Origin of the sequence: Simplicispira psychrophila DSM 11588, from assembly GCF_000688255.1 — a bacterium.
Classification (GTDB): Bacteria; Pseudomonadota; Gammaproteobacteria; order Burkholderiales; family Burkholderiaceae_C; genus Simplicispira; species Simplicispira psychrophila.
The window spans coordinates 1-56,388 of the sequence record NZ_JHYS01000018.1; the positions used below are offsets into that span (position 1 = coordinate 1).

The window sequence follows — 56,388 nt, forward strand, 5'->3', positions numbered from 1 at the left end:
TATAACTTTGATAGCCTTTGCTTAAAGAAATTTAAGTGATCTTCAAAGATTGTTATGCCAAAGCTGACGCAGTCAAAATACAAATTCGAAAAAAACTGATTCCAGACTCTATGAATTGGCTGTGCTGATCAATGATCAGCGCGGCAACCCTTTATGCCTGATGACCATAGCAAGTTGGCCCCACTCCTTCCCATCTCGAACAGGACAGTGAAACGACTTCGCGCCGATGATAGTGCGGGTTCCCGTGTGAAAGTAGGTCATCGTCAGGCTCTTACAGCCAGCAAATACCCCCCGCTCAGCAATGTGCGGGGGGTTTTGTCTTTCTGGCAGCTGTTTGAGTATTTGATGAATTGGCTGCATTGCGCCAATTATCGAAAATGCTTGTCGCTGCTCAGCCGACCGAGTGCGCTTTATGCATCTCCTGCGTACACCGCACCATCGACAAACACCTTCAATTCCCGATGCCCCAATGCCGTCCAGGTCTCATTGCGGGTGAGCGGTGCGGTGACGATGATCGCTACTTTGTCGTTTGGCGAGGTCTGGGTTGAAAAATCGACATGCAGATCTTCATCAGCTAACTGCGCTGCCGCAAAAGGATGGCATCGTTCCAGGTAAAACAAGTGGGTCGAGGCATGGGCCCACAGCGCTTGGCCGTTGGACAGCAAAAAATTGAAGGTGCCGTGCGGCGCAATCTGCGCAGCCAGCTCGCGCAGCGTCAGCGTCAATTCGCCAATGCTGGGCACCTGGGCGTGTGATTTGGCTAACTCTTGCATGATCCAGCAGAACGCGTGTTCGCTGTCGGTCGCGCCCACTGGACGAAAACAGCCGTGCAGGCGTGGCCGAAATTCTTTCAGGTCGCCGTTGTGCGCAAATACCCAATAACGGCCCCACAACTCGCGCACAAAAGGGTGGCAGTTTTGCAAGGCGATGGCGCCCTGGGTGGCTTTACGGATGTGGGAGATGACGTTGCAGCTCTGGATGGGGTAGCGGCGAATCAGATCCGCTACCGGGGAATCAAGGGCGCGCTGGTGATCGACAAAATGGCGCACGCCTTTGTCTTCAAAAAAAGCAATGCCCCAACCATCGCTGTGGTCGCCGGTGTGACCAGCGCGCTGGGCAAAGCCGGTGAAGCTGAAGGTCACGTCGGTGGGCGTATTGCAATTCATCCCCAAAAGTTGGCACATGGCAGATCCGTTGGACGGTTTTTCTAGAAAAAATCGATCATAAAACGTGCTGCCTGGCCGCACACGCTAGGCAGATGCAGCGTTGACCGCGCTCGACCTCGGGAATGCCTGCCAAAGCGTCGGTGGCGATGGTGCTTCCCATGCACCAACACTGCGTCGGCGATAACTGTTGTGCCATCGCGCACTGGTTGGCCTGACCGCACAGGGGGCAGTGCGCGGTGTCGATCGGTGATGTAGACAGGGGTTGCATGGTGTGCAGTGTAGGCGGCTGGACGGCGGGCACACAAAAACGGCACCTGAAGGTGCCGTGGCTGTCATGGAGCGCAGACAGTAAGAGTCAAAACACCTTTAAGCCCAATAGATACATGCGCATTGTGCTATTGAATAAATAGTACATCCAGCTTGTTTCAAGCCTTTAAGCGTGTGCGCCTGCCTTGACTTTCAGACGCCAGGCGTGCAGCAGCGGCTCAGTGTAGCCACTGGGTTGCACCAAGCCCTTGAACACCAGTTCGCACGCCGCTTTGTAAGCAGACGACGTCTCAAAATTACCGGCCATCGGCTGGTACAGTGGGTCCCCGGCGTTTTGGCCATCGACCACGCTGGCCATGCGCTCGAAGGTTTCCTTGACTTGCGCTTCGGTGACGACGCCGTGCAGCAGCCAGTTGGCCATGTGCTGGCTGGAGATGCGCAGCGTGGCGCGGTCTTCCATCAGGCCGACATTGTGGATGTCAGGCACTTTGGAGCAGCCCACGCCTTGATCGACCCAGCGCACCACATAGCCCAAGATGCCTTGGGCGTTGTTGTCCAGCTCTTGCTGCTTTTCAGCGTCCGACCAGTTGGGCGCGGCGGCCACAGGGATGGTCAACAGGCCCGTCAGCAGATCGTCACGCACGGCATTGAAGTCGGTTTTTTCCAGCGCGATTTGGATGTCGCTGACCAAAACCTGGTGGTAGTGCAGCGCGTGCAGCGTGGCGCCGGTCGGGCTGGGCACCCAGGCGGTGTTGGCACCGGCTTTGGGATGGGCAATTTTTTGCTCCAACATCGCCGCCATCAGGTCGGGCATGGCCCACATGCCTTTGCCGATTTGCGCCTTGCCGCGCAGGCCGCATTCCAAGCCGACCAGCACGTTGTTGCGCTCGTACGACTGGATCCAGGCGCTGGTTTTCATGTCGCCCTTGCGGATCATCGGGCCGGCTTGCATGGCGCTGTGCATTTCGTCGCCGGTGCGGTCGAGAAAGCCGGTGTTGATGAATGCCACGCGGCTGGCGGCGGCGCCAATGCAGGCTTTCAGGTTGACCGAGGTGCGGCGCTCTTCGTCCATGATGCCCAGCTTGACGGTGCTGTCGGGCAGGCCCAGCAGTTGCTCAACGCGGCCAAACAGCTCGCTGGCAAAGGCCACTTCGGCGGGACCGTGCATCTTTGGCTTGACGATGTAGACCGAGCCTTTGCGCGAGTTGCGCAGGCCCACGGCGCCCGCGCCGTTTTCTGCATTCGTGCCGTGGCCTTTTTGCAGGTCGTGCAGTGCAATGGTGGTGGTGACGACCGCGTCCAGAATGCCTTCAGGGATTTCGCGCTGTGCGCCTTGGGCGTCGGTGTAGAGGATGGCCGGATTGGTCATCAGGTGGCCGACGTTGCGCAGGAACATCAGCGAGCGGCCATGCAAACGCACTTCAGCGCCACCGTTGGCGGCGGTGTAAATGCGGTCGGCGTTGAGGCCACGTGTCAGGGTTTTGCCGCCTTTGTCGAAGGATTCGGTCAGTGTGCCCTTCAGGATGCCGAGCCAGTTGCTGTAGCCCAGCACTTTGTCGTCCGCGTCCACGGCGGCGACTGAGTCTTCCAAATCGAGGATGGTGGACAGTGCCGATTCGATCACCATGTCCGACACGCCGGCCGCATCGCTGGCGCCAATCGTCGTGGTGCGGTTGATGAGGATATCGATGTGCAAACCATTGTGCACCAGCAGCACCGAGGTCGGCGCCGCCGCTTCGCCTTGGTAGCCGACCAGTTGGGCGTTGTCTTTCAGGCCCGTTTTTGCGCCGCCTTGGAGCGTGACCACCAGTTGGCCGCCGCCCTCGATGGCGTAGCCGGTCGAGTCTTGGTGCGAGCCGTTGGCCAGTGGGGCGGCTTGGTCCAGCAAATTGCGCGCAAAGGCGATGACTTTGGCGCCGCGCTTGTCGTTGTAGCCGGGGCCTTTGGCGCAGCCGTCTGCCTCCGAGATGGCATCGGTGCCATACAGCGCATCGTACAAGCTGCCCCAGCGCGCGTTGGCGGCGTTCAGGGCGTAGCGGGCGTTCAGGATGGGCACCACCAGTTGCGGGCCGGCTTGCACCGCCAGTTCGTCATCGACGTTTGATGTGGTGGTTTGCACGCCTTCGGGCACCGGCACCAAGTAGCCGATGGTTTCTAAAAACTTGCGGTAAGCCGCCATGTCGGTGATCGGCCCGGGATGCGCTTGGTGCCAGGTGTCCAGCTCGGTTTGCAGGCGCTCGCGCTCGGCCAGCAGGGCGATGTTGCGCGGTGCCAGGTCTGCCACGATGGCATCAAAGCCTTGCCAAAAAGCGGCGCTGTCCACGCCGGTGCCGGGCAACACCTGCTCGTTGATGAAGCGGTGCAAGATGTTGGCCACTTGCAGGCGATGGACGGAGGTGCGTGCGGTCATGTGAAAAGTCTCAAATAAAAAATCGGTATGCACGCTTTGGTGCGGCTGGTAGCCACTGTATTCGATTTGATTGACGACATAAACAGTCTGAAAAATCATAAACCTGTGACTTTTATAAATGCAATTTGGGCTCGGCAGCGCCCGGTCAGTTGCCAGTTTGAGTTATTTTGATAGCAAATAGCGCTTGCTAATAGATGATTTGAAGTAGTTTTATCTATGAATGTCTTGTGCATAAAGCGCTTGCAGCTATCAAATTGATATTTGTTGTCGTGCTCTAGATAGCCGCTTGTGTGGCTGTATGGCCGCGATGCCGGCAGTCGCCGCGCGCTTGGCTAGACTGGCAACTTGGAAGGAATCTCACCATGCAAGTCATTGAATCGATTGCCCAGCACGCTGGCGCCATGGCCGCGTTGCGGCGCGACCTCCACGCCCACCCCGAGTTGCGTTTTGAAGAAACCCGCACCGCCGATGTGGTGGCGCAGCAACTCACCGAATGGGGCATTCCCCTCCACCGCGGGCTGGGCACCACGGGTGTGGTCGGTATTGTCCACGGCCGGGATGGTGGCGCCTGTGGCCGCGCGCTCGGGCTGCGTGCCGACATGGACGCGCTGCCGATGACCGAGAGCAACACCTTTGCCCATGCCAGCCGCCACGTCGGGAAAATGCACGCCTGCGGCCACGACGGCCATACGGCGATGTTGCTCGCGGCGGCGCAGCACCTGGCGCAGCACCGGGACTTTGACGGCACGGTGTATCTGATTTTTCAGCCGGCAGAAGAAGGCGGCGGCGGCGCGCGCGAGATGATCAAAGACGGGCTGTTCACGCTGTTTCCGATGCAGGCGGTGTTTGGCATGCACAACTGGCCGGGCATGTTGCCGGGCCAGATGGCGGTCAGCCCCGGCCCGGTGATGGCGTCGAGCAACGAATTCAAAATCACCGTCTGTGGCAAGGGTGGCCACGCCGCCATGCCGCACACCGGCATCGACCCGGTGCCGATTGCCTGCCAGATGGTGCTGGCGTTCCAGACCATCCTGACGCGCAACAAGAAGCCGGTGGATGCGGGCGTCATCTCGGTGACCATGGTCCACGCAGGCGAGGCCACCAACGTGGTGCCCAATACCTGCGAGTTGCAGGGCACGGTGCGCACGTTCAGCATCGAGGTGCTGGACTTGATTGAGCGGCGGATGCGCCAAGTGGCCGAGCATCTTTGCGCGGCGCACGAGGCGACCTGTGATTTTCAGTTTGTGCGCAACTACCCGCCGACCATCAACGCCGCGCCCGAGGCGGCGTTTGCACGCCAAGTGATGGAGAGCATCGTTGGCGCGGATAACGTCGTCGAGCAGGAGCCCACCATGGGCGCGGAAGACTTCGCCTTCATGTTGCAAGCCGTCCCCGGCGCCTACTGCTTTATTGCCAATGGCGACGGCACGCACCGCGACATCGGCCACGGCGGCGGGCCGTGCACGCTGCACAACCCGAGCTATGACTTTAACGATGCGCTGATTCCGCTGGGCGCCACCTACTGGGTGCGGCTGGCGCAGGCGTGGCTGGCACGCGCCTGAAGTGGCATTAGCCGTTTTTGGATAAAAACGGCCGCAAACCCTTGCTGTATTTGCGCCTGCCGCTATTGTTTTGATATTCAGGGGCTACGCGGTGCTTCACGGCAACATCAGTGACAGCCATAGCAGTTGCTCGAATTCAGGGATAAAGGCATCGATGATCTGCTGGGGCTCGGGGCACAGCGCGGTGTCGGCGATCAGGCCAAACTGCACGTTGCCGGCATAACTCAGGATTGACACGCCCAGGCCGACGCTGCCCGATTGCGGTACCCAGAACAGGCATTGCGCCAGACGCGCGCCGCACAGCGTGAGCGGCGCGTGCGGGCCGGGCACGTTGGTCATGACAGCGGTCGTCTTGCGGCTGAACAGGCCCAGCAGCGCGTCCTGTGCCGGCTGCACCAGCACGCCCGCCACGGCCAGTAGGGCGTAGGTCAGCAGCGGCTGCGTGCTGCCCTTGAGCGCTGCCATGCGCCGGCGCACCTCGTAGACGCGCTCAATGGGGTTGTTGATGCCGATGGGCAGTAACAGCGGTACCAGACCAAAGTGGTTGCCCAGGGTTCCGTCCTCGTCTGGTGAGCGTAGATTGACCGGCACCATGGCACGGATTTCCTGGCCTTCGGTGCGCTCGCCATGGCGGCGCAGATAACTGCCGAGGGCGCCGGCCACGCACGACAGCAGCACATCGTTGAGTGAGCAGCCCAGGGCGGCGCCCACGGCCTTGACCTCGTGCAGCGGCAGCGGCGTGCACCAAGCCACGCGCTTGGCGCCACCAGGCACGCCCTTGAGGCGCGTGGGCGAGTCGTTGGGCATCAGGGCCAGCGCCGCCATGTCGCTCAGCAGCTGCTGCCCCAGGCGCGCTGTCTCTAGGGTGGTGGCCCGAGCGTGTGCGAGGGTTTTTTGGGGTTCGTGCAGCGCCTGCAGTGCCTGTGCAGTGAAGTCGGTGAGGGGCGGGTCCTGTGCTGCGCCTGGCCCGCCCGAATGGTCCGACCGTGCCGCAGGCACCGGTGCAGGCGGTACGGTGCCGCCATCGACCAGCGACAAGATGACATGCAACAGCGCCATGCCATCGGCAATGCAATGGTGGATCCGCATGATCAGGGCGCTGCCGCTCTGGCCATCGCCATCGACAAAATTGTCGATCAGGTGAAACTGCCATAGGGGCCGCAGCGGGTCGAGTGGCTGCATCGCCAGTTCGCCGATGCGCTCTTGCAGCGCCGTTTGCTGGCTTTGGCCTTTGCCCTCGCCAGCGCGCCGGGGCAGGGTGGTGCGCACGACGTGGGCGCGGATGTCAAAGTGGGCGTCTTCCACCCAGCGGGCGCCGATGGCATCGCGCACCACGCACTGGCGAAAGCGCGGATAGGCCAGCATCCGCTCTTGCACGCGTTCGCACAGCGCTGGCCATGGGATGCCGGGGGTGAGCGTCCAGACACCGTTGATCATCATCAGATTGCTGGCGCTGTCCATGCGCAGCCAGGCGGTATCGACCTTGCCCATGCGCTCATCGGGCAGGGGAGATAAGGCGGGTGGGCGGGCGTTGCAGCGTGCAGTTGGGGGGCGGGACGGCGTGCGGGTGACCATGGGCAAGCTCCTGTGGACGGTTTTGGGGGCGGACCTCCCACGTGCGCAGGATCGAAGGCGTGCCCGAATGCTGGCCGTAAGATACAACGCAGGGGCTCGCCAGAAGCCTGTTTTTCTCATCCGTATCCAAGGAGCATTCCCCATGGCCGATTTGAACGCCAATTTTGAAGCCGCTGTCGCGCAGTCCAAAAACCTCAGCGAGCGCCCCGACAATCCGACGCTGCTGAAAATCTATGCCTTGTACAAGCAAGCCAGCGCGGGCGACAACACCGAGAAAAAACCCGGTTTTACCGATGTGGTGGCGCGGGCCAAATGGGACGCCTGGAGCAAGCTCAAGGGCACGGCTGCAGACGCCGCCCAGCAGCAGTACATCGAGCTGATCGCTGAACTCAGCTGAAGCGCGCCGGGCGCTGGCCCCCGGCAACAGCGGGTGCGCATACACAACCACAAGCAACAGTCAGCATTAGCAAGCAACAAAAAGGGCGGCCTCTGGGTCGCCCTTTTGGTGGCTGTCCTGGCTATCACAGCCCGGCTGTGTCACCGCCTGTGAGCGCGCTGTCAGGCAGATGGCGCCGCCGGTTTTTTCTTCTGCGCCGCCTTCTTTGCGGCGGGCTTCTTCGGCAACAGCAAGCTGTCGAACTGCTTATTCAGTTCGGCTTCAATGCTGTCCTTGAAAGCGCTGAGCAAAAAACCCAGTTCTGCGGCCAGCGCAAACTGGTCTGGGTGCACCTGCAGGGTGCCTGTGACGCCCAGGCGGCTGAAGTGCAGCGTGTCCTGCTCCGTACCTTCTGCGTACGTGCAATCCATGTCAAATTTTTTCTCCACCTTCTCAGCCCAGGCAAAGGCGATCTTGCGTGCGGCGGGCAGACCGAGCTGGTGCGGGCGGTGGATATGGATGTGAGGCACTGCGAGGGCTCCGTGGTGGGGTGACTGGGGTTGGGTTGCATCATAAAACCGTGGCCGCACATTCTGGCCATGGCACAGCGCCCGCTAAAGCTAGGCGGTCGCAAAAATCTGAAACATTGACGGTGTGCATGGAGTGGTGTTGCGGTGTACGGTGTAGCGCAATCCATGGATCGTGCCCATGTTTCAGGCGCATGGCGGCGCCCACCACAGGAGTTCCAGACTATGCCTCTGCCGTCTCTGCAGAAAAAAATTGTCCAGCGCATCGACCGGTTGCCGCTGTCTGTGGCGCTGCAGTTGCCCTCTGGTAAGCGTCTGGGGCCGCGCCAAGCCGCAGTGACGCTGCTTTTTCAGGATGCGGCCAGCCTCGCCGGTCTGGTGGCGGGGCGCATTGGCGCGGTCGCTGAGGCCATGGTGGAAGGTCGGGTGCGCTTTGAGGGCACTTTGCGCGATCTGATGCACGTGGCCAATGCGCTGCTGCCGGGCAATCCGACGCACAGCAACACCCGCTGGTGGACGCGCACGCTGCACCACGCCCGCTCCATGGGCGCACATACGCCCGGACGCGATGCGCAGCAGATTCAGTTTCATTACGATGTGTCAGATGATTTTTATGCGCTGTGGCTGGATCCGCGGCGCGTGTATTCGTGCGCCTATTACCGCCAGCCAAACATGTCCCTGGCGCAGGCGCAGGAAGCCAAGCTCGACCACATCTGCCGCAAGCTGCTGCTGCAACCGGGCGAGCGTTTTCTGGATATCGGTGCGGGCTGGGGCGGGCTGCTGCTGTGGGCGGCCGAGCACTACGGGGTGGATGCCACCGGCATCACACTGTCGCACCACCAGCACGCGTATGTGCAGCGCGTAATTGTCGAAAAGGGCTTGCAAGACCGGGTGCGCATGCTGCTGTGCGACTACCGCGAGTTGCAGGTGTCGCAGCCGTTTGACAAGGTCGCCTCGGTGGGCATGTTCGAGCATGTCGGGCGGGCCCACATACCGACGTACTTTGCCACCGTGCGCCGCCTGCTGCGCCCGGGCGGATGGGTCCTGAACCATGGCATCACGGCCGGTGGTACCGACAACACCGAACTGGGCGCTGGTATGGGGGCGTTCATCGAAAAATACATCTTCCCGGGTGGTGAGTTGCTGCATGTCAGTAGCGTGCTGAACGCGCTGGCTGGTGCAGGGTTGGAAATGGTCGATGCAGAAAACCTACGCCCGCACTATGCGCGCACCTTGTGGGCCTGGTCGGATGCGCTGGAGGCCCGCTTGGATGAGGCACGCCGGGTGCTTTCCGCTGACGATGGCATGGAGCAGGCGCAGCGCGTGGTGCAGGCGTACCGCTTGTATTTGGCCGGTAGCGCCATGGGTTTTGAGCGTGGCTGGATGAGTCTGTACCAGTTGCTGGCGACACGGCCGAACAACGATATTGAACGGGGTGCACTTCCTGGAGCGCAATCGGACTATCCTTTCACTCGTGATTACCTCTATTCCTCCAAGGATGTTCCATGCTCTACAAATTCAAATCCCGCTCTACCGCTGACCTGATCTTGCTGGAGCCGCATGGACGTCGGCTGCTGCAGATCATTGGCAAAGAGACCGGCCGCGCCGGTATCGTGACGGTGGCGCAAATTCCTGCCGCAGTGGCCGCGCTCGAAGCAGCCGTACTTGATGAGGAGCGGCGGGCGGCCGCTGCCCAGGCGCAAGCCAAAGAGGCGCATACCAATGCGCAGGCTGACGATGCGGCGGAGGAGGGCCCACAGGGCGACAGTGATGTCGTCAGCCTGCGCCAACGCGCTGCGCCGTTTATTGACATGCTGCGCCGCAGCGCCCAGGGCGGTGATGACGTGGTCTGGGGTACCTGAGAACCTGTAGCCTGAACATGCGTTGCGCGCTGGATGGCGCGCCATGAAAAAGCCGCCGGTCTGGTCACAGATGCGGCGGCTTTGTTGCGCTGGCCAGGGCGCAGGGGACTCAGCGGTAGCTGCGTGCGTCCTCGATCACCTTGCCGTCGTTGGGCAGGGTGCCCGGTGCGACCAGTTCGACTTCGCCGCGCAGCTTGGTGACTTCGCGGATAGCATCTTGCAGACGCTCTGCCAGGCCGGACGAGGTTTCGGTAGTTTCGACCTGCAGCACCATCTGGTCGTTGGCCATTTCGCCACTGACCACCAGCCGTGCGCGCTGTACCTGGGGAAAGCGCGCCGCAATGCTGGCCACCTGGCCAGGGTGCACAAACATGCCGCGTACCTTGGTGGTCTGGTCGGCGCGCCCCATCCAGCCCTTGATGCGGATATTGGTGCGGCCAGTCGGGCATTGTCCAGGCAGGATGGCGGACAGATCGCCGGTGCCAAAGCGGATCAGCGGGTAGTCGGGGTTGAGCGTGGTCACCACCAGTTCGCCCACTTCACCTTCGGGCACCGGGTCACCCGTGCCCGGACGCACAATTTCGACGATGACGTGCTCGTCCAGTACTAAGCCTTCGCGCGCTGCGGTCTCATAGGCGATCAGTCCCAGGTCGGCAGTGCCATAGCACTGGTAGGCGGCCACGCCGCGCTCGCTGAACCAGTCGCGCAGCGAGGGCGGTAACGCTTCGGCCGAGAGCAGGGCTTTGGTCAGGCTGGGCAGGGGCTGCTTGAGTTCTGCCGCTTTGTCCAGAATCAGCTTGAGAAAACTGGGGGTACCGATGTAGCCGGCGGGGCGCAGTTCGACCATGGCTTGTACCTGTTGCTCGGTCTGGCCGGTGCCACCGGGAAACACCGTGCAGCCCAACGCGTGGGCGCCACTTTCCATCATGGAGCCGGCCGGCACGAAATGGTAGCTGAAGCTGTTGTGCGCCAGGTCGCCCGCGCGAAAACCGGCCGCGTACAGCGCGCGTGCCATGCGCCAGTAGTCGCGGCGTGTGCCTTCGGGTTCGTAGATCGGGCCCGGGCTGCAAAAGACGCGCGGCATGGCCGCACCAAAGCCCAGGGTGGCAAAGCCGCCAAAGGCGTTGTCGGCGCGCAGTGCCTGCTGGCGTTCTTGCAGCTGGTATTTGCGTGTCACCGGCAGGCTGGCCAAGGCGGCGCGGCTGTTGATGCTGGCCGGATCGACATCGCCCAAGATCTCGGCGAAGGCGGCAGAGTTGGTGCGCGCGTTCTCGATCTGCACCGGCAGGGCTGCCATCAAGTCAGCCTCGCGCTCGGCCGGGGGACTGGTTTCCAGTGGATCGTAAAAGGGATTCATGGGGTATGGAGGGTAAGGGGGAGAAAGCTCAGGGATTCACACAGGTCCAGGTCATGCCAGCCAGCGCTTGCGCCGTTTGTAGCTCTTGACGTCCTTGAAGCTCTTGCGCTCGCCACCGCCGACACCGAGGTAGAACTCTTTCACATCCTCGTTGTTGGCCAGATCGCTGGCGACGCCGTCCATGACGACGCGGCCCGATTCCATGATGTAGCCGTAGTCGGAATATTTCAGCGCCATGTTGGTGTTCTGCTCGGCCAGCAGGAAGGTGACCTTCTCCTTGGCGTTCAGATCCTTGACGATGTTGAACACCTCTTCGACGATCTGCGGTGCCAGGCCCATGGAAGGTTCGTCCAGCAGCACCATGCTGGGGTTGGTCATGATGGCGCGGCCAATGGCGCACATCTGCTGCTCACCGCCCGAGGTGTAGGCCGCTTGCGAGGTGCGGCGTGTTTTCAGGCGTGGAAAGTAGTTGTAGACCTTCTCCAGATTGGCGGCAATTTCGCCCTTGCTCGTGCGGGTGTACGAACCGGTCATCAGGTTCTCTTCAATCGTCAGGTGGGCAAAGCAGTGGCGCCCTTCCATCACCTGCACCACGCCGCGCTTGACCAGGTCGGCCGGCGTGAGTTTTTCAATGCGTTCACCGCGCAGCTCGATCGAGCCTTTAGTGACTTCGCCGCGCTCGCCTGCCAGCAGGTTGGAGACGGCGCGCAAGGTGGTGGTCTTGCCCGCGCCGTTGCCACCCAGAATGGCGACGATACTGCCCTCGGGCACCTGCAACGAGACGCCCTTGAGCACCAAGATCACGTGGTTGTAGATGACCTCGATGCCGTTGACGTTCAGAACAATGTTTTTGGGGTCCATAGGGTTTCTCTCTGTGCCAGTTCCAACTCGAATTCCACTTCTCAATTGACAGGGCTGCACGGCAAACCTGTCAATTGGCGGCTCGGGATGAGCCGCTGCCTCCCCGCCCCTAGCGGATGAGGCAGGTGTCATTTAAGACTCGCAGTCAGATGCAGCGCGGCGCTGCAGCTTCTTGTCGGCCAGGTACTTGTCGGCACCGGCCTTGACCATGGGCTTCAAGATCTGCTCGTCCGCCTGGTACCACTCAGGGCTGATATCCCACTTCTTGCCGTCCCAGGTCTGGATACGTGCCCAGGTGGAACCCATGTGGTCAGCGCAGCTGGTCGAGAGGGGGCGCATCACGCCGTTAAAGCCCATCGCGTCCAGCTTCTTCTGGTCGAGGTGCAGGTTTTCCAGGCCCCAGCGCACTTGCTCGCCGGTCATGACCTTGCCCTTGCCAAAACGCTCTTGCGCACGGCGCACGGCTTCCACACCGAGCATCTGGATGATCACGCCACGGGTGTACAGCACCGAGCCGACTTCGTCCTTGGCGCCGGTGCCCTGGCCTTTGTCGTGCACGTTCTTCAGGATGTCTTGAATCACCTTGGGCTGTGTGCCTGAGCCGTTCAGAGCCAAAGCATGGTAGCCCTTGGCGCCGTCGCCCACGTCGCGCACGTCCGGCTCGGCACCAGCCCACCAGACGCCATACATCTTGTCGCGGGGGAAGCCAGTGGCTTGTGCCTCTTTCAGGGCGGTGGAGTTCATCACGCCCCAGCCCCACAGCATCACGTAGTCGGGGCGGCTCTGGCGCACTTGCAACCAGGTGGCTTTCTGCTCTACGCCGGGAGCCGTGACCGGCAGCAGCTGCAGCTCAAAGCCGTGCATCTTGGCGCGCTCTTGGATCACGGGGATCGGCTCTTTGCCAAACGGGCTGTCGTGGTAAACCAAGGCGATTTTCTTCCCCTTGAGCTTGTCCAGGCCGCCAGCAGTTTTGCCAATGTGCTGGATCAGGATGTCCGCACCGGTCCAGTAGCTGCCCATGAGCGGGAAGTTCCATTTGAACGCCATGCCGTCTTGCGCCACCGACAGACCATAGCCCAGGGTCATGAGTGGTATTTTGTCCACAGGGGCTTTTTCGGTCAGGGCGAAGGTGATGCCCGTGGCCTGGGGGTCAAACAGCGTCACGCCAGGATGGCCCTTGAGGCGCTCATAGCACTCGACGCCGCGGTCGGTGGCATAGCCCGTTTCGCACTCTTCGTACGTCAGCTTGACGCCGTTGATGCCACCGTCGCGGGCATTGATCATCTTCAGATAGTCCTGCTTGCCGTTGGCCCAGGGGGTGCCGTTGGGCGCATAGGGACCAGTGCGGTAGGACAGCAGGGGGAAGAACTGCTCTTTGGCCTGCGCCATGGCGCTGGTGGCCAATGACGACGCACCAGCCGCCACGACGGCGGCGGCGAGCACAAACTTGGAAAGCTTCATGGATGTCTCCTTTGGATGAATAGGTGGAAGCGCGGGAAAGAACCGGAAATATATAGAGAGGATGCACCGTGCGAACGAGGCATTACCCGCGGTGTTTGCTGATCAGTGCGGAAACGGCCAGAGACGCATTTTTTGCTTGCCGATAGACCACAGCTTGGCCAGGCCATGCGGCTCGACGATCAGGAACCAAACGATCAGGCCACCAAAAATCATCAGCTCAGCGTGCGACACCCCGGCAGTTGAAATGGTGAAGCCAAAGGTATTGGCCAGTGCGGGCAGGAAGCGGTTCAGGGCAATCGGCAGCACCACAATGAACGCGGCGCCAAAGAAGCCGCCCATGATGGAACCCAGACCGCCGATGATCACCATGAACAACAGGCGAAATGAGATCTCGACTGAGAACGCGGCCGGCTCCCAGGAGCTCAAGTGCACGAAGGCCCACAGCGCACCGGCCATGCCGATGATGAAAGAGCTGACGGCAAAGGCGCTGAGCTTGGCGTACATCGGGCGGATACCGATCACCGCAGCCGCTACGTCCATGTCGCGGATCGCCATCCACTCGCGGCCAATGGCGCCGCGCACCAGATTTTTGGCCAGCAGTGCGACCACCACCAGAATGGTCAGGCAGAACAGGTATTTGGCAGTAGCGCTTTCAATGGGCAGACCAAACACTTGCAGGTGGTTGACCGAGACCGAGCCGGAGTCGGAATTGTTCGTCAGCCAGCGGATGCGCAAGAACATCCAGTCGCTGAAGAACTGCGCCGCCAGCGTCGCCACGGCCAGATACAGACCTTTGACGCGCAGGCTGGGCAGCCCAAACAGGATGCCAAAGGCCATGGCGCACAAACCACCCAGAATCAGCGCTGGAATCAAAGGCAGACCGGGGATGCGTACAAAAAAGTTGTAGGCACCGTAAGCGCCAACGGCCATGAAGGCGCCTGAACCGAGCGAGATCTGACCGCAGTATCCGACCAGAATATTCACCCCGATGGCTGCCAGCGACATGATCACCAGCGGGATCAGGATCGAGCTGTAGAAATAATCGGTGGCCAGCATCGGCACCACGATGAAGGCAAAGGCAAGCAGCAGGCCAATGGCCACGCGGTCTTGCGTGATCGGGAAGATCTGCTGATCCGCCCGATAGGTGGTCTTGAACTGACCGTTTTCGCGGTAAAACATGAGGGACTCCTTGTTCTTCTTGCTGGGTTACACGCGGTCAATGATTTTTTCGCCGAACAGCCCTTGGGGACGGAACAACAAAAACACCAACGCCAGCACATAGGCAAACCAGATTTCAATGCCGCCGCCCACGAACGGGCCCAGATACACCTCGGAAAGTTTTTCACCTACGCCGATGATCAGGCCGCCGATGATGGCGCCGGGCACCGAAGTCAGGCCGCCCAGAATCACCACCGGCAAGGCACGCAGCGCCACGGTGGTCAGCGAGAATTGCACGCCCAGTTTCGAGCCCCAGATCATGCCGGCCACCAAGGCCACCACGCCGGCCACACACCAGACGATGACCCAGATGCGATTCAGCGGAATACCAATCGACTGAGCGGCTTGGTGGTCGTCCGCGACAGCACGCAGGGCGCGGCCGGTGGAGGTTTTCTGGAAGAAAACGCTCAAGATAATCACCAGGGCTGCGGCGATGGCTGCGGCAATCACGTCTTCTTTGTTCACCAGCACGCCGCCGGGGAAGATGGAGTCGAGCATGAAGATCGGGTCTTTGGGCATACCAATGTCGATCTTGTAGATGTCGCTGCCAAACAGCGTCTGACCGAGGCCTTCGAGGAAGTAGGCAATGCCCAGCGTGGCCATCAGCAGGGTGGCACCTTCCTGGTTCACCAGGTGGCGCAGCACCAAGCGCTCAATCAGCCAGGCGACGACAAACATACAGCCGCCGGCAATCACAAAGGCGGCCAGGTTGGCGACGATGGCGTTGTCGATGCCGGTCCACTCGGGAATCCATTCGGCAAAGCGCGCCATGGCCAGTGCGGCAAACAGCACCATTGCGCCTTGGGCGAAGTTGAAGACGCCGGACGCCTTGTAGATCAGCACGAAGCCGAGCGCTACCAGCGAATACAACATGCCGGCCATCAGGCCGCCAATCAGTGTTTCAAGAAAAAATGCCATGGTGTTTCTTCCGGTGCTTCAGTGGCTGGTGCCCAGATAGGCGCTGATCACGTCTTCGTTGGCGCGGACTTCTTCGGGTGCGCCATCGCCGATCTTTTTGCCGTAGTCGAGCACGACAACGCGGTCGGAGATGTCCATCACCACGCCCATGTCGTGCTCGATCAGCACGATGGTGGTGCCAAATTCATCGTTCACGTCGAGGATGAAGCGGCACATGTCCTGCTTTTCTTCCACGTTCATGCCGGCCATGGGTTCGTCCAGCAGCAGCACTTGGGGCTCCATTGCCAGAGCGCGGCCCAAGTCCACGCGCTTTTGCAAGCCGTAGGGCAACTGACCGACCGGCGTTTTGCGGAAAGCCTGGATTTCGAGGAAGTCGATGATGTGTTCGACGAATTCGCGGTGGCGTTCTTCTTCGCGCTGCGCCGGACCGACGCGCAGTGCCTGCATTAGCAGGTTGCTTTTGATCTTCAGATTGCGCCCGGTCATGATGTTGTCGATCACATTCATGCCCTTGAACAGCGCCAGGTTCTGAAAGGTGCGCGCCACACCCATTTCGGCCACTTGGCGTGAGCTCATGTGCGAGAAGCTGTTGCCACGGAAGGTGATCGAGCCTTCTTGCGGCGTATAGACGCCGTTGATGCAGTTGAGCATCGAGCTCTTGCCGGCGCCATTGGGGCCGATGATGGAGCGGATCTCGTGCTCTTTGACGTTGAACGAGATGTTCGTCAGTGCGGTGACGCCGCCAAAGCGCAGGGTGATGTTCTTGACGTCCAGAATGACGTCGCCAATCTTCTTTTGTGTCATGGGGGCGGTCTTTAGGCGGCGGCTTTCACCGGGGTGAAGGTTTTGGCGTCCCAGATCTGCAGCGTGGCACTGACGCTACCGGTGCGCCCGTCCTCGAATTTGACCTGGGTTTCAATGTGCTGCTGGGTCTTGCCGTCGTACAACGCGTCGATCAGCGGCTTGTATTTGTCGGCAATAAAGCCGCGTCGCACCTTGTTGGTGCGGGTCAGTTCGCCGTCGTCGGCGTCCAGTTCCTTGTGTAGCACCAGGAAGCGGCTGACCTGGCTGCCCGCCAGCAGAGCATCACTGGCCAGGTCGGCATTGACCTTTTCAATGCATTCCTGGATCAGCTGGTACACCTCGGGCTTTTGTGCCAAGTCGGTGTAACCGGCATACGGCAGGTTGCGCCGCTCGGCCCAGTTGCCCACCGCATCAAAGTCAACGTTGATAAACACGCAGACTTGGTCGCGGCCGTCGCCATAAGCCACGACTTCTTTGATGTGCGAGAAGAACTTGAGTTTGTTCTCGACATACTTGGGTGCAAACATGGCGCCGTCGTTGCTGCCACCTTTGATGCGACCGACGTCTTTGACACGGTCGATGATCTTCAGGTGACCGTGGCTGTCGATGAAGCCGGCGTCGCTGGTGTGGTACCAGCCATCGGGCGTCAGCACCTCGGCCGTGGCCTCGGGGTTTTTGTAGTATTCCTTGAGCAAGCCGGGCGACTTGACCAGGATTTCGCCGTTGTCCGCCACCTTGATTTCCACGCCACGAATCGGCACACCCACGGTGTCGGCACGTGCTTCGTTGTCGGGGTGCAGGCAGACAAACACCGCGGTCTCGGTCGAGCCGTAGAGTTGTTTCAGGTTGATGCCGATGGAGCGATAAAAGCTGAACAGGTCAGGCCCGATGGCCTCGCCTGCCGTGTAGGCCACGCGCACCCGGCTGAAGCCCAGGTTGTTGCGCAGCGGACCGTACACCAAGAAGTTGCCAGCGGCGTACTTCAGGCGATCGAGCATACCGATGCTTTTGCCGTCCATCAGGTCGGGGCCGACACGGCGCGCCACGCTCATACAGGCTTCAAAAAGCTTGCGCTTGAGCGGGCTGGCGTCTTCCATGCGGATGGTGACGCTGGTCAGCAGGCCTTCAAAGATGCGCGGTGGGGCGAAATAGTAGGTCGGGCCGACTTCCTTCAGGTCGATGGTCACGGTGCTGGCCGACTCGGGGCAGTTGACGACGTAGCCGCAGACCAGCCATTGCGCATAGCTAAAGATGTTTTGACCAATCCAGGCGGGTGGCAGGTAGGCCAGCACTTCTTCGGCGTGGGTCAGCTTGTCAAATTCAGCCCCGGCCAGAGCGCGATCCAGCAGGCTGTGGTGGGTGTGCACCACGCCTTTGGGGTTGCCGGTGGTACCCGAGGTGAAAAACATCGCTGCCACATCGTCGGGCTGCACCTTGGCCACTTCGTCGCGGAACCACTGTGGGTTTTGCGCTGCAAAGGCGGTGCCGGTCTCGATCAGGGTGTCAAACGCGGCCAGACCTTCTTCGTTGTACTTGCGCAGGCCGCGCGGGTCGTCGTAGTAGATATTGGAGATAGCCGGGCAGCGGTCGCGGATTTCAAGGAATTTATCCACTTGCTCCTGGTCTTCGACCACGGCAAAACGCACTTCAGCGTTGTTCATCGGATAAACGCATTCGTTGGCCACGGCGTCCTGGTACAGCGGGATCGGGATGGCTCCCAGCGATTGCACGGCCAGCATGGTGGCGTACAAGCGCGGGCGGTTGGCGCCAACGACGACCATGTGCTCGCCACGGCGCAGTCCGGCTTGGTGCAGTCCGGCAGCGACCTGCTCGACCAGGCGGGCCACATCGGCCCAGCTGTGTGCCTGCCAGATGCCATATTCTTTTTCGCGCAGTGCCGCGGCATCGGGGCGCTCGGCAGCATGCTTGAGCAGCATTTGCGGAAACGTGATCTTCATTCCGGGTCCTAAAAAATTCAAGAGGGCGACACAAGGTCAGCGTTTGCAACTGATCGTAGGTTGAACTTTGACGTTATTTTGTCTTCGTGACGACAATCTAAGGGAAATCCCGTGTCAGGCAAAACCCTCACATTTGTCGGCTATTTCAGCCCATAAGACGGCTATGCTGTTCCAGCAGAGTCCGTTCGACGCAATTGCAGACGCTGAGTTGAAAACCGCCCAGGTCGTAATGCCGGTCCAAGATCGCCCAGCGCGCCGGTCAAGGCCGTAGATGGGTCAATCTGGAGGAACGATCCGGGCGCCTTCTCTGGCGCTTGCTCTGAAAGGGCCTCTTGGCTAATGTCGAAAAATGTGTGGCCATTTCTTGCCTGAGCAAAAATTGCCTTTTTTATCCTGTGCCCTGTCTGCCAACGACCCATGAGCCACGACATTGCATTGCACCAACGCCGCCGTCCGCCCTGCCCGCAAGACCTTGCCAGCATCCCGTGGCTGGCCGCCTTGTTACCCGTCGAGCGTGAACACGCACTGGCTGCATTGCAGGTCGGGGACGCCAAGGCGGGCGACTATGTCTGCCGCGTCGGGCGGCCCGTCACCTACTGGTTTGGCGTGGTCGATGGCCTGCTCAAAATGAGCTCAGACAGTGCCGATGGCAGCACCATGACCTTTGCCGGCCTGCCGCCAGGGGGATGGTTTGGCGAGGGCACGGCGGTCAAGCGCGAGCCGTACCGCTATAACGTGCAGGCGCTGCGCAAAAGCGTGGTGGCGGGTCTGCCGATCGACACTTTCCACTGGTTGCTGGACCATTCCATCGGCTTTAACCGCTTTGTCATGCACCAGCTCAATGAGCGGCTGGGCCAGTTCATTGCTGCGCGTGAAATCGACCGCTCCAATAACCCCGATCTGCGCGTGGCGCGCAGCCTGGCGGCGCTGTTCAATCCGGTGCTTTACCCTGGCGTGGGCCAGGTGCTGCGCATCACCCAGCAAGAATTGGCTTATCTGGTGGGGCTGTCGCGCCAACGTGTCAATGAGTCCCTGTCCATCTTGCAGCAGCAGGGTGCCATCGAAGTGGTGTATGGCGGTGTGCGGGTGCTTGATCTGGGGGCCGTGCGCACCGGATTTTTAAGACTCAAATAGGCTTTAAACCCTTTGTGTAAAAGCGGTTGTAGCTATCTTTTTATTCATTTTGACGGGCTGGATTGCCGGCGTCCGCAGGGCGCACTGGACGGGGGTGTGGCGCTGGCGCACGCGCTGGTTGAAAATACCCCATGCCTTCTTCGAACCGCCCCCCTGTGCCCCCTTCTTCTGCCGCCGACGTCCCGGCGCCGGCCCAGCGTGCGCTTTTGCGCCGCCCAACCCTTTCCGTGCGCCCTGCGCCCGACGCGCCTGCTGCACCTGTCCATCGCCCTGCGCCTGCGCCCGCGCCAACGGCATGGAAAGCCCCTGCTGGCGCAGCCCGCTCCGCCAGCTCCAACCGTCCGCTGGCTCCGTCCAACCCGTCCAACCCGTCTGACCCCGGTACCACGCGCCTGAACAAACGCCTGGCCGAGCTGGGTCTGTGCTCGCGCCGCGAGGCCGACGACTGGATTGCCCACGGCTGGGTGTACGTCAACGGCGCCGTGGCCGAGATGGGCGTCAAGGTCACGCCACAGGACACCGTCACGGTCGAGCGCGCAGCGCAGCGCTACCAAGACAACCGCGTCACCATCTTGCTGAACAAACCGATGGGCTATGTCAGTGGCCAGGCCGAGGATGGCCACACGCCCGCAGTGGCGCTGATCAACCCGCGCACGCACTGGCGCGAAGACCCCAGTGGCCTGCGCTTCACGCCGCCGCACCTGCGCGGCCTGGCGCCGGCGGGGCGGCTGGACATCGACTCGGTCGGCCTCTTGGTGCTGACGCAGGACGGGCGCGTGGCGCGCCAATTGATTGGCGAGGACTCGATGCTGGACAAGGAGTACCTGGTGCGCGTGGTCTATGAAGGCAGCACGCCCGTGCCGCGCCATCCCGACGAGCGCAGCGCACCGCTGCAGGAGATCGATGAGCGTGACCCGGTCAGCACCAACGTGCAGGCGGTGTTTCCGCCGGCGCTGCTGGCTCGCCTGCGCCATGGCCTGAGTCTGGACGGCCAGCCGCTCAAACCGGCCAAGGTGGAGTGGCAAAACCCCGAGCAATTGCGCTTCGTGCTGGTCGAGGGCAAGAAGCGCCAGATCCGGCGCATGTGTGAACAGGTCGGCCTCAAGGTGGTGGGCTTGAAGCGCATCCGCATGGGCCGCGTGGTGCTGGGCAACCTGCCGGTAGGGCAATGGCGTTATCTGGCGCCGAACGAGCGCTTCTGAGAGCTTGTGAGCGCTGCGCGGGCGGTGCTTTGTGTTTCCCTTGCTGGAGTCGCCAATGGCCACACGCCGCATCCCTTCGCCTGACCCCGTCGCGGCGCCTAGGACGCCGCCGAACCCGCCTACCGGCGCATTGCGCCAGCTGCGCGCCGCCGATCTGCGGGGTCTGGTCGCGCTCGCCACCCAGGCCACCCTGGGCGTGGCACGTATCACCGAGGGCGTGCACCAGTCGGTATTGGGCAGCATCGGGCTGCGCGGTGGGGCGCAGCCGGGACAGACACGCGGGCTCACGCGGCTGATCTACCAAGGCGTGCGCGGTACCACGCAGCTAGTGGGCACCAGTCTGCAGGCGGCGTTGCTGCGGCTGGAGCTGTGGTTGCCCGCCGCCGAACCCGCCGCAGCGCCCGCCGTGGAACGCGAAGCTGTGCTGTCCGCACTCAACGGCGTGCTGGGCGACCAATTGGCGCAGCAGGGCAATCCGCTGGCCCTCTCCATGCAACTGCGCCAGTACGGGCGCGTGCTCGATCTGGCCGCGTTGCACGCCGCTGGCGCTGCCAGCGGCAAATTGCTGCTGCTGGTACACGGCCTGTGCATGAACGACTTGCAGTGGCAGCGTGGTGGCTACGACCATGGTGCGCACCTGGCGCAGGCGCTGGGTTACACGCCCGTCTACCTGCGCTACAACACCGGCCGGCACATTTCTACCAACGGGCACCAATTGGCCGAGCAGCTCGAAGCCTTGCTGGCCGAGTGGCCGGTGCCGGTGCAGGAGTTTGCGGTGCTGGCGCACAGCATGGGCGGCCTGGTCATGCGCAGCGCCTGCCAGCAGGGCGCTGCGGCGGGACACGCTTGGCTAGCGCAACTCAGGCAGCTGGTCTTTCTGGGCACGCCGCACCACGGCGCCGCGCTGGAGCGTGCCGGACATTGGGTCGATGTGGTGCTGGGCAGTACGCCCTACAGCCGGCCTTTTACCCGACTGGGCCAAGTGCGCAGCGCGGGCATCACGGACCTGCGCTATGGCTACGTGCTGGATGCCGACTGGCAGGGCCGCGACCGCTTTCGGCATAGCCCCGACCAGCGCCAGCCGGTGCCGCTGCCCCCGGGCGTGGCTTGTTTTGCCATCGGCGCCACCCTGGCCGCGCAGCGCAGCCCCGTGGCAGAGCGCCTAGTGGGCGATGGGCTGGTGCCACTGCACAGTGCTCTGGGCTGGCACAGCGATCCGGCCCGCCGCCTGGGTTTTGCCAAAGAGCGCCAATGCGTGGTACACCGGGTCGGCCATGTGGCGCTGCTCAGCGACGCCAGCGTGGCGCGCCAACTGGTGCAATGGCTCACGCCGGGCGCTTGAGTAAGACGCTGGCGGGCGCTGAACGGGGCATTTCTGGAAAAAACAGATTCTTATACCCATACTGCCTTTGTTTTGTATGGAAAAGGCACGGCGCACGATGGCGCGGATGGCTAATATCTGCCTCTCAAGAAAATGAAACAAGGAGAAGCCGTGAGTAACAAAAAGTATCGTCTGGTCACGCGCAGTGATTTTGACGGCCTGGTGTGTGCCGTGCTCTTGCGTGAACTGGATCTGATCGACGACATTTTGTTTGTCCATCCCAAGGACATGCAGGACGGCAAGGTGGAGGTCACTGAGCGTGACATCACCACCAATTTGCCTTATGTGCCGGGCGCCTATCTGGTGTTTGACCACCATGAATCGGAAACCGTGCGCAACTCGGGTCGCCGCGATTTCAACCACATCATTGAAGTGCACGCCCCCTCTGCGGCGCGCGTGGTTTACAACCATTACGGCGGCAAAGCCGCGTTTCCGCGCATTACCGACGAGATGATGACGGCGGTCGATCAAGCCGACTCGGCGCAGTATTCGCGCGAGGACATCCTGAATCCGCAGGGCTGGGTGCTGCTCAATTACATGATGGATGCGCGCACCGGTCTGGGCCGCTTCAAGGACTTTCGCATCAGCAACTACACGCTGATGATGGAGCTGATTGAGCACTGCGCTACCCACACCATTGAGCAGATCCTGGACCTGCCCGACGTGCAAGAGCGCGTGCAGCTTTACTACGCACACGAGGCCCAGGCCAAGGCGCAAATCCTGCACTGCGCCTACCAGATCGGCAACTTGGTGATTCTCGACTTGCGCGAAGAGGAAACCATCTGGGCCATCAACCGTTTCATGATTTATGCGCTGTTCCCGACGGCCAACATCTCTATCTATGTCATCTGGGGGCTGAGAAAGCAGAACACTGTGCTGGCCTGTGGCAAATCCATTCTCGACCGCAGCAGCAAGACCCATGTCGGTAACATGATGCTGGAGTTCGGTGGTGGCGGACATGCTGCGGCCGGCACTTGCCAGATCGCCAATGAGAAAGCCGATGGCATGATAAAAATGCTCATCGATCGCATCAATACAGACGGCTGAGTAAAAGACAAATAGGCTGCAAGCGCTTGTGCTATATGCGCTTGTAGCTATTGTTTTTGATGTTTTTTCTGGCTCTTGGGCTGGGCTTGCTTGAAACCTGCGCGCAGCGCCCCTAAATGCACTGTGCAAGCGCCGCTGGCGCTGTTTTTCGCATCCGTTTTTCAACCGAGTCCCTATGAGCAAACAAACCCTGTCCTTCCAGGCCGAAGTGGCCCAGCTGCTGCACCTCGTCACGCACTCGCTGTATTCCAACCCCGAAATTTTTGCCCGTGAGCTGATCTCCAACGCCTCCGACGCCTGCGACAAGCTGCGTTTTGAAGCGCTGCATCGGCCTGAGTTGTACGAGGACGCACCGAGCCTGGAAGTGCGCGTGTCGTTTGATACGGGGGCCAAGACCATCACCATCACCGACAACGGCATCGGCATGAGTGAGCAAGAGGCCATCGACCACCTGGGCACCATCGCCAAGAGCGGTACCAAAGACTTCGTCGGCAAGCTCACCGGCGACCAGAAACAGGATGCGCAGCTGATCGGCCAGTTTGGCGTCGGCTTTTATTCAGGCTTCATCGTTGCCGACAAGATCACCGTCGAATCGCGCCGCGCCGGTGCTGCGGCGAGCGAAGGCGTGCGCTGGGTCAGCGGCGGCACGGGTGACTTTGAGGTCGAAGCCATAGAGCGCGCTGCGCGCGGCACCAGCGTCACGCTGCACCTGCGGAGCGATGCCGAGGAATATCTCAACGCCTGGAAACTCAAGTCGATCATCAGCAAATACTCCGACCACATCAGTCTGCCCATCCTGATGGAAAAGGAAGAGTGGAAAGACGGCGAGCTGATCACCCCCGGTGACGAAAACGGTGGCCGCCAGCCCGGCGGCATGGTCAAGACCGGCGAATGGGAGCCGGTAAACAAGGCCAGCGCGTTGTGGACACGCGCCAAAAAAGACGTCACCGAAGAGCAGTACCAAGCGTTCTACAAGGCCATCAGCCACGATCACGAGAACCCGCTGACCTGGGCGCACAACCGCGTCGAGGGCAACACCGAATACACACAGTTGCTCTACATCCCGGCCAAGGCGCCGTTTGACCTGTGGAACCGCGACAAGAAGACCGGCGTCAAGCTGTACGTCAAGCGCGTTTTCATCATGGACGACGCCGAAGCGTTGCTGCCGGGCTACCTGCGCTTTGTCAAAGGCGTGATCGATTCGGCCGATTTGCCGCTCAACGTCAGCCGTGAACTGTTGCAGGAAAGCCGCGACGTCAAAGCTATCCGCGAAGGCAGCACCAAGCGCGTGCTGTCAATGCTGGAAGACCTGGCCAAGCACGACAAACACGATGCGCCCGCCGCAGCGGCTGAAGGCGCCGATGCCGTCACCGATGTGGTGGACGCTGACGACAAGGCCAAGGAAGGCAAGTACAGCCAGTTCTATGCCGCCTTTGGTGCCGTGCTGAAAGAAGGCCTGGGCGAAGACTTTGGCAACCGTGAGCGTCTGGCCAAGCTGCTGCGCTTTGCCTCGACCAGCAGCGATAGCGCCAGCGTGTCGTTTGCCGACTACAAGGCGCGCATGAAAGAGGGCCAGGACGCCATCTACTACATCACGGCTGACACGCTCGCCGCCGCCAAGAACAGCCCGCAACTGGAAGTCTTCAAGAAGAAGGGCATTGAAGTGCTGTTGATGACCGACCGCGTCGATGAGTGGGCGCTGAACTACCTGCAAGAGTTTGACGACACACCGCTCCAAAGCGTGGCCAAGGGCGCGGTCGATCTGGGCAAGCTGCAGGATGAGACCGAAAAGAAGGCCGCTGAAGAAGCCGCCGAAGCCTTCAAGCCGCTGCTGGAGCGCCTGAAAGAAGTGCTCAAAGATAAGGCCCAGGACGTGCGTATCACCACGCGTCTGGTCGATTCGCCGGCGTGCCTGGTGGTGCAGGACGATGGCATGAGCACGCAACTGGCACGGATGCTGAAACAGGCCGGTCAGCCCGCGCCCGAGAGCAAGCCGGTACTCGAAGTCAATCCCGAGCATCCGCTGGTGAAAAAGCTCGAAAGCTCGGCACACTTCGACGACTTGGCCCATATCGTGTTTGACCAAGCGCTGCTGGCCGAAGGCGGTCTGCCGGACGACCCTGCCGCCTATGTGCGCCGCGTGAACGCACTGTTGGTGTGATGATTTGAGGTCAAATCGGCCTCAAGCGCTTATGCAGTAAGCGCTAGTAGCTATTCATACAATAGTAATAAAGCCCCGGTAGTGTTTTGCGCTGCCGGGGCTTTTGCTTGCTGGGTAGGCTGATGTGCTGCGGTGGTGGCACCGCTCTTGTATACAGGCTGTAACGATCTCATTGCACTGTGGGGCTGAAACGGTGCATAATTGCTGCACTGCAACATTTTTCAGAAAGTACACCATGATCAACAATAACGCATTCGCCGACGCCGCCAAGACCATGCAAGAAAACATGAAGAAGATCAACCCAGCTGCGGCCCAAGAAGCCTTTAAGCCTGTGATGGAAAACCTGAAGGCTTGGGGCGATCTGGCCCAGAAGCAGGCACAAGCAGCCCAGGCTTCGATGACCCAGACCATGGAAGCCTTCAAGGGCATCAAGGAACCACAGGCTGCCTTTGAAGCCATGAAGGCCTCAGCAGAAAGCAGCATGGCGCTGGCTGCCCAGAACCTGAAAGAAGTCACCGCTTTGGGCGTGGCGCAATTCACCAGCAGCGTGGACGCTATGGAAAAAGCCTCTCCTGCTCCCCAAGCCATCGCTGGCTTGACCAAGGGCATGAAGGACGCTGCCGCCAAGATGGAAACCTCGGTCGAAAGCGCGCTGAACAACGGTGCTGCTGCCATCAAAAAAGCAGGTAAGAAGTAATTGGACAGCGCGGCGCTGCCCCTGCGGCGCCCCTTCCCTTAAAAAACCCGGCCTGTGTGTCGGGTTTTTTGCTGGCTGGCGTGGGTGGGCTGCGCCGGCTCAGACTGCTGTGTGCTTTTTGCAGTCCATGTTCACGCCACCAGCGGTTCTTCTTGCATCGCCTCAATCTGTTCGTGCAGCATGTTGACCTGCCCTTGCCAGTAGTCGCTGGAGCCAAACCAGGGAAAGTTGATTGGGAAGATCGGGTCTTGCCAGCGCCGTGCCAGCCAAGCGCTGTAGTGGATCAGGCGCAGCGTGCGCAGCGGCTCGATCAGCGCCAGTTCGCGCCGGTCAAAGCTGCGAAATTGCTCGTAACCGTCGATCAGCGCGCCCAGCTGGTGCGTGCGCTGGCGTCGGTCGCCCGATAGCAGCATCCACAGGTCTTGCACCGCCGGGCCCATGCGTGCGTCGTCCAGATCGACAAAATGCGGACCACCGCGCCCCCATTCGTCCAGCGGTGTCCACAGGATGTTGCCGGGATGGCAGTCGCCGTGCAGGCGCAGCACGCTGGCGTCTTTCAGGTGCAGGCGATCCGGGCCGGAGGCCGTGTGGCCATGGCCACCGATCAGCGACAGGGCTTGCTCGCAGGCGCCGCGCCAGCTCGATTGCATGTCCAGCGGAATGATGTCGTGCGCCAACAGCCAGTCGTGCGGCTCGGAGCCGTAGGTGTGGATATCCAGCGGCGGGCGGTGGGTGAAGGTTTGCGCGGCGCCGACGGTGTGGATGCGCGCCAGAAAACGGCCGATCCATTCCAGCACTTCAAAGTCGTCCAACTCGGGCTGGCGACCACCGCGCCACGGGCTGACAGAAAACATGAAGCCAGCGTGCGGGTGCAGCGTCTGTCCGCGCAGTACTAGCGGCCCGACGGCGGGGACTTCGGCCGCCATCAAGTCGGCGGCAAAGGCGTGTTCTTCCAGAATTTGTGCTGTGCTCCAGCGCCCCGGACGGTAGAACTTGGTGACCACGCGCTCGCCGTTTTCCAGCGTGACTTGGTAGACGCGGTTTTCATAGGACGACAGCGCCATCAGCCGGCCATCGCCGTACAGACCGATGCTGGCCAGGGCGTCCAGCACGGTATCGGGCATGAGGGTGGAGAACGGGTGCTGGCCTGTGGAGTCGAAGGTGGGGTTCATCGGGCCATTGTCGCCCGCCTGCCGTGCGCGCGCTACGTCCCTGGTGCCCGCAGGCCCGGACAGCCACCACCTCCAAAAATTTAAGAGAAAGAGGCTGTTAGCGCTTATGGAATAAGCGCTAACAGCTATCTTTTTTGATTTGCAGGCGCATTCACCCCGCGCCGGCCAGGGTCAGCGCCATGTCGATATGGCCGCGCGTGGCGTTGGAGTAGGGACAAACTTGGTGCGCAGCGTCCACCAGCGCCTGGGCGGCGGCGCGCTCCATGCCGGGCAGGTGGACGGTCATGCGCACGGCGATGCCGTAACCGTGGGGGAGTACGCCCAGATCTACCTCGGCGTCCACGGCCACGTCTTGCGGCACGCTCAGTTTTTGCTGGGCAGCGACGGCCTTGATGGCGCCGATGAAGCAGGCCGAATAGCCCGCGGCAAACAGCTGCTCAGGGTTGGTGCCGGTGCCGCTGGTGCCGGGTGAGGACAGCTTCACGTCGAGGCGGCCGTCATCGGAGCGGGCTGCACCGTCGCGGCCCCCGGTGGTGTGGGCGTGGGCGGTATAGAGAACTTTTTCAAGCGAGGCCATGGTGATTTCCTTGGTGGTAGTGGGTGCCGGCAGGATGCCGGCGCAGGGGACGCGGGACGCTTTGTCATAAAAAAAGCCGCAGGGCAGGGGCCCGGCGGCTGAAAGCCTCAGCGTTGGTGCAGACTCAATACTGGTACACGCCACGGCCCGTCTTGCGGCCCAAGCGGCCGGCTGCGACCATTTCTTTCAGCAGCGGCGCAGGGCGGTATTTGCTGTCGTTGAATTCGGCGATGTACACGTCCATCACCGCCAAGCAGACGTCCAGACCAATCATGTCGGCCAGTGCCAACGGGCCAATCGGCTGGTTGCAGCCGAGCTTCATGCCGGCGTCGATGTCTTCGGGGGTGGCCAAGCCTTCGGCCAGCACGAAGAAGGCTTCGTTGATCATCGGCACCAAGATGCGGTTGACGACAAAACCCGGATTGTTCTTCACGGTGATCGGGCTCTTGCCCAGCTTGACGGCCAGCGCTTTGACCGCATCGTGCGTCGCGTCAGAGGTTTGCAGGCCACGGATGATTTCGACCAGCGCCATCATTGGCACCGGGTTGAAAAAGTGCATACCGATGAACTGCTCGGCGCGCTTAGTGACAGCAGCCAGCTTGGTGATCGAGATCGACGAGGTGTTGGTCGCGACCAGCACTTCAGGCGCCAGCACAGCGTCCAATTGCTGCAAGATTTTGACCTTCAGGTCGTAGTTTTCGGTCGCGGCTTCAATCACCAGCTGACCGGCTTTCAGGTCGTCGTAGCTGGTCGAGACCTGGATGCGCGCCATGGCGGCGTCTTTGTCAGCGGCGCTGATTTTTTCTTTCTTGACCAAGCGGTCCAGGCTGCCCGACACAGTAGCCAAGCCCTTTTGCACGGCAGCGTCAGAAATGTCGACCATGACGACATTGATGCCCGACACGGCGCACGCTTGTGCAATGCCATTACCCATGGTGCCTGCACCGATGATGCCAACAGTAGTGATGTCCATATAGAGAGCTTCCTTCAAAGTGAAACAGATCACTCGGATGGTATCGGCAATTGGTGGGCGGCTGGATTAAAGTGACCTGGTCACCGCCCAAGGTGGCGTGCAGGAGACAAAACCCTATGGTTGATTACATCGTGATCGGCGGCGGCTCGGCTGGCTGTGTGCTGGCTGGACGTTTGTCGCAAGACAGCGCTGTGCGCGTGTGCCTGCTCGAAGCCGGACCGGCCGATGCCAGCGTGCTGATCCACTGCCCCGCCGGGCTGGCGGTCATGGCCAAGTACGAATTGAACGGCTGGAACCAGCACACCACGCCGCAGGCCGGCCTGAACGGGCGCAGCGGCTACCAGCCGCGCGGCAAGGTGCTGGGTGGCTCCAGCTCGATCAATGCCATGATTTATGCCCGCGGCCAGCCGCAGGATTACGACCACTGGGCGGCGCAAGGCAACCCCGGCTGGGGCTGGAGTGACGTACTGCCCTACTTCCTGCGCGCAGAAAACAACGAGCGCGGCGCCAATGCCTGGCACGGCCGCGGTGGGCCGCTGAACGTGATGGATTTGCGCTCGCCCAACCGCTTTAGCCAGGTGTTTGTCGAGGCTGGCGTGCAGGCCGGCCACGTGCATAACCGCGACTTCAATGGCGCGGAGCAAGAGGGCGTCGGCCTGTACCAGGTGACGCACAAAAACGGCGAGCGCTTCAGCGCCGCCAAGGCGTATCTGACGCCGTACCTGGCACGCCCGAATCTGCACGTCATCACCGGCGCCCGCGCCACGCGCATCCTGCTGGAAGAGCGCCGCGCCGTCGGCGTCGAATACCGCCAAGGCGGCGCCACGCACCAGGTGCGTTGCACCCGCGAGGTGCTGCTGAGTGCTGGCGCACTGCTGTCACCGCAATTGCTGATGCTCTCGGGCATTGGCCCCGGCGCGCAGTTGCAGCAGCACGGCATTGCCACCGTGCACGATCTGCCCGGTGTCGGCCAGCACCTGCACGATCACCCGGACGTGGTGCAGGTGATGGATGCGCCGGCCTTGAGTGATCTGTTTGGCCTGTCACTCCAGGGTGCGGCGAACCTGGTGCGCGGCGTGCTGGAGTGGCGCCGCCAGCGCAGTGGCCTGTTGACGACCAACTTTGCCGAGGCCGGCGGTTTCATCAAAAGCCAGCCCAGCGAGCTGCTGCCCGACCTGCAGTTGCACTTTGTCATCGGCAAGCTGCTCGACCATGGCCGTCAAACCGTACTTGGCCATGGCTACTCGTGCCATGTCTGCCTGCTGCAGCCCAAAAGTCGGGGCAGCGTGGCGCTGGCCAGCAGCGACCCGCAGGCGCTGCCGCTGGTCGATCCGAACTTTTTTGGCGTGGCCGATGACATGGCGCGTCTGGTGCGCGGTGTGCGCCAGATGCGCGCCATCCTGGCGCAGCCGGCGCTGGCGCAGTACGGTGCGCGCGAACTGCCGGCGTCGGCCGGTGCGCAGACGGATGCGCAGATAGAGCAGTTCATCCGCCAGTACGCCGACACCATTTACCACCCGGTCGGCAGTTGCCGCATGGGGACGGGGCCGCTGGACGTGGTGGATGCGCAGCTACGGGTGCATGGCGTACAGAGCCTGCGCGTGGTGGACGCGTCCATCATGCCGCGTATCGTCAGCGGCAACACCAACGCGCCGACCATCATGGTGGCGGAGAAGGCGGTGGATTTGCTCCACGGGGCGGGGCGCTAAAAAGTCATTTTTGATAGCTTAAGGCGCTTGCTGCATAAGCGTTTGAGCCACTTTTCAGTCTTAATTGGGTGAGAGGCTGCAGCAGGGCTGCCTGCGGACCCTACAGCAGCACCGTCCCCTGAACGCAAGTCACCGTGTCGCCGCCGATCCAGATGTCGCTGCCTTCTTGTGCCACATGCACGCGCCCGGCGCTGCCCAGGGCCGTGCCCTGGCTGGCGATGTAGCGCGGCGGCGCGAGGCCGGCGCCGATCAACCACTGCGCCAGTGCCGCGTTCAGGCTACCGGTGACCGGGTCTTCCATCAGGCCGCTGTGGCCCGGCAGGAAAGCACGCACCTCAAAGGCAATGTTTTCGGGATCGTTGGCGGCATCGTTGGCGGCAGCGGTGGGGCCCGCCACGCCGACCTTGCCGCGCGGGCCGATCACGCCCACATCCAGTCCGGCCAGCACGGTGGCGTCGGGCTGCAGCGCCAGGACCTGCGCGGCTGAGTGCAGTAGCACGCCGCGCCAGCGCGGGCCGTTGTCGCACCAGGCGTGCGCCACGATGTCGCTGCGCGCCACGCCCAGGCCGCGCGCAATCAGCGCCACCTCTGGCTCGTCCAGTGGGCCGCTGGTGACCAGCGGCGGTGCAGCAAACGCCAGGCGGGTGCCATGCCGCCGCAGCGTGATCAGGCCGGCAGCGCATTCCTGCACCACGCGGTCACTCTGCTGTGGTTGGCCACCGGCCTGTAGCCAGGCGTGGCAACTGCCTAACGTCGGGTGACCGGCAAACGGCAACTCGCGCCCGGGGCAAAAGATGCGTACGCGGTAATCGGCACCGGCCAAGCGGGCTGGCGGCGTGGGTGGCAGCACAAAGGTGGCTTCGGACAGATGCGTCCAGTCGGTGAAGCGCTGCATGGCCTCGGTGGACATGTCCGTGCCATCGAGCACCACGGCCAGCGGGTTGCCGCGGTACGGCGTGGCGGTGAAAACATCTACCTGTTGGAAAGGGCGTAATCGCATGGGTGCAGTCTCTTGTCTGTTGCGTGCCGATGGTATCGGCCGGCGGTAATGGCTTCACGTTGCCGATGGGCAGCACGAGCACGCCATCGCAGCGCCCGACCAACACGGCGCAGGCACAGCACAGGGTGGCTGCGCCTGCGGGTTCAGCCAGGGCGTGCCACGGTTTGTGCGGCCAGCACACGCAACAGGGTGCGGTTGACGTCTTCCAGCACCATGTCGTTGTCTTCGCACAATTGGCGTACCACGCTGGCGTCGCAGTTCTCTAATGCGCGCGCCATCTGCAGGATGGGAGCGTACGGGCCGATGTGTTGCCCGGCGGCTTCATAGACGCGCTCGGACAGGGGGATGCGGTGCAGGATGGTGTCCAGCGATTCGCCCAGCATGTCGTCCAGTTGCGAGAACAGCGCGCACAGATAGACCTCGCGGCGCAGTTCGATGCCGACGCCGGCGTCGATGAGGTGCTCGCTCAGCTTGGCGCGCAGCACCAGGGCTTCGCGCATCGGGCGCAGGTTGACTTCGGTGCTGGCGTGCGGCAGTTGGGTCGAGAGCCAGCGCATCAGCGAGCCGTAACCCATCATCACCAACCCCCGGCGCAGCGAGTCCACGCCGGTGCGCAGTCCCAGCGCGGCGGAGTTGGTATAGGTCATGAAGCGGTAGGCCAGCAGTGGGTCTTCGCTCAGGATGTCTTCAAATATTTCCAGCGATTGCTCAGCGTCGATGGCTTTCATCAGCCGGTAGATGACGGTGTGGCTGGGCTGCGGTGTCTGTTGGCGCAGGCTGTAGAGCACGTCTTCGGTCGGCCAGCCGAGCAGGGCGTGGGCTTTTTGCTCGTCCAAGCAGTGCTCCATCAGCGCGCGGCTGGCAATGCCTTCGTACATCTGCCCGGCCAGCACCGGGCTGGCGCCAGGAGCAGCCTTGAGCGCCTGCACTGCGGTCAGCGGTGGCACGCTCAGCAGGCTGTTGTCAAAGCAGCGTGCCAGCTGGGCGTCGGGCAGGTGGCCGATATCGCCGCGCCAGACCAGTTTCAGGCCGCGCCGCTTGGCGTCGAGCACGCGTTGGTACACGCTGGAGTCGTTCAGCCAGTCGTCCGGCACTTCCATCCACGGTGTTTCGGGCGGGGCGTGTTCGAGCAGGTCGCACAGCAGCTGGCGCGTTTGTGGGGCCAACAGCAGCGGTGGCGATTGTGGTTCCCAGATTTCTTGCAGCGTGCGCAGCAGGTGCTGCGCATCGATGGCCACGGTGCTGTCGGCTTCGTGGATGCACAGCTCGATGCCGCACAGCGAGCGCGACAGGCTCCACAACGGGCGGTAACCAAAAATCAGGCTGCCAAGAACAGATTGGGCCATAGGCTAATGCGGCGCGCGCTTAGGAGATGTAGTTGAACATGGACATTTTTTGCACCATAGCGTACGACTGTAGCGCCGCCTGGTAACCCAGTTGGGTGTGCTGAAAGTCCGAGATGCCCTGCACCATGTCCAAGTCTTCGGCGCGTGAGCGGTCGGATTCGAGCTGAATGCTGCGCGTGTCTTGGTCGCCCGTAATGCGGTCAGCGCGGTTAAGCAGTTCGCCGGCATAGCTGCGGATAGCCTGCAGGCGCTCCATGCCCCGATCCAAATTGGCCAAGCCCTGCCCGACGGCCTGGGCAGCGGCGTTGCTGTCAGCGGCGTTGGCGATGCCGCCAATGGCTTGGTCGATGGTGCCAAATAGGCCAGTGCTGGGTTTGAGGGTGATGGTGTCGAGGGTGGCCACACCGGGGGTGACGGTGCCATCGGAGGCCGTGATGGGGCTGGCCTTGATGCTGAACTTCAGGCCATCAATGAAGGCGGTGGGGCTGTTTTCTTTGGAGATTTCAAATTCCAGCGGTTTGTCGTTGGCGAAATCCGGGATGGTTCCAACCTGCGCTGCTGCCCCGGTCGTTTTGTTACGCACTTCGTAGGTGGCGGTGCTGGTGTTGGGGGTGGCGCCGGCCGTGACGCTAGTGAAAACGATTTCAAAGTCGTCGCCCTGGCCATTGTTTGTGGCGGGGATTTGGGTGGGATCGACCACCGTGATTTCGCTGGTGCCGAATTTACGGCCCGTCAGGGACGTCGGCGGCGTTGCCGTGTTACTCAGTGCAGCGTTGTAGATGCCATCGCGCTTGGTTTGGAACATGAAGGCCGAATCGCCATCCAGCATGGTCGGAATGCCCACGGCAGAGCCGCTGGTTTGGCCAGCCAACCCGGCAAAGCTGTCGGGTGTATTGCCCAAGAACGGCGCCAGCGCGCTGCCCAAGGCCCCCAGCAGCGGCAGGCCATTGGTGTCTTTGCGGTTGGCCACGCTGACCAGCTGGTCGCGCAGGCTTTCAATTTGGCCGGCAATGATGCGCCGGTCTTGCGGGGCCAAGGTGCCCGCGCCGGCGCTGACCATCAGCTCGCGTATTCCCTGTACCAAGTTGACCGCGTCGCCCATGGACGATTCGGCCTGTGCTACGGCATTGCGCTGCACGTCCAGGGCACGTTGTTCGGTTTGGATGCGGGCCATGCGCGTGATGGCGCGTTCGGCCTGGGCGGCGGCCACCGGGTCGTCGCTGGCGCGCAGTACGCGCTTGCCAGAGGTGAGTTTCTCGTTCTGATCGGCCAGCGAGTTTTGACGCGCGCCGATGTTGCGGATCGAGTTGTCGTACATGCTGGCTGTGGCCACGCGGTTGATTGAGCTCATGGCGGTGTCTCCGAAATCTAGGGGCGGTGCGCGTTGGCTTAGCGGCCGACGCTTTGCATCAAGGTGTCAAAAATGTTTTGCGCAATCGACAGCATCTTGGCCGAGGCTTGGTAGGCCTGTTGGTACTGCAGCAAGCGCGCGGCTTCTTCGTCCAAGTTCACGCCAGCGATGGCGGTGCGGTCTTGCTCTAGGTTGTCGGCAATGGCGGTGGACAGGTGGGACGCAAACAGGGCACTTTGTGTCCGGGTGCCGATTTGTGCCATGGCGCTGGCAAAACCGTCAGACAGTGTGGCGCCGCCGTCAAACATCACCTTGTCGCGCAGCGCCAGCATGGTGCCGGCGTTGCCCGCATCGCGGGTGTACCAGTCGCCGTACTGCGCATCTTTGGCGTTGCCGACAGTGACAGTGTCATCGGTTTTCGGCGAGCCTTGCAGTGTGATTTCCCAGCCATCGATGCTGATCGGTTTGCCGGGCGTGTAGGTGAACGGCCCTCCCAGTGGCGTTAGGGCGGTGGGGGGCGTGGTGGACAAATCCATCGGTGGATTGGTGTTGCCCGTCGGCATGAAGGTGGTGCCCGCTGCGCTGACAGTGAAGGTCAGCTTGACGCCACCGCCAGTGGTGGCAGGGAGCGTGGGCGAGGGTGGCAGCGCTAATCCGCTGGTGGTCGCATCGATGATGCCGGTGGCACGCAGGCTGGCCAGTTGCAGCGAGCCGGCGTTGGTGGTGCCCATCGCGGCGTTGACGGCATTGGCTGCGGCCAAGTTGCGCGGCGAGTACTGCTGCGCTTGCATCTGCCCCGCCAAGCCTTGCATGGGCGTGAGCAGAAACTGGTCTTTGATGGCAGCACCGGCAAACGCGGTGGGCAGGGTGGGGGGAGCGGGCGGGGGCGCTCCGTCGGTCAGCTTCAGTCCTTCGCCCAGCATGACGGTGTCGAGGTCTGCCAAGCTGGTGAAATCAAACAATTTACCGTCTGACTGGCGCGTCACGGTACCGGCTGTAGCGCCGGTGAAAGTGATGTTGTAGCTGGAGGCCTGCAGTTTGGTCGGGTCGGCTACCGTCAGGCCCATTTGGTTGGGTGAAGTATTGTCCTTGCCGGTGACCGCATTGGCCAGCTCCAGCGGCTTGAACAGGTTCTCGCCCAATTTGCCGTCCAGCGTCAGGCCGAGTTTGTTTTGCGTGTTCAGCGTCTCGCTGATGCCCAGCGCCAGGCGTCCGAGCAGATTCTGGCCCTCGGCCAGGTCACTGTTCTGAAATTGCAACAACCCGGCGATGGTGCCGCCGCCCAGCATGGACTGGTTCAGTTCAATCGGCTGGGTCGCGCCGGGCATCGAGAAAAACAGTTGCTGTTGTGTTTTGCTGGTGGGAAAGGCGCTGGGTGCGCCCAGCGACAGGGTGGCGGCGGTGCTGCCCAGCACCAGCGGCTGGCTGGCGCTGACAAACACGCCGAGGCTGCCATCGTTGGCCGCAATTTGTGTGGTCTGGATGTGGACGTTCAGGTCGCGGATGAGCTGGTCGCGCTTGTCCAGCAGATCGTTGGGGCTTTGGCCGTTGCCTTTGGCTTCGACAATTTGTGCGTTGACCGCCGCAATGCTTTTGGCCAGTGCGTTGACTTGTGTCATGCTGCCGCCCAGCTGTGCGCTGACCGAGTTGCTGATTTCATCGAGCCGCTCGGAAGCGCCGCGCAAGCGCGTCGCAGTTTCTTCCATGCGGGTCAGCACCACGTTGCGTGCTGTCATGTCGGTAGGCGCGTTGGCTACCGATGAGAAGGCATTCATCATGTCGCTGATGGCAGCGCCCAAGCCGGAGGGGCCACCGCTGAACACGTCTTGCAGTTGCGACAAGCGATCTAGGCGCACGCTGTCGCCGGCCTTGACGGCCGCGGCTGAGGCCGCTTGGCGCGTCAGCAGGTCGCTGTGGTTGCGCAAGATGGATTGCACATCGACACCTTGGCCGATGTAGCCGTCGCCGGTGTAGCGCCCCTGCACGGTTTCCAGCGATACCGTCTGGCGCGAGTAACCGGGGGTGTTGACGTTGGCAATGTTGTGGCCAGCGGTTTGCAGACCGACTTGGTTGGCCTGCAGGGCGCGGGCGCCGACGTTTAAGAGGCTCATGGTGTTTCTCGTGCTTCAGAGGGCAGGGGGTGTCAGCGGTGCAATGGCGCTTAGGCTTGCGCGGCGCGCTGCACACGCAGGGCGCTGTTGATGGCGCCGCTTAACTTGCGGGCGTATTCGGGGTCGGTGGCGTAGCCGGCTTTTTGCAGTTCGGTGGCGTAGGCCATGGCCGAGTCGGTCTTGGCACGCGCTTGCTCGTAGCGCGGGCTGTTGTTGATCAGCTTGGCGTAGTCCTTGAACGAGTCTTCGTAGGAGTCGTAGGCGCGAAACTTGGCCACCATCTTGCGTGGTGTGCCGTCGATGTATTCGGTGGTGACGATGTCGGCGGTCTTGCCGGTCCAGCCCTTGCCGGCCTTGATGCCAAACAGGTTGAAGGAGTTGCTGCCGTCTTGGCTCTTGATCTCGCTTTTGCCCCAGCCGGTTTCGTGCCCGGCCTGGCCAATCATGAAGCTGGCTGGAATGCCGCTGGCCTGCGCCACGCGTTCGGCGGCGGCGCTGTGGTGCTGGACAAAGTCGTCACGCCCCTTGGGGGCTGGGCCACTGGCGACGTTGGCCGTGCTGCTGGTGGCGCTGCTGCTGGTACGGGAGGGTTGCAGGCTGGACAGGCTCAAGGTCGAGGGCGCCACCAAGTTGGCTTCACCGCCGCCCATTTGACGTGCTATCTGGCGGGCAATGGCTTCAGACAAGCCGCCGGGCTGGCCCGACATCTGGATCGATAGCTGCTGATCGAGCATGTCGGCGCCCAAGTCGCCCTGGGCGCTGTCGAGCAGGCCGGACTTCATGGTCGCCTCGCGCATACTTTTGATCATCTCGCGCATGAACAGCGATTCAAACTGCTTGGCGGTTTCGCGCGCGGCCTGGGGGCTGTTTTTGCCGGCTTCAAATTTCAGCTGATTGAGCGAGCGGACATCGACGGCGAGCGCGTTCGAGGTGCTGCTGGTGTTGGCGCTGGCAGTGGAAGGGGTGGTTAAGGCCATGGTGGTGCACTCCTGGGGTGGGCCATCAGATGACTTCCAGCTCGGCGTTGAGCGCGCCGGCGGCCTTGATGGCTTGCAAGATGGCCAGCAGGTCTTGTGGTGTTACGCCCAGGGCATTGAGGGCGCGCACCACGTCGGTGAGCTGTGGCGATGAGGGCACCTGAATCAGGTTGCCGGGTTCTTGGGTGATCTGGATATCGGCTTTTTCGCGCACCACCGTCTCGCCGCGCGAGAGCGGATTGGGCTGGCTGATGACCGGCGTCGAGCTGATGGTGATGGCCAAATTACCGTGCGCCACAGCGCAAGCGCCCAGCGTGACGGCTTGGTTGAGTACCACCGAGCCCGTGCGGGCGTTGATCACCACCTTGGCTGCGGGCGCGGTAGTTTCGATGGCCAGTTCTTCCAGCTCGGCAATGAAGTTCACCCGTGCGCCGGGGCTGCTGGGGGCTTGCACCTGTACGGTGCGCCCATCCAGCGCGATGGCCTGATTCGGGCCCAGGCGCGCATTGATGGCTTGCGCCACGCGCCGCGCGGTTTGAAAGTCAGAAGCGTTCAGCCCCAGCGTGATGGAGCTGCCGTCGTTCAGTGGCGTAGGGACAGCGCGTTCCACTTGGGCGCCCTGCGGAATGCGGCCTGCACTGAGGTGGTTGATTTGTACTTTGCTGCCGCCAGCGGCCGCGCCGGCACCACTGACGACCATGTTGCCTTGGGCCAGCGCATAAATTTCGCCATCGGCACCGCGCAGTGGCGTGGCAATCAGCGTGCCGCCTTTGAGCGATTTGGCGTTGCCCATAGAAGAAACGCTGATGTCAATGAACTGGCCCGGCTGGGCAAAAGCCGGCAGTTGCGCGGTGATGATGACGGTGGCGACGTTTTTCAATTGCAGCCGGCTGGCGTTGGCGTCCGACAAGCTGATGCCCATTTGCTGCAGGTAGTTGGACATGGCCTGCGTGGTGAAGGGCATTTGCGTGGTCTGGTCGCCCGTGCCATCGAGGCCGACGACCAGGCCGTAGCCGGTCAACTGGTTGCTGCGCACGCCTTGCACGGCCGCCACCTCTTTGATGCGCACGGCCTGCGCCGGCAGGGCAGTGCACAGGGCGGCGAACAGGGCCACCAGCGGGGCCAGTTGCCGGGCCGTGTGCCATGGAAGGGGGGGGCGCAGAGCTTTCATGGCTGCAATTGTGGAAGGACAACTCCTTGTTAAATGGCCTGATAAGCGGCGCATTTACCCATCAATTGAGCGGCTGTATGTGAGTCTGCGTGTTTGAGTGAAACAAAAATAATAGCTGCTAGCGCACGTGTTTAAAGGTTTTCAGCATAAAAACAGCTTGAAACCCTTTAAATACGTGCGCTAGCAGCTCACTTTTTAATAGGTCGGGTGAGCGCAGCGTCACCCGACACACCGGTCTATTTAGAACGGTGAAACCGAATTGAACGCCCGCGACAGCCAGCCCATGGCCTGGATTTCGCTTTGTGCACCGCGTCCGCGCGATTGCACGCGCACGTTGGCCACCTGGGTGGAGCTGACCACGCTGCCCGGTTGCAGTGCACGCGGATCCACCGTGCCCGAGAAGCGCAGCACATCGACGTTGTCATTGACGCCGATCTGCTTCTCGCCGGCTACCACCAAGTGGCCATTGGGCAGTACGTCGATGACGGTGGTGGTGATGGAACTGGTGAAGATGTTTTCGTTGGTGGTCTTGCCGCCACCTTCAAATTCGCTGCCACTGTTGCCGCCGATTTTTACGCGCCCCAGATTGGCCGCAGCATTGCCCTTCAGGAAAGGCAGCGCCGTGATGCCAGCGTTCATTTCGGATTTGCGGGTCAGGTTGGACGAGGAGGTCTGGCTGGCCGTGACGCGCTCGACGATTTGAATGGTCACGCTGTCGCCCACCATGCGCGCGCGCCGGTCTTCAAAGGTCGGGCGATAGCTGGCCGTGTTAAACAACCCGCCTGTGGCTGGGCCCATAGCGCGCGGTGCCATCGCCAGGGGGGGCGGCGCGGTGGGCAGTAAATCGACCGGCGGTGGCGGTGACAGGGGCGCGCAGCCGACGCACAACACCACCAAAGTCGTACCCGCCAAGCGGGTGAGCGGACGCGCAAACAGCGGCGCAAGGGCGGCGGCAATGGAGGAAAAGGTGAATGTTGGCATGGCGGAGCCTTTGCGGTGCGGTGCGGTGAACGGCGGCTTAGAGCTGACCGAGCTTGGCCAGCATTTGGTCGGAGGTCTGGATCGCCTTGGAGTTCATCTCGTAGGCCCGCTGCGTCTGGATCATGGTGACCAGTTCTTCCACCACGTTGACGTTGGACGATTCTAAAAAACCTTGCATGGTCTTGCCCATACCGTTGGCGTCTGGCGCGCCAGTTTGTGGATTGCCCGAGGCCACGGATTCGCGGAACAGGTTCTGCCCGATGGGCTCCAAGCCACCGGGGTTGACGAAGGTGGCCAGCGTCAGGTTGGAGCCGCCGAGTTTGGCACCGGCTTTGTCAAAAAATTCGACCAATCCTTGGTCGCTGACGCTCATCTTGGCCGTGCTGGGCGGCACGGTGATGCCGCCCGACAACGGGTGGCCGCCAGCGTTGACCAGTTGACCCGTGGAGTCGGGGTTGAAGGTGCCGTCGCGGGTGTAGGCGATGGTGCCGTCGGGCATGTCGATTTGAAAGAATCCGGAGCCATTGATGGCGATGTCAAAGTCTTTGCCGCTGGCCTGCGGCGTGCCTTGGCGAAAATCGCGGCTGGTGGAAACGACGTTGACGCCCAAGCCCAAATGCAGGCCGGTGGGCAGCTGGCTTTGCTCGCTGCTGCTGGCGCCAACTTGGCGCAGGTTCTGGTAAGCCAAGTCCTGAAACACGGCGCTGGCGCGTTTGTAGCCAGTGGTGGAGACGTTTGCTAGATTGTGCGAGACGACATCCAGCTGTGTCTGCTGGGCCGACATGCCGGATTTGGCAATCCACAGGGAGTTGATCATGGTGTTTCTTTCAGTAAGGGCGGCAGGCGTGCGTGCATCAGCCGTTGACGCTCAACAGCTGGCCGGCCGATTTGTCGTTGGCTTCGGCGGTTTGCAGCAGCTTGATTTGCTGCTCGAACTGGCGCGAGGCGGCGATCATGCCGACCATGCACTCGACCGGGTTGACGTTGGATCCTTCCAAGGCGCCGGCCAACATGCGGGCATTGGGGTCGCTAGGCAGTGGGTCGCCGGTGGTGGTGCGAAACAGCCCGTCATCGCTGCGCTTGAGCGGTGTGTCGGCAGTGGGTGAGGCCAGCTTCAGGCGCCCCAGTTGGGTGGGCGGCTGGTTACCGGTTTTGGTGGTGATGGTGCCGTCTGAGCCCAAGGTGATTTCAGCGCCCTGAGGAATATCGATGGGCGCACCGCTATCGGACAATACCGGTAGGCCCGTGGGGGTCAGCAGCTGTCCGGTGCTGGAGACTTCAAACACGCCTGCGCGCGTATAGGCTTCAGTGCCGTCCAGCCCCTGCACGCCAAACCAGGCGTTGCCCAGGGCCATGGCGTCCAGGCTGCGTCCGGTGCGCGTCACCGGGCCGGAGGCTTCAGAGTGGCCAGAGGTGGCTTCGAGCGCGAACACGCGCGTGGTGGCGCCTTCGCCCTGAATCGGCACCGAGCGAAAGGTGGACATTTCGGCGCGAAAGCCCTGCGTGGAGGCATTGGCCAAGTTGTTGGCCAACACCGCCTGCCGGGACGCCGCCGCGTTGGCGCCGGTCATGGAGGTGTAGATGATGCGATCCATGGCAGTAACTCCGGGTGTTGTTCAGGGGTGTCAGGGGTGGACGGTTATCAGCGCAGGTTGACCAGCGTGGACATCACCTGGTCTTGCGTCTTGATGGTCTGGGCGTTGGCTTGGTAGGAGCGCTGCGCCGTCATCATGTTGACCAGCTCGGCCGTTAGATCGACGTTGGACTCTTCCAGCGCGCCGGCGCGCAGCGTGCCAAAGCTGCCGCTGCCGGCTTTGCCATCGACCGGCACACCCGAATCACCCGACTCGACCCAGTTGTTGCTACCTACCGCCGTCAGTCCTTGCGGGTTGCGAAAGTTGGTCAGGGCGATTTGTGCCTCGGCGCGGGTGACGCCGTTGGAGTAGCTGGCCATGATGGTGCCGTCGGCGCCAATGTTGATGCCTTTCAGTTCACCCGAGGCGAAGCCATCTTGCTGCAGGTCGGAGACGGCGAATTTCGCGCCGAACTGGGTCATGCTGGATAAATCTAGCGCGACTGCAATGTCGGCCACCGGCGGAGAGTTGGGGTTGGACGCAGGCTTTACCGTCAATGTGATGGCTGCGTTGGCCGGATCATAGACGCCGTTATTGTCGAATTTGACAGTGCCAATGGAGGTCGCTACCACCGGTGGGACAGCAGTAGCATCGTCGAGCTTGTCAAAAACTTCCCATTCGTTAGGCCCTTTTTTCGCGAAGTACAGGTTTACGGGTGTCGCTACGCCTTGGGTGTCGTAGACGTTGACGGAGGTGCCATAGGTTGAGCGTGGTGTGGCGGGAATTGCGACTACAGCAGGTGGGCCGGCAGCTGCGGGCACGCCGGCGGCAAGATTGGCACGGGCATCCAGATTCATCGTTGCGGTAATACTGGTGGTCAGCTTTGCCGGAATCGGCGCACCGACAGGAAAGGACAGCGGCGTGGTGGTCGAACTGGCGATACCCGTGGTGGGATCGACCTTGTAGCCCATGACGTGCGCGCCATCGTTGGTGACCACGTCGCCGGTTTTGTCTTGCTTGAAGTTACCGGCGCGCGTGTAGGCCGCCGAGCCATCGGGCAGTTGCAGCTTGAAGAAGCCGCCGCCGTTGATGGCCACGTCCAGGCCGTTGCCGGTCATGTTCAGCCCGCCTTGGCTAAATTGTTGCGAAATGGTGGCCGTTTCGACGCCAAAGCCGGCGCTTTTGCCGCCGCTAAAGCCAGCCATCGAGCTGGCCACCAAATCGGCGAATTCAGCGCGCGAGGCTTTGAAGCCGACAGTGCCGGAGTTGGCGATGTTGTTGCCGATAACGTCCAGATTTTTGCTGGCGGCATTGAGGCCTGAAATGCCTTGTTGAAAACCCATGGTGTGCTCCTGATAGGAAAGAGGTTGCGTGCTACGGCTTTAATGGCACTAGCGGTGTTAGAGGACGGATTTGATGGCGCCATAGTCGATGGTGTTGCCGCGTCCCAGTTGCAGTTGCAGGGTGCCGTTGTCTTGGCTGACAGAAACCACCTGGTCGATGGTCAGTGGCGTAGCGGTCACATTGGTCGCGCCGTTCTTGGCCTGCACCTGGAAGTGCAGCGGGCCGCTGTCGGGGTGGGCGCTGGCGTCCCATTCAAAGTTGACGCGCCCGGCTTTAAGCGAGCCCAGATCCACCACGCCCAGCTCTTTGCCGCTGGCGTTGAGCACTTGCACTTGCACGTCGGCCGCCGGCTCTGATAAATCCAGTGCGCCATAGGCAGTTTTGGTTTCGGCATTGATGGCCATCGAATCGCCTTCCACCAGCACCTGGCGCCCCACCATGGCGGTGCCTTGCAGCAGTTGCTGGGCAGAAAACTGGCTGACCAGGCCTTTGACGGTGGTGTTGAGCTGCTCGATGCCGGTGACAGTGTTGATCTGCGCAATCTGCGAGGTCATCTGTGCGTTGTCCAGCGGGTTCATTGGATCTTGGTTGTTCAGCTGGGCCACGAGCAGCTTTAAAAAACGGTCTTGCGAATTAGCTGCATCGTTGGCGTTGATGTTGTTCGTACTGGCACTGGTGCTGGCAACATTGGCGCTGGGCGTGCTGGAGGTGATGGCGGAGGTCATGGGGGGTGCACTTTCAGAAGGGTCGGCGAAGGAGGCAGCTCAGGAACAGCGAAAGGAGCAGGCGTTTATTGGCCCATTTGCAGCGTTTTGAGCAGCAGCGTTTTGGCAGTGTTCATGACTTCGACGTTGTTCTGGTAGGAGCGCGAGGCCGAGATCATGTTGACCATTTCATCGACCGCATTGACGTTGGAGTGGGTGACGTAGCCCTCGGCATCGGCCAGAGGGTGGCTGGGGTCGTGCAGGCGGCGCCCAGGTTGATTGCTTTCTGTAATGGATTTGACACGCACGCCGTTGGAGCTGTCGGCGCCCATGGGGGCGGTTTCGAACACCACTTGGCGCGCTTTGTAGGCTTTGCCATCGGGGCCGGCCACGGCATCGACGTTGGCCAAGTTGCTGGCAACGACGTTCAGGCGCTGCGACTGCGAGCTGATGGCGCTGCCCGAAACGCTGAAAATGGAGAACATCGACATGGCGGGGTGTGCTTTCTAAGACGGGGGCTCACTGGCCCTGGATGGCGCTGAGCATGGTTTTGGCGTTGCCGTTGATAAAGCGCAGCGTGGCTTCGTAGCGCACGGCGTTGTCCACAAAGTTGGCGCGCTCGCGGTCTAAATCGACGGTGTTGTTGTCCAGGCTGGGCTGGGTCTGCACGGCATAGCCGAGCGTGCTGTCGCGGTCGCTGTGGAAGCGCACCGTAGGCAGCGGAATGTGGCGTGGGTCGCTGGTAGAGGCTGCCTTGCTGCTGGCGCTGCGGGCGTCACGTTCGCTGGCTTGCGTGGCCTCTTGCATGGCGGCGGCAAAATTCACGTCGCGGGCGACATAGCCGGGGGTGTCAGCGTTGGCAATGTTGCTGGCGATGGCACGTTGGCGCTCGGAACGCACCAACAGTGCGTTACCGTGGAACCCTATTTGCTGGGTCATCTTGTCGAGCATGGTGTGCCTTCGCCGAGGGTTGCAGAAATGGCCGGGCACTGCAGGGCGGCATCCGACGTGGATGAATTATGAAAACCTGGCAGTTTTGCTAAGCAGGGAAGAAGGTGGGTATTTCTGGGTTGTTCGGTGCTTTGGCCGGCGCGGCACTCCCTATAGTTCCAGTGGTGAAATGGCCTGTCGCGGATGCGTGGGGCCAACCCTTTTTTTAGGAGGCAAACCATGTCGCGTTCTTTTCTCGCAGCGTCCATGCCGGCCCCTTGGCGTATCGCTGTGACTGGCGTGGCGCTAGTCGCCGCCTTTGTTGCGCCACCCGTACAGGCCCAAGTACAACCCTCCCCCGATTTGGGCCAGCTCACCCAGCGCTGGATTAACGATGCCTTGCAACAAACGCCCCAGAGCACACCGCTGCGCATGGAGGTGGATGTCGGGGCGCTCGATGAGCGTTTGCGCCTGTCGCCGTGTACGCACGTCGAGCCTTATTTGCCGGCCGGCGCCCGTTTGTGGGGACGCTCGCGGCTGGGTCTGCGCTGCCTGGACGGCGCTACGCGCTGGAATGTGTTTTTGCCGCTGACCATCAAGGCTTATGGCCCGGCTTGGGTGCTGACAAGCAATGTCCCCATGGGCACCGCGCTGACCGAGGCGGATGCCGCACAGGCCGAGGTGGACTGGGCGGCCGAGCCGGCGTCCGTAGTGGCTGACCCAGCGATGTGGGTCGGCCAAGTGGCTTCCCGCCAGTTGTTGGCGGGCCAAACACTGCGCCAGGCAATGGTGCGGGCGCCACATTTGTTCAAATCTGGCGCCCAGGTGCGCGTAGTGGCCGAGGGCCCTGGCTATGCCGTAACTGCCACCGGTCAAGCCATGGCGGCGGGCGCCGTGGGCCAGACGGTACGCATCCGCATGAGTAATGGCCGGATAATCAGCGGCATTGTGGATGAGACCGGCGCCGTCTCGGCAGCTCTTTGAAACCCGCCGGAGGCATCCAGAAGACCGTTGGCCGACCTGCCCGGACTACAAATCGCTAAAGTACGCAGCGAACAGGTCGAAAACATGGCTACTGATGCCCCACGTTACAAGGGGTGGTGGAGAGAGTGATGAAAATAGGTCAAAAACCGGAATTGCCCAGCGCTGCAGCGCAGGCCGCAGGCTCTGCCAAGCAGCAGGCGCGGGCTGGTGCGTCTGCTGCCAGCGCCTTGGGCCAAAGCGTGGCTAAAGCCAAAGCTGCTGGTGCACCTGTTTCATTTTCACCCGCTGCCCGGGGCTTGGAGCCTATCAGCTGCAGCAGCAACAGCAGCGATTTTGATGTCGATCGTGTCAATGCCATGCGCGCCGCCATTGCCAACGGCACTTTCCAGTTCAATCCCCAGGCGGTAGCCGACAAAATGCTCTCCAACGCCTATGAGGTGTTGTCACACGCACGCGTTTAAGCGCGCTTTTTTAACCCACTACTGATGCAGTTATGCCACTGGAACAAACCCTTGCCTTGGTAGAGCAGCAGCTTGCGCAGGTGTCTGACCACTTGCTGGCCAACGATGCGCTGGCACTGGAGCGCAGCAGTGCGGCTCTGCGCCATGCCATCGCCAGTTTCTCTGAAGCCATGGTGCTCGCGCGCCGTCGGCAGGCGTTGTCGCCCGCTTTGGTGCAGCGCCTGCAAGACATCCATACCCGTCTGGGCGCACAGCGCCAGGGCTTGGCGCGTATGGCCGCAGGCAACGATCGTTTGGCTGCAGTATTGTTGCCCAGTGCCCCTGACGCTACCTATGGCCGCGCCTTGGGCGTGCGCGCTGTCTCTGGCCCCCGAGCGCGCATTTACAGCTCTACCTACGCACACTGAGAGTGTCGAATTGAAAAAGCCGCCGTTGCAAGGGTGCAACGGCGGCTTTTTTTGTGGGCGGGTTTGTTTAATTCAATGGCTGCGCATCTTGGCGCGCAAGCGTGCAATGGATTGGCTGTGCAGCTGGCAAATACGTGATTCGGTCACGTCGAGCACAGCGGCAATTTCTTTCAGGTTCATGTCGTGCTCGTAATACATGCCCATGATGTATTGCTCGCGCTCTGGTAATGATTCAATGGCTTTGACTAACGCAGTGCGCAGGCGCTGATCGCGTAGCAGTTCGACCGGGTCGGCGTCTTTGTTGTCGGCGATGTCATGGCGCTCCAGAAAACCTTCTTCGCCCTCTTCGCCGCCACGCGTCATATCTTCCAGGTACACCAGTTGCATGCCACGCACTTTGCCCAATAGGCTTTGGTAGTCAGGGAGAGACATTCCGAGTTCGGCAGCAATCTCTGATTCCAGCGGGCTGCGGCCTAGTTTTTGCTCGACGCGCTGCACTGCTTTTTCGATATCTTTTTGGCTCTTGCGCGAACTGCGTGACATCCAGTCGCCCTCGCGCAGTTCGTCGAGCATGGCCCCGCGAATGCGCTGCGTGGCAAAGGTCTCGAATTGCACGCCCTGTGCTACTTCGTAGCGTGACAAGGCCTCGGTCAGGCCGATCATGCCGACCTGTATCAGGTCATCGAGTTCGATGTTGGGAGGGAGTTTGGCAATCATATGGTGCGCCAGCCGTCGCACCAGCGGCACATGCTGGCGAATTAACGCCTCACGGTCGAGCTGGCCTTTGGCGGTATACATCACTGATCAGTGCCTCTGGTGAAAAGGCGGATAGCTCTCGGTGGGGGAGCGTGCAGAGGCTGCGGCCAAGTGAACGGGTACACCGTGCGCTGGCACACCGATAGTGCCAGCGTTTTCCAGTAGGCGCAAAGCTAAGCGCTGCATATCTTGGGCGCTGCCGGCGTAGATACTGGTGGTGCCGATGTGCTGGCCCAGGTGGCGCGCGGCACATTGGCGCAGGGTGTCCAGTTCAGTGTCGATCTCGCGCCGCCGTGCTGGGGCATCAGAGTCGGCAATGCAAGCCACCGTGCCAGCCAAGCCAGTGTGTATTGCCAGCTGTTTGAGTTGTTTGTAACTGGTGACAATGCCAGGTTTTCCGGGTTGCATTAGCAGCAGCGGTGTAGTGGCGATACCTTTGAGCAGAGGCGTCGAGAACGTCGCCACTGAGGCATACACCACGATCAGTGCATATTGGCGAAATAAGGGCTGCAGCGCCTGCAATGGCTGTGCTGCATGGGGCGAGTTGAACGCCAAGGTGTACAAACCTTGAAAGGCCGGCAGCACCGCTAAGGAGGATGCATGGGCACCGCCCATGGCAAAGCTGCCGTCTCCTCGGGGGGCGTTGGCCAGCAGGTGTTGTAGGCCCGGCGCTTCGTAGCTTTCTTCGGCGGTGCCGTCGAGAACAATCACCGGGTAGCCCAGGCGCTGCAGGTGTGAGCACACCTGCCACAGGGTTTCCAGTGTCCGCCCATCCGCGCCTTGGCTGACCACGGCAGTCAAGCGCAATTCGATCTCGGGCGTGTGGCAGTGCAGGCTGGTGCCTTGGTGCGAGTGGAGGTCAAGCATCGAGGAGCCCCCTTTCGAAAGAATGTTCTTGCGTATGGGAGAAGAAAAAATTCAGATCAGTGGCCTTAGGGTCAAAGGCCGAGCGTGTGGAGGCACGCATCGAGGTGTTAATGAGCTTGTGGGCGTCGGCCGCTTCCCAGTCTTCGGGTACGCGCTGGCCATTCGTCACGCCGCGCAATACCATCTGGTGGCGAATCAGGGCATCGATGGATGGGCCCAGTTTGGCTGCTTCATCGATCTTTGAGAGGATGGCTTGTTGCGATCCTTCGGTCTTGAAAGCCGTCAGGGTGTCGTCCAGCGTATCTCCATGGCAACCGGCGCTGAGCACCAACAGGCGTTTGACGTGTGGCAGATTCAGCACATCCAGCATGTCGCGCTTGCGCGGGTCGCGTGGTGCTACACCGGTGGTGTCGATCAGTACCATTTTTTTGCCGCTGAGCAGGCTCAGCAGGTCTTGCAACGCAGCTTGGTCGTGTGCCAAGTGGGCTACGACGCCAAGCATGCGGCCATAGGCGCGCAGCTGTTCGTGGGCGCCGATGCGGTAGGTGTCGAGCGTGATCAGGCCGATGCTGCTGGGACCATGCAGGCGTGCGCACATGGCTGCCAGTTTGGCGGTGGTGGTGGTTTTGCCGACGCCGGTAGAGCCTACTAGGGCGTAGATGCCGCCTTCTTCGTACAGTGGGCGTGCGCTGGCATCGGTTTTGAGGTTGCGCTGCAGCACCTCCATTAGCCAACGCACGGCTTCGGTGGCACCGAGGTTGTCAGGAATGCGTTCCAGCACGGCGCGCGCCAGCGAGGGTGAATAGCCAGCGCGGATCATCTTTAGCATCAGGTTGGACTGGATCGGGTTTTGGTTCGCCTGGTTCAGCCACGAAAGCGTATTGAAGCGGTCTTCAATCAGGTCTTTCATCGACTGCAGCTCCGTCATCAAGCCTTGCTGGCTCACGGTGGCGGGAGCTGCCGGGGCTGCACTGTCGCGATTGTCACGCTGCACTCGCAGTGCTGATTCGCTGCTCATCTTGGGTGCGGGTGGTGTCATGGGTGCCGGCGGGCGTAAAGGGTTGTGGCGCGCTACGACGGGTGCGCTGGCCTGTGTGTATGACGGGGCAGGATCGTATGCCGGTTCCTCAAAATCAGCGTCTACACCACCACCATGCAGCGCTTCATGGCGGCGGCGCAACATGCGCTCGCGCACATAGTCTTGGAACGACAGCGTGCTCATGGCCAACTGCTCCGTATCTTCGTGTACCGGGTTGCGGGACTCGGGCGCCAGCAGGGGGGGTGCGGCTGGCTCCGTCCGGCGCGACGCAGCGGGTGCGCCGGCAGGATAGTCATCGAGTGCATCAATCGAGTCTTCGGCCGTGGCTACCACTTCGACGCCGGTGGGGGTGGGGCGGTTGGACAAAATGAGTGTGCCATCGCCAAAGGTCATGCGTGCCTTGGCCAGCGCTTCACGTGAGGTGGCAGCGTGGAAACGTTGGATATTCATGCGGAGGCTCCTTGCAGGACTGGCCCGATGCGGATGGTGTGTGTTTCAGGAATTTCGCTGTGCCCCAGCACTTGCAGGCGCGGCGCTACGCGGCGCACCAGACGGGAGATGGCGCCGCGAATGGAATCAGGGACGAGCAGGCAGGCGGGCAAGCCAATTTCTTCTTGCTTGAGAGCGATTTCGGCGGCCTTTTGCGTCAGGATGTCGGCGACGCCGGGGTCCAGGGCCGGGCCGGCAGCGTTGCCCAGGGCTTGCACCAGCAAGCGCTCCAGGCCGGGCTCGATGGCGATCACATTGAGCTCGCGCGTCGGGCCATAGATTTGCTGCACGATGGCCGGTGACAAGGCAATGCGCACGCGCCGGGCCAGCTCGACCGGGTCGGAAATGCTGACAGCGTGCTCGGCCAATGTTTCGATGATGGTGCGGATGTCACGGATGTGCACCGACTCTTCCAGCAGCAGCTGAAGCACCCGTTGAAACGTTGCAATCGAGACCATTTTGGGAACCACTTCTTCAATCAGTTTGGGGGCCAGTTTGGCCACGTGCTCCACCAATTGCTGGGTCTCAGTGCGACTGAGCAACTTGGCGGCTTGTACCTGCATCAAGTGTGACAAATGCGTCGCCATCACGGTTTCCGAATCAACCACGGTAAAGCCTGCCATTTGCGCCGCTTCCTTCTGTTGTTCGTCAATCCAGTGTGCTGGCAAACCAAACGCGGGGTCGGTGGTCGGCGTGCCAATCAGCGGGGTGGAGATGCCGCCGGGGTTGATGGCCAAGTGCATGCCCGGGAAGGCTTCGCCCTCGCCCACCATCACGCCGCGCAGGGTGATGCGGTAGCCGCTGGGCTTGAGTTCCAGGTTGTCACGCACATGCACCGGTGGTGGCAAAAAGCCGACCTCCTGGGCAAACTTGCGGCGTACGCCCTTGATACGGGTGAGCAGGTCGCCCTGGCGATTTTTATCAACCAGGGCAATCAGGCGATAGCCTAGCTCCAGTCCCAGCAGATCGATGGGCTGCAGATCATCCCAAGTGGCTTCGCCATCGGTCGGTGGGGGGGCCACGGGTGCTTCGACTTCAGGTGGCACTTTGGCGCGCTGCAGCAGATTCCAGGCCATATAGCCGAGCAGGGAGCCAATGCCCAGAAACACCAAATGCGGCATGCCGGGAATGAGGCCCAGGAAAATCAAAATGCCAGCGGTGATACCCAGCACGCGTGGCGAGGTGAACAGCTGCTTGATGATCTGCTGGCCCATGTCGGTTTCTTTGCCGACACGCGAGATCACCATGGCGGCTGCCACCGAGATCAGCAAACCTGGAATTTGCGCGACTAGGGCATCGCCGACGGCCATCAGGATGTAGGTGTCCGCCGCTTTGCCCGCCGAGAGGTCGTGCTGCAACATGCCAATGGCAAAACCGCCAACGATGTTGATGAGCAAAATCAAAATGCCGGCCACGGCGTCGCCGCGTACAAACTTCGAGGCGCCATCCATGGAGCCAAAAAAATTGGCTTCTTCCGAGACTTCCAGGCGCCGGCGTTTGGCTTCGGTTTCGTCGATTAGGCCGGCGTTGAGGTCGGCATCCACCGCCATCTGTTTGCCGGGCATCGCGTCCAAGGTGAAACGGGCGGATACTTCAGCAATACGCTCAGCCCCCTTGGTAATCACGATAAAGTTGATCACCACCAGAATCGAAAACACAATCAGACCGACGGCAAAGTTGCCGCCGATCAGAAAGTGACCAAAGGCCTCGATCACGGCCCCCGCAGCGCCGGGGCCAGTGTGGCCCTCCAGCAAGACCACGCGTGTTGAAGCCACGTTCAGCGACAGGCGCATCAGCGTGGTCAGCAGCAGCACCGACGGGAAGGCGGCAAAGTCGAGCGGTTTGAGCATGTAAGCCGCCACCATCATCACCATCAGCGCGACGGCGATATTGAGGGTAAAGAACACGTCCAGCAGCCAAGTCGGAATGGGCAGCACCATCAGCGCCAGAATCGCCACCACCAGCAGCGGCGCCGACATGCCCTGGGCGGCGGCAGCATTTCTGCCGGCCCACTGCCGGGCAGAGTTCATAGTGGTATTCATGGCTGCAAACCTCTTTGGGTGGTGCGATTCAAGGGATCAAGCTCCGGGGGGACCTGCGGATCGGGTTGCTCGTCGGGCATCTGTCCCTCGCCGCGCAGCGCCGCCTTCAGGCGATACACATACGCCAAAATTTGGGCCACGGCGGTGTAGAGCGCGGCAGGGATGGGTTGATCCAGCTCGGCATGGGCGTACAGCGCCCGGGCCAGCATGGGCGACTCCAGCACCGGCACGGCGTGCTGCTTGGCCAAGTCGCGAATCGTCATGGCGATCAGGTCGGTGCCCTTGGAGATCACCTGGGGGGCATTCATCGAGTTCTCGTCGTACTTCAGCGCCACGGCGTAGTGGGTCGGGTTCATGACGACAAAATCAGCCTTGGGCACGGCGCTGACGCTGGTGCCATCGGCTATATCGCGCTGGCGCTGGCGTTGGCGCCCTTTGGTATGCGGGTTACCCTCCGACTCCTTGTGCTCCTGCTTGACTTCCTCGTGCGACATCTTCAGGCGTGCCTTGAAGAAATACGACTGCAGTGGTACGTCTACCAGTGCGACCAGAAACACCACCAGCAATTGCAGCGTGATGCCCGAAGTCAGCCATTGCGCTGCCTGGCCAATGGCCAGTGGAGACGGTTGCAGGACCAAAATGGCGATCTGTTCAATGCTGCTACTCATGTAGTTCCAGGCCACGGCGCTGAGCACCGCCGTCATCAGCACCATCTTGGTCACATTGGTCAGTTGTTGCTTGGAGACAAGATTGGTGGCCCCGGAGATCGGATTGAGGCGATTGAACTGCGGCATGATGGGTTTGGTGCTGAAAACCCAGCCACCAGCACCGATGGCGCTGATCAGTGCGGCAGAGCCTGTAGCGAAGGCAAACAGCGCGCTGACGATCAAGCCCACAGACAACATGCTTTGCAGGCGCCTGAGCATGGAGTCCGGCGAGTGCACCACCGCAGCATCAAAGCTGAGCGCCTGGCCCATGGCCAACTGGAGGTGCTCGGAAAATTGGGGTGCCAGCGCCAACATGCAGACTGCGCCGGTGCCCAGAATCGCCAGATGCGAGAGGTCGCGTGAGCGCGCAGCTTCCCCGTCGGTACGGGCTTTCTGCAGTTTTCGCTCACTGGCGGGAAGGTCTTTGTCTTGGCTCGAATCCATGATGGCATGACGTCTTTTGTCATGCCATTGTCGTTATCGGGTTTGCTATCTAAAGTCCGATAAGAGGGGGTGAAGCGCCCCAGTTCGCGTTAAAACCCCAAGCTGGCCAGCAAGTCGTCTACCTGCGACTGATCGGTGACGACGTCGGTCGCGGTTTCCGGGTTGACCACTGGGCCGTTCAGGTGCTCGTGTGGTTTTTCTACGGGAGGTGAAGCGGCATTGGGCGGTGCTGTCTCAAGCACCAGTTGCAGCAGTTGCTTTTCAATGGTGGCGGCCAGTGCCACCACGCGGGCAATCACCTGGCCCGTCAAGTCATGAAAGTCCTGGGCCATCATGATTTCGGTCAGATGCTCGTCGGCGGCCTTGGTCACGCCGGCCACATCGGTCAGGTAGTTCATGATCTCGCCCGACGCCACGGCCCGCACCGGGTCTTGCACAAGCGCTGCCGTGACGCGCTGCGTTTCGGCGGCCAGATGGTCGTGCTGGATTTTGGCCTGCTCCACACGCCCTAATACTTTTTCTGCCGCCTCGCCCGTCAGCCGGGCAATATAGGTCAGCCGGCTTTGCGCATCGGGCAGCTCGTCCATGGTGCCGCGCAGTTGGTCGGCATAACCCAGCTCACTCAGTGAATCATGCAACTGGCGCGTCAGCAGACCGATTTTCTGGTGAATGGCGATGGTGTCAGCAATCGATGAATGGGATGTAGCGCTGGTGTCCATGGCCGTTTACAACCCCATTTTTTTAATGATGAAGGTGACCTTGTCTTCCAACGTTGCCTTGGTAAAGGGCTTGACGATGTAGCCAGCAGCACCGCCCTGGGCGGCTGCCACGATGTCTTCCTTGCGGGCTTCAGCCGTCACCATGAGGACAGGCAGGTGCTTGAGCTTGTCATCGGTTTTGATGGCACTGAGCAACTGAAAGCCGTTCATGTTGGGCATGTTGATGTCGGTGACAACAAAATCAAATTTGCTGTTTTGCAGTTTGTGCAGTGCGACAAGGCCATCTTCCGCTTCATCGGCCTCGGAAAACCCACTTTCTTTCAGCAGGTTGCGAACAATGCGCCGCATGGTGGAGAAGTCGTCAACAATCAGGAAGCGAAGGTCTGAGGCCACGTGAGACCCTTTCGGTCGAAAATTACAGTAGATAGTGTCATGGGGGGCAGTGCCAGTTACGGCCAGTTACGGTGCCGCCTTGGCGGGGAGATTGTCTGTCTTTTCATCGGGCAATTGTGCCGTGGGGATGACAGGAAGACTCTTTCCCAGCAATCTTTCTTCGGCTTCGCGCGTCAGAATGGTGATCGTGATACGCCGATTGGCGGGCGCGCGCGGGTTTTCGGGCTCCAGCAAATCGCTGGCGGCCAAACCGACGACGCGGCTGAGCTTGGCATCGGGCATTCCGGCCGCCACCAATTCACGGCGCGAGGCATTGGCCCGGTCAGCCGACAACTCCCAATTGCTGTAACCGCGGTCGCCCTTGCCGTAGGCTGCGGCATCGGTGTGGCCGGCCAGGCTGATGCGATTTTCGACCTCGCCCAAGGCCGCGCCAATGTCGCGCAATATGTCGCGCATATAGGGCTTGACGAGGGCACTGCCGCTGTCAAACATGGGCCGATTTTGGTCGTCCACGATCTGGATCTGCAAGCCATCGGGCGTCATGTCAATGCGAATCTGCGAGCGGTATTCATTGAGCTTGGCGTTTTGGGTGATGATCGCGTCAATTTTGGACTGCAGGGCCTTGATGCGTGCGGCATCCTGGCGCGCCACGGCGGCCCGGGCTTGGTCCGGCGACATTTTTTGCCGATTTTTCTCGGCCTCTGATTTGCGCGTTTGGCCATGGGCCTTGGTCAGGTCGGTGCCGCCGCCGGAGATGATGCTGCTGCTATTGCCAGAGCCTTCGCCGCCGGCCATCGCTACCTTCAGGGGGGTATTGAAATAATCTGCTAGCCCCTGCAACTCGCCCTGTGCGGTGGAGCCCAGCAACCACATCAGCAGAAAGAACGCCATCATGGCGGTCATGAAATCGGCGTAAGCAATCTTCCAGGCACCCCCATGCGCAGCGTGTGCCGTCTTCTTGACGCGCTTGATGATGATGGGTTGGAGTTTTTTTTCGGCCATGGTGCAAAGCGGGTGCGGGCGACTTAGGCTGCCAAGGGCAGTTTATTTTTTGCCGCGCACATGATCTTCCAGCTCTAGGAAGGTGGGACGATCGGTAGAGAACAGCACCTTGCGGCCAAATTCGATGGCAGTGGCCGGGTTGTAGCCCTGCATACTGGCCAGCAAAGTAGTTTTGATGCACTGCAACTCTTTGGCGGCGTCGGCTGCTTTTTGCTCGACCAAACCGGCCAAAGGCTCGACAAAAGCGTAGGCCAACAAAATCCCCAAAAACGTGCCGACCAGCGCCGAACCCACCATGGCGCCCAGCACCGAAGGTGGCTGGCCAACCGAGCCCATGGTGTTTACCACCCCGAGCACCGCCGCCACAATACCAAACGCTGGCAAGCCACCGGCCACGCGGTTTAACGCAGCGACGGGGGCGTGGGCTTCCTCGTGGTGGGTGTCGATTTCGCTCTCCATCAGCGCTTCAATTTCGTGCGAGTTCAGGTTGCCCGAGACCATCATGCGCAGATAGTCGGTCATGAACTCGACCACATGGTGGTCGGTGCCGACGTTCGGGTATTTTTTGAAAATTTCGGATTCGTGCGGCTCTTCCACGTCTTGCTCAATGGCCATCAAGCCTTCTTTGCGCGCCTTCTGCAAAATGTCATAAAGCAGGGCCATCAGTTCCATATAGCGCGCTTTGGTGTATTTGGAGCTTTTGATGGCGTTTTTAACGCTGGCCAGAGTGGCTTTGAGGACTTTGGGCTGGTTGTTGACGATGAAGGCGCCCACCGCAGCGCCGCCAATGGTGGCCATTTCAAAGGGCAGGGCGGTCAGCACCACGCCGATTTTGCCGCCGTGCAATATGAACACGCCAAAGACGCAAATCAGGCTGAGGACGTAACCAAGTATAAGAAACATGACGAATGAGCGCGGTGTAAATGGTGCGGCGGGGAGCTTGCTGTGGTTGCAAATGTATCGGATTGATGTCCAGGCAATGCTTTAAGAACCCTGCCAATTCCCTGCTTCTTTGGCGATTGCTGTCCAGCGTGTCGGGATACTCTCGGATACTTACACCTTTTTGCCCCTGTGGACTCCTGTTTTTATGACTGAAACTGCCGCTGCGCCCTTGGCCGACGCTGACACCAATGCCGGCGCCGGCATCGAGTCGCCCCCTGTTTCCGCTGCCATAGCCCAGTTGCTGCAGCAAACGATGGAATTGGCGCTGCAATGCCACCGTGACAAGCAGTGGGCAGAAGCTGCTGAGCTTTATTACGCCGTGTTGCGCCAGCAGCCAGAACACCCTGATGCCAACCACAATTTGGGGGCGATAGCGGTGGAGCAGGGCGACCCTTTGGCCGCCATTCCTTTATTTCAGATCGCATTGCAAGCCGATCCCAAGTCCAGCCCCTACTGGGTTAGCTTGATTGATGCGCTGATGCAGGCGAAGGAATACACGCTGGCCACCGATATTTTGGAAGATGCCCGCCGCGCCGGTTTGAATCTTGGCAATGTGGGTGAACTGGTCGAGCGCCTGGTGGAAGTCGCCATGCGGCGTGCGCGTAACACGCCAGTAATCAGGGGAATTCAGCCACCGCAGGCGCAAAGCAGCAAGCTGGCGCGTTTGTATGAAGCCAATGACTTTGACGCGGTCATCAAGCTCAGTAAAAAGATAGCGCACCAGTACCCGCAAAGTTTGGTGGGATGGAAAGGCTTGGGTGCGGGCTATATGCGCCAGGGCCTACGCGAAAAAGCTATCGACGCACTGCAGCACGCCTTAGCGTTGGATTCGACCGACTTTGATGCTCTGAGCAACTATGGTTTGGCCCTGTCGGCGCGCGGGGAGCTGGTGCAAGCAGAAATTTTGCTCCGCCAAGCGACACGGTATCGTCCGCGTGTAAATATTGGCTGGTTCAATTTGGGCCTTGTGCTGCGTTCGCAGGGCCGTTTTAACGACATTGAGCGCGTTTATCGCAGTGCCCTTGATGCTGTGGGCGACAGAATTGGCGTGCTGATCAATCTCAGCATCTGGCTGACTGACTTGAACCGCTTGACCGAGGCCGAAGAAACTGCCCGCCAGGCTATTGCTGAAAAGGCCAATTCAGCAGTGGCCCATGTCCAATTGGCCATGGTGCTTAAAGATCAGGGGCGATTAGTGGAGTCGGTAGAGGCATTGCGCCATGCCATCGTGCTTGACCCGAACGAGTTTGTCAGTTTGAGTAATTTGTTGTT

Annotated in this window: 52 protein-coding genes and 1 rRNA gene (1 of these 53 only partly in view); 16 read left to right on the plus strand and 37 right to left on the minus strand. The window is 61.3% G+C overall.

Features of this window, described 5'->3' with window-relative positions; genetic code table 11:
* Positions 1-156: 156 nt before the first annotated feature.
* Positions 157-269 (plus strand): 5S ribosomal RNA (gene rrf / locus Q390_RS0114850).
* 141 nt (positions 270-410) lie between these two features.
* Here rrf and Q390_RS0114855 read toward each other — a convergent pair.
* The 3 genes from Q390_RS0114855 to Q390_RS0114860 all read right to left on the minus strand — a co-directional run bounded on the left by Q390_RS0114855 (position 411) and on the right by Q390_RS0114860 (position 3,843).
* Positions 411-1,184, minus strand: a complete 774-nt coding sequence (locus tag Q390_RS0114855) for a class II glutamine amidotransferase (protein ID WP_027996769.1) — start codon at positions 1,182-1,184, stop codon at positions 411-413.
* Between the two features lie 37 nt (positions 1,185-1,221).
* Positions 1,222-1,434 (minus strand): cysteine-rich CWC family protein, encoded by a 213-nt coding sequence (locus Q390_RS19630; RefSeq protein ID WP_156949923.1) that lies wholly within the window; start codon positions 1,432-1,434, stop codon positions 1,222-1,224.
* A gap of 165 nt (positions 1,435-1,599) precedes the next feature.
* Positions 1,600-3,843 carry a malate synthase G gene (locus Q390_RS0114860; RefSeq protein WP_027996770.1) on the minus strand — a complete coding sequence of 748 codons (2,244 nt, stop codon included), beginning with the start codon at positions 3,841-3,843 and terminating at the stop codon, positions 1,600-1,602.
* Positions 3,844-4,205: 362 nt separating this feature from the next.
* Between Q390_RS0114860 and Q390_RS0114865 the strand changes: the two genes are divergently transcribed.
* Complete coding sequence (locus Q390_RS0114865; RefSeq protein ID WP_027996771.1) at positions 4,206-5,405, plus strand: M20 aminoacylase family protein; 1,200 nt, start codon at positions 4,206-4,208, stop codon at positions 5,403-5,405.
* Between the two features lie 96 nt (positions 5,406-5,501).
* On the opposite strand, the gene Q390_RS0114870 is transcribed toward Q390_RS0114865, so the two are convergent.
* Positions 5,502-6,980, minus strand: coding sequence for a wax ester/triacylglycerol synthase family O-acyltransferase (locus Q390_RS0114870; RefSeq protein ID WP_425423954.1), 1,479 nt, complete (start codon positions 6,978-6,980; stop codon positions 5,502-5,504).
* Positions 6,981-7,122: 142 nt separating this feature from the next.
* Here Q390_RS0114870 and Q390_RS0114875 point away from each other — a divergent pair, with 142 nt between their 5' ends.
* On the plus strand, positions 7,123-7,377 hold the full coding sequence (locus Q390_RS0114875) for an acyl-CoA-binding protein (protein ID WP_027996773.1): 255 nt from the start codon (positions 7,123-7,125) through the stop codon (positions 7,375-7,377).
* 161 nt (positions 7,378-7,538) lie between these two features.
* Here Q390_RS0114875 and Q390_RS0114880 read toward each other — a convergent pair whose 3' ends face one another.
* Positions 7,539-7,886, minus strand: a complete 348-nt coding sequence (locus tag Q390_RS0114880; protein WP_027996774.1) for a polyhydroxyalkanoic acid system family protein — start codon at positions 7,884-7,886, stop codon at positions 7,539-7,541.
* A gap of 222 nt (positions 7,887-8,108) precedes the next feature.
* Between Q390_RS0114880 and Q390_RS18680 the strand changes: the two genes are divergently transcribed.
* Both Q390_RS18680 and Q390_RS0114890 read left to right on the plus strand, forming a co-directional pair.
* Positions 8,109-9,428, plus strand: coding sequence for a class I SAM-dependent methyltransferase (locus Q390_RS18680; RefSeq protein WP_051603277.1), 1,320 nt, complete (start codon positions 8,109-8,111; stop codon positions 9,426-9,428).
* Positions 9,389-9,745, plus strand: coding sequence for a DUF1840 domain-containing protein (locus Q390_RS0114890; RefSeq protein ID WP_027996825.1), 357 nt, complete (start codon positions 9,389-9,391; stop codon positions 9,743-9,745). Before Q390_RS18680 ends, Q390_RS0114890 begins: the two co-directional genes overlap by 40 nt.
* Positions 9,746-9,854: 109 nt before the next feature.
* Here the strand turns inward: Q390_RS0114890 and Q390_RS0114895 are convergent, their stop codons facing one another.
* From Q390_RS0114895 to Q390_RS0114925, 7 genes are all read right to left on the minus strand, one after another.
* Complete coding sequence (locus tag Q390_RS0114895; RefSeq protein ID WP_027996775.1) at positions 9,855-11,102, minus strand: phenylacetate--CoA ligase family protein; 1,248 nt, start codon at positions 11,100-11,102, stop codon at positions 9,855-9,857.
* Between the two features lie 51 nt (positions 11,103-11,153).
* Entirely contained in the window at positions 11,154-11,963 is an 810-nt protein-coding gene (locus tag Q390_RS0114900) for an ABC transporter ATP-binding protein (protein ID WP_027996776.1), read from the minus strand.
* Between the two features lie 132 nt (positions 11,964-12,095).
* Positions 12,096-13,424, minus strand: a complete 1,329-nt coding sequence (locus Q390_RS0114905; protein WP_027996777.1) for an ABC transporter substrate-binding protein — start codon at positions 13,422-13,424, stop codon at positions 12,096-12,098.
* Positions 13,425-13,526: 102 nt separating this feature from the next.
* Positions 13,527-14,603 carry a branched-chain amino acid ABC transporter permease gene (locus Q390_RS0114910; RefSeq protein ID WP_027996778.1) on the minus strand — a complete coding sequence of 359 codons (1,077 nt, stop codon included), beginning with the start codon at positions 14,601-14,603 and terminating at the stop codon, positions 13,527-13,529.
* 27 nt (positions 14,604-14,630) lie between these two features.
* The gene (locus Q390_RS0114915; RefSeq protein WP_027996779.1) at positions 14,631-15,560 is read right to left on the minus strand and encodes a branched-chain amino acid ABC transporter permease; all 930 of its coding nucleotides are present in this window, start codon (positions 15,558-15,560) and stop codon (positions 14,631-14,633) included.
* Between the two features lie 18 nt (positions 15,561-15,578).
* Positions 15,579-16,364: an ABC transporter ATP-binding protein gene (locus Q390_RS0114920; protein WP_027996780.1), complete on the minus strand. Its 786-nt coding sequence runs from the start codon at positions 16,362-16,364 to the stop codon at positions 15,579-15,581.
* 11 nt (positions 16,365-16,375) lie between these two features.
* Positions 16,376-18,322: an AMP-dependent synthetase/ligase gene (locus Q390_RS0114925; protein ID WP_027996781.1), complete on the minus strand. Its 1,947-nt coding sequence runs from the start codon at positions 18,320-18,322 to the stop codon at positions 16,376-16,378.
* A gap of 417 nt (positions 18,323-18,739) precedes the next feature.
* Here Q390_RS0114925 and Q390_RS0114930 point away from each other — a divergent pair, with 417 nt between their 5' ends.
* The 6 genes from Q390_RS0114930 (at position 18,740) to Q390_RS0114955 (ending at position 25,944) form a co-directional block, all read left to right on the plus strand.
* Positions 18,740-19,456 carry a Crp/Fnr family transcriptional regulator gene (locus Q390_RS0114930; RefSeq protein WP_037473186.1) on the plus strand — a complete coding sequence of 239 codons (717 nt, stop codon included), beginning with the start codon at positions 18,740-18,742 and terminating at the stop codon, positions 19,454-19,456.
* A gap of 131 nt (positions 19,457-19,587) precedes the next feature.
* Positions 19,588-20,658, plus strand: a complete 1,071-nt coding sequence (locus Q390_RS0114935; protein ID WP_245606938.1) for a pseudouridine synthase — start codon at positions 19,588-19,590, stop codon at positions 20,656-20,658.
* 55 nt (positions 20,659-20,713) lie between these two features.
* On the plus strand, positions 20,714-22,000 hold the full coding sequence (locus Q390_RS0114940; RefSeq protein ID WP_084153947.1) for an esterase/lipase family protein: 1,287 nt from the start codon (positions 20,714-20,716) through the stop codon (positions 21,998-22,000).
* A 150-nt stretch (positions 22,001-22,150) separates the two neighbouring features.
* Positions 22,151-23,086 carry an exopolyphosphatase gene (locus Q390_RS0114945; RefSeq protein WP_027996785.1) on the plus strand — a complete coding sequence of 312 codons (936 nt, stop codon included), beginning with the start codon at positions 22,151-22,153 and terminating at the stop codon, positions 23,084-23,086.
* A 175-nt stretch (positions 23,087-23,261) separates the two neighbouring features.
* On the plus strand, positions 23,262-25,247 hold the full coding sequence (gene htpG, locus Q390_RS0114950) for a molecular chaperone HtpG (RefSeq protein WP_027996786.1): 1,986 nt from the start codon (positions 23,262-23,264) through the stop codon (positions 25,245-25,247).
* A 235-nt stretch (positions 25,248-25,482) separates the two neighbouring features.
* Positions 25,483-25,944 (plus strand): hypothetical protein, encoded by a 462-nt coding sequence (locus tag Q390_RS0114955; protein WP_027996787.1) that lies wholly within the window; start codon positions 25,483-25,485, stop codon positions 25,942-25,944.
* 131 nt (positions 25,945-26,075) lie between these two features.
* Here Q390_RS0114955 and Q390_RS0114960 read toward each other — a convergent pair whose 3' ends face one another.
* The 3 genes from Q390_RS0114960 to Q390_RS0114970 form a co-directional block, all read right to left on the minus strand.
* Positions 26,076-27,116 (minus strand): serine/threonine protein kinase, encoded by a 1,041-nt coding sequence (locus Q390_RS0114960; protein ID WP_027996788.1) that lies wholly within the window; start codon positions 27,114-27,116, stop codon positions 26,076-26,078.
* A 151-nt stretch (positions 27,117-27,267) separates the two neighbouring features.
* The gene (locus Q390_RS0114965) at positions 27,268-27,693 is read right to left on the minus strand and encodes an organic hydroperoxide resistance protein (protein ID WP_027996789.1); all 426 of its coding nucleotides are present in this window, start codon (positions 27,691-27,693) and stop codon (positions 27,268-27,270) included.
* A gap of 124 nt (positions 27,694-27,817) precedes the next feature.
* Positions 27,818-28,666 carry a 3-hydroxybutyryl-CoA dehydrogenase gene (locus tag Q390_RS0114970; RefSeq protein WP_027996790.1) on the minus strand — a complete coding sequence of 283 codons (849 nt, stop codon included), beginning with the start codon at positions 28,664-28,666 and terminating at the stop codon, positions 27,818-27,820.
* A gap of 116 nt (positions 28,667-28,782) precedes the next feature.
* Between Q390_RS0114970 and Q390_RS0114975 the strand changes: the two genes are divergently transcribed.
* Positions 28,783-30,375, plus strand: coding sequence for a GMC family oxidoreductase (locus Q390_RS0114975; RefSeq protein WP_027996791.1), 1,593 nt, complete (start codon positions 28,783-28,785; stop codon positions 30,373-30,375).
* A 100-nt stretch (positions 30,376-30,475) separates the two neighbouring features.
* Here the strand turns inward: Q390_RS0114975 and Q390_RS0114980 are convergent, their stop codons facing one another.
* From Q390_RS0114980 to flgB, 13 genes are all read right to left on the minus strand, one after another.
* Positions 30,476-31,375 carry a PhzF family phenazine biosynthesis protein gene (locus Q390_RS0114980; protein ID WP_027996792.1) on the minus strand — a complete coding sequence of 300 codons (900 nt, stop codon included), beginning with the start codon at positions 31,373-31,375 and terminating at the stop codon, positions 30,476-30,478.
* Positions 31,376-31,518: 143 nt separating this feature from the next.
* Complete coding sequence (locus Q390_RS0114985) at positions 31,519-32,721, minus strand: HDOD domain-containing protein (RefSeq protein ID WP_027996793.1); 1,203 nt, start codon at positions 32,719-32,721, stop codon at positions 31,519-31,521.
* A 19-nt stretch (positions 32,722-32,740) separates the two neighbouring features.
* Complete coding sequence (gene flgL, locus Q390_RS0114990; RefSeq protein WP_027996794.1) at positions 32,741-34,072, minus strand: flagellar hook-associated protein FlgL; 1,332 nt, start codon at positions 34,070-34,072, stop codon at positions 32,741-32,743.
* Between the two features lie 38 nt (positions 34,073-34,110).
* Positions 34,111-36,183, minus strand: a complete 2,073-nt coding sequence (flgK, locus tag Q390_RS0114995) for a flagellar hook-associated protein FlgK (protein ID WP_027996795.1) — start codon at positions 36,181-36,183, stop codon at positions 34,111-34,113.
* A 50-nt stretch (positions 36,184-36,233) separates the two neighbouring features.
* Positions 36,234-37,160: a flagellar assembly peptidoglycan hydrolase FlgJ gene (gene flgJ / locus Q390_RS0115000; protein WP_027996796.1), complete on the minus strand. Its 927-nt coding sequence runs from the start codon at positions 37,158-37,160 to the stop codon at positions 36,234-36,236.
* A 25-nt stretch (positions 37,161-37,185) separates the two neighbouring features.
* Entirely contained in the window at positions 37,186-38,331 is a 1,146-nt protein-coding gene (locus tag Q390_RS0115005) for a flagellar basal body P-ring protein FlgI (protein ID WP_027996797.1), read from the minus strand.
* A gap of 240 nt (positions 38,332-38,571) precedes the next feature.
* Positions 38,572-39,312, minus strand: coding sequence for a flagellar basal body L-ring protein FlgH (locus Q390_RS0115010; RefSeq protein ID WP_084153948.1), 741 nt, complete (start codon positions 39,310-39,312; stop codon positions 38,572-38,574).
* Between the two features lie 37 nt (positions 39,313-39,349).
* Positions 39,350-40,129 (minus strand): flagellar basal-body rod protein FlgG, encoded by a 780-nt coding sequence (flgG, locus tag Q390_RS0115015; RefSeq protein WP_027996799.1) that lies wholly within the window; start codon positions 40,127-40,129, stop codon positions 39,350-39,352.
* Between the two features lie 37 nt (positions 40,130-40,166).
* Positions 40,167-40,907, minus strand: coding sequence for a flagellar basal body rod protein FlgF (locus tag Q390_RS0115020; protein WP_027996800.1), 741 nt, complete (start codon positions 40,905-40,907; stop codon positions 40,167-40,169).
* Positions 40,908-40,954: 47 nt separating this feature from the next.
* Entirely contained in the window at positions 40,955-42,229 is a 1,275-nt protein-coding gene (flgE, locus tag Q390_RS0115025) for a flagellar hook protein FlgE (protein WP_027996801.1), read from the minus strand.
* Positions 42,230-42,286: 57 nt separating this feature from the next.
* On the minus strand, positions 42,287-42,955 hold the full coding sequence (locus tag Q390_RS0115030) for a flagellar hook assembly protein FlgD (RefSeq protein ID WP_051603278.1): 669 nt from the start codon (positions 42,953-42,955) through the stop codon (positions 42,287-42,289).
* 65 nt (positions 42,956-43,020) lie between these two features.
* Positions 43,021-43,425, minus strand: coding sequence for a flagellar basal body rod protein FlgC (flgC, locus tag Q390_RS0115035; RefSeq protein WP_027996803.1), 405 nt, complete (start codon positions 43,423-43,425; stop codon positions 43,021-43,023).
* A gap of 28 nt (positions 43,426-43,453) precedes the next feature.
* Positions 43,454-43,885 carry a flagellar basal body rod protein FlgB gene (flgB, locus tag Q390_RS0115040; RefSeq protein ID WP_027996804.1) on the minus strand — a complete coding sequence of 144 codons (432 nt, stop codon included), beginning with the start codon at positions 43,883-43,885 and terminating at the stop codon, positions 43,454-43,456.
* 219 nt (positions 43,886-44,104) lie between these two features.
* Here flgB and flgA point away from each other — a divergent pair, with 219 nt between their 5' ends.
* The 3 genes from flgA to Q390_RS0115055 all read left to right on the plus strand — a co-directional run bounded on the left by flgA (position 44,105) and on the right by Q390_RS0115055 (position 45,716).
* Positions 44,105-44,848, plus strand: coding sequence for a flagellar basal body P-ring formation chaperone FlgA (gene flgA, locus Q390_RS0115045; RefSeq protein ID WP_027996805.1), 744 nt, complete (start codon positions 44,105-44,107; stop codon positions 44,846-44,848).
* Positions 44,849-44,976: 128 nt separating this feature from the next.
* A complete protein-coding gene (flgM, locus tag Q390_RS0115050) occupies positions 44,977-45,309 on the plus strand; it encodes a flagellar biosynthesis anti-sigma factor FlgM (RefSeq protein WP_027996806.1) in 333 nt (110 codons plus the stop codon).
* Between the two features lie 32 nt (positions 45,310-45,341).
* A complete protein-coding gene (locus Q390_RS0115055; RefSeq protein WP_027996807.1) occupies positions 45,342-45,716 on the plus strand; it encodes a hypothetical protein in 375 nt (124 codons plus the stop codon).
* A 72-nt stretch (positions 45,717-45,788) separates the two neighbouring features.
* On the opposite strand, the gene Q390_RS0115060 is transcribed toward Q390_RS0115055, so the two are convergent.
* The 9 genes from Q390_RS0115060 to motA form a co-directional block, all read right to left on the minus strand.
* Positions 45,789-46,514: an RNA polymerase sigma factor FliA gene (locus Q390_RS0115060; protein ID WP_027996808.1), complete on the minus strand. Its 726-nt coding sequence runs from the start codon at positions 46,512-46,514 to the stop codon at positions 45,789-45,791.
* Between the two features lie 6 nt (positions 46,515-46,520).
* On the minus strand, positions 46,521-47,339 hold the full coding sequence (locus Q390_RS0115065) for a hypothetical protein (RefSeq protein ID WP_027996809.1): 819 nt from the start codon (positions 47,337-47,339) through the stop codon (positions 46,521-46,523).
* Positions 47,332-48,828 carry a flagellar biosynthesis GTPase FlhF gene (flhF, locus tag Q390_RS0115070; RefSeq protein WP_027996810.1) on the minus strand — a complete coding sequence of 499 codons (1,497 nt, stop codon included), beginning with the start codon at positions 48,826-48,828 and terminating at the stop codon, positions 47,332-47,334. The genes Q390_RS0115065 and flhF overlap by 8 nt, the downstream gene beginning before the upstream one ends.
* A complete protein-coding gene (flhA, locus tag Q390_RS0115075; protein WP_027996811.1) occupies positions 48,825-50,909 on the minus strand; it encodes a flagellar biosynthesis protein FlhA in 2,085 nt (694 codons plus the stop codon). The genes flhF and flhA overlap by 4 nt, the downstream gene beginning before the upstream one ends.
* Complete coding sequence (locus tag Q390_RS0115080; protein ID WP_027996812.1) at positions 50,906-52,060, minus strand: EscU/YscU/HrcU family type III secretion system export apparatus switch protein; 1,155 nt, start codon at positions 52,058-52,060, stop codon at positions 50,906-50,908. The genes flhA and Q390_RS0115080 overlap by 4 nt, the downstream gene beginning before the upstream one ends.
* Before the next feature lie 89 nt (positions 52,061-52,149).
* On the minus strand, positions 52,150-52,779 hold the full coding sequence (locus tag Q390_RS0115085; protein ID WP_027996813.1) for a protein phosphatase CheZ: 630 nt from the start codon (positions 52,777-52,779) through the stop codon (positions 52,150-52,152).
* 6 nt (positions 52,780-52,785) lie between these two features.
* Positions 52,786-53,172 (minus strand): chemotaxis response regulator CheY, encoded by a 387-nt coding sequence (cheY, locus tag Q390_RS0115090; RefSeq protein ID WP_027996814.1) that lies wholly within the window; start codon positions 53,170-53,172, stop codon positions 52,786-52,788.
* Positions 53,173-53,238: 66 nt separating this feature from the next.
* Positions 53,239-54,174: a flagellar motor protein MotB gene (motB, locus tag Q390_RS0115095; RefSeq protein ID WP_027996815.1), complete on the minus strand. Its 936-nt coding sequence runs from the start codon at positions 54,172-54,174 to the stop codon at positions 53,239-53,241.
* 42 nt (positions 54,175-54,216) lie between these two features.
* The gene (gene motA / locus Q390_RS0115100) at positions 54,217-55,077 is read right to left on the minus strand and encodes a flagellar motor stator protein MotA (RefSeq protein WP_027996816.1); all 861 of its coding nucleotides are present in this window, start codon (positions 55,075-55,077) and stop codon (positions 54,217-54,219) included.
* 184 nt (positions 55,078-55,261) lie between these two features.
* On the opposite strand from motA, the gene Q390_RS0115105 reads away from it, so the two are divergent.
* On the plus strand, positions 55,262-56,388 hold the start of the coding sequence (locus Q390_RS0115105) for a tetratricopeptide repeat protein (RefSeq protein WP_051603279.1). The gene runs 1,228 nt beyond the window's last position; the window shows 1,127 of its 2,355 coding nt (coding positions 1-1,127); the start codon lies at positions 55,262-55,264; its stop codon lies off the right edge, out of view.

Bases quoted from the DNA above. Each gene is read 5' to 3' on its own strand.
- Q390_RS0114855 (WP_027996769.1), bottom strand. From the start codon at position 1,184: ATGTGCCAACTTTTGGGGATGAATTGCAATACGCCCACCGACGTGACC.
- Q390_RS19630 (WP_156949923.1), bottom strand. From the start codon at position 1,434: ATGCAACCCCTGTCTACATCACCGATCGACACCGCGCACTGCCCCCTG.
- Q390_RS0114860 (WP_027996770.1), bottom strand. From the start codon at position 3,843: ATGACCGCACGCACCTCCGTCCATCGCCTGCAAGTGGCCAACATCTTG.
- Q390_RS0114865 (WP_027996771.1), top strand. From the start codon at position 4,206: ATGCAAGTCATTGAATCGATTGCCCAGCACGCTGGCGCCATGGCCGCG.
- Q390_RS0114870 (WP_425423954.1), bottom strand. From the start codon at position 6,980: ATGGTCACCCGCACGCCGTCCCGCCCCCCAACTGCACGCTGCAACGCC.
- Q390_RS0114875 (WP_027996773.1), top strand. From the start codon at position 7,123: ATGGCCGATTTGAACGCCAATTTTGAAGCCGCTGTCGCGCAGTCCAAA.
- Q390_RS18680 (WP_051603277.1), top strand. From the start codon at position 8,109: ATGCCTCTGCCGTCTCTGCAGAAAAAAATTGTCCAGCGCATCGACCGG.
- Q390_RS0114890 (WP_027996825.1), top strand. From the start codon at position 9,389: ATGCTCTACAAATTCAAATCCCGCTCTACCGCTGACCTGATCTTGCTG.
- Q390_RS0114895 (WP_027996775.1), bottom strand. From the start codon at position 11,102: ATGAATCCCTTTTACGATCCACTGGAAACCAGTCCCCCGGCCGAGCGC.
- Q390_RS0114900 (WP_027996776.1), bottom strand. From the start codon at position 11,963: ATGGACCCCAAAAACATTGTTCTGAACGTCAACGGCATCGAGGTCATC.
- Q390_RS0114905 (WP_027996777.1), bottom strand. From the start codon at position 13,424: ATGAAGCTTTCCAAGTTTGTGCTCGCCGCCGCCGTCGTGGCGGCTGGT.
- Q390_RS0114910 (WP_027996778.1), bottom strand. From the start codon at position 14,603: ATGTTTTACCGCGAAAACGGTCAGTTCAAGACCACCTATCGGGCGGAT.
- Q390_RS0114915 (WP_027996779.1), bottom strand. From the start codon at position 15,560: ATGGCATTTTTTCTTGAAACACTGATTGGCGGCCTGATGGCCGGCATG.
- Q390_RS0114920 (WP_027996780.1), bottom strand. From the start codon at position 16,364: ATGACACAAAAGAAGATTGGCGACGTCATTCTGGACGTCAAGAACATC.
- Q390_RS0114925 (WP_027996781.1), bottom strand. From the start codon at position 18,322: ATGAAGATCACGTTTCCGCAAATGCTGCTCAAGCATGCTGCCGAGCGC.
- Q390_RS0114930 (WP_037473186.1), top strand. From the start codon at position 18,740: ATGAGCCACGACATTGCATTGCACCAACGCCGCCGTCCGCCCTGCCCG.
- Q390_RS0114935 (WP_245606938.1), top strand. From the start codon at position 19,588: ATGCCTTCTTCGAACCGCCCCCCTGTGCCCCCTTCTTCTGCCGCCGAC.
- Q390_RS0114940 (WP_084153947.1), top strand. From the start codon at position 20,714: ATGGCCACACGCCGCATCCCTTCGCCTGACCCCGTCGCGGCGCCTAGG.
- htpG (WP_027996786.1), top strand. From the start codon at position 23,262: ATGAGCAAACAAACCCTGTCCTTCCAGGCCGAAGTGGCCCAGCTGCTG.
- Q390_RS0114955 (WP_027996787.1), top strand. From the start codon at position 25,483: ATGATCAACAATAACGCATTCGCCGACGCCGCCAAGACCATGCAAGAA.
- Q390_RS0114960 (WP_027996788.1), bottom strand. From the start codon at position 27,116: ATGAACCCCACCTTCGACTCCACAGGCCAGCACCCGTTCTCCACCCTC.
- Q390_RS0114965 (WP_027996789.1), bottom strand. From the start codon at position 27,693: ATGGCCTCGCTTGAAAAAGTTCTCTATACCGCCCACGCCCACACCACC.
- Q390_RS0114970 (WP_027996790.1), bottom strand. From the start codon at position 28,666: ATGGACATCACTACTGTTGGCATCATCGGTGCAGGCACCATGGGTAAT.
- Q390_RS0114975 (WP_027996791.1), top strand. From the start codon at position 28,783: ATGGTTGATTACATCGTGATCGGCGGCGGCTCGGCTGGCTGTGTGCTG.
- Q390_RS0114980 (WP_027996792.1), bottom strand. From the start codon at position 31,375: ATGCGATTACGCCCTTTCCAACAGGTAGATGTTTTCACCGCCACGCCG.
- Q390_RS0114985 (WP_027996793.1), bottom strand. From the start codon at position 32,721: ATGGCCCAATCTGTTCTTGGCAGCCTGATTTTTGGTTACCGCCCGTTG.
- flgL (WP_027996794.1), bottom strand. From the start codon at position 34,072: ATGAGCTCAATCAACCGCGTGGCCACAGCCAGCATGTACGACAACTCG.
- flgK (WP_027996795.1), bottom strand. From the start codon at position 36,183: ATGAGCCTCTTAAACGTCGGCGCCCGCGCCCTGCAGGCCAACCAAGTC.
- flgJ (WP_027996796.1), bottom strand. From the start codon at position 37,160: ATGGCCTTAACCACCCCTTCCACTGCCAGCGCCAACACCAGCAGCACC.
- Q390_RS0115005 (WP_027996797.1), bottom strand. From the start codon at position 38,331: ATGAAAGCTCTGCGCCCCCCCCTTCCATGGCACACGGCCCGGCAACTG.
- Q390_RS0115010 (WP_084153948.1), bottom strand. From the start codon at position 39,312: ATGCCAACATTCACCTTTTCCTCCATTGCCGCCGCCCTTGCGCCGCTG.
- flgG (WP_027996799.1), bottom strand. From the start codon at position 40,129: ATGATCAACTCCCTGTGGATTGCCAAATCCGGCATGTCGGCCCAGCAG.
- Q390_RS0115020 (WP_027996800.1), bottom strand. From the start codon at position 40,907: ATGGATCGCATCATCTACACCTCCATGACCGGCGCCAACGCGGCGGCG.
- flgE (WP_027996801.1), bottom strand. From the start codon at position 42,229: ATGGGTTTTCAACAAGGCATTTCAGGCCTCAATGCCGCCAGCAAAAAT.
- Q390_RS0115030 (WP_051603278.1), bottom strand. From the start codon at position 42,955: ATGACCTCCGCCATCACCTCCAGCACGCCCAGCGCCAATGTTGCCAGC.
- flgC (WP_027996803.1), bottom strand. From the start codon at position 43,425: ATGTCGATGTTCTCCATTTTCAGCGTTTCGGGCAGCGCCATCAGCTCG.
- flgB (WP_027996804.1), bottom strand. From the start codon at position 43,885: ATGCTCGACAAGATGACCCAGCAAATAGGGTTCCACGGTAACGCACTG.
- flgA (WP_027996805.1), top strand. From the start codon at position 44,105: ATGTCGCGTTCTTTTCTCGCAGCGTCCATGCCGGCCCCTTGGCGTATC.
- flgM (WP_027996806.1), top strand. From the start codon at position 44,977: ATGAAAATAGGTCAAAAACCGGAATTGCCCAGCGCTGCAGCGCAGGCC.
- Q390_RS0115055 (WP_027996807.1), top strand. From the start codon at position 45,342: ATGCCACTGGAACAAACCCTTGCCTTGGTAGAGCAGCAGCTTGCGCAG.
- Q390_RS0115060 (WP_027996808.1), bottom strand. From the start codon at position 46,514: ATGTATACCGCCAAAGGCCAGCTCGACCGTGAGGCGTTAATTCGCCAG.
- Q390_RS0115065 (WP_027996809.1), bottom strand. From the start codon at position 47,339: ATGCTTGACCTCCACTCGCACCAAGGCACCAGCCTGCACTGCCACACG.
- flhF (WP_027996810.1), bottom strand. From the start codon at position 48,828: ATGAATATCCAACGTTTCCACGCTGCCACCTCACGTGAAGCGCTGGCC.
- flhA (WP_027996811.1), bottom strand. From the start codon at position 50,909: ATGAATACCACTATGAACTCTGCCCGGCAGTGGGCCGGCAGAAATGCT.
- Q390_RS0115080 (WP_027996812.1), bottom strand. From the start codon at position 52,060: ATGGATTCGAGCCAAGACAAAGACCTTCCCGCCAGTGAGCGAAAACTG.
- Q390_RS0115085 (WP_027996813.1), bottom strand. From the start codon at position 52,779: ATGGACACCAGCGCTACATCCCATTCATCGATTGCTGACACCATCGCC.
- motB (WP_027996815.1), bottom strand. From the start codon at position 54,174: ATGGCCGAAAAAAAACTCCAACCCATCATCATCAAGCGCGTCAAGAAG.
- motA (WP_027996816.1), bottom strand. From the start codon at position 55,077: ATGTTTCTTATACTTGGTTACGTCCTCAGCCTGATTTGCGTCTTTGGC.